Annotated in this window: 61 protein-coding genes, 3 other RNA genes, 1 pseudogene and 2 riboswitches (1 of these 67 running past the window's edge); of the genes and pseudogenes, 55 read left to right on the top strand and 10 right to left on the bottom strand. The window is 36.5% G+C overall.

Annotation, left to right across the window (positions count from 1 at the left end):
- From Q9306_RS07760 to Q9306_RS07710, 11 genes are all read left to right on the top strand, one after another.
- Nucleotides 1-386 carry the final stretch of a tetratricopeptide repeat protein gene (locus Q9306_RS07760; protein WP_306196964.1) on the top strand. It extends 877 nt beyond the left edge of the window, so 386 of the gene's 1,263 nt are visible here — the last part of the coding sequence; its start codon lies beyond the left edge, outside the window; the stop codon is at nt 384-386.
- A 72-nt stretch (nt 387-458) separates the two neighbouring features.
- On the top strand, nt 459-995 hold the full coding sequence (locus Q9306_RS07755) for a ReoY family proteolytic degradation factor (protein ID WP_098915277.1): 537 nt from the start codon (nt 459-461) through the stop codon (nt 993-995).
- A 224-nt stretch (nt 996-1,219) separates the two neighbouring features.
- Nucleotides 1,220-1,678, top strand: coding sequence for a YpiF family protein (locus Q9306_RS07750; RefSeq protein ID WP_306196961.1), 459 nt, complete (start codon nt 1,220-1,222; stop codon nt 1,676-1,678).
- Nucleotides 1,679-1,818: 140 nt separating this feature from the next.
- Nucleotides 1,819-2,331, top strand: a complete 513-nt coding sequence (gene qcrA, locus Q9306_RS07745; RefSeq protein ID WP_306196959.1) for a menaquinol-cytochrome c reductase iron-sulfur subunit — start codon at nt 1,819-1,821, stop codon at nt 2,329-2,331.
- A complete protein-coding gene (gene qcrB, locus Q9306_RS07740) occupies nt 2,332-3,006 on the top strand; it encodes a menaquinol-cytochrome c reductase cytochrome b subunit (protein WP_272189508.1) in 675 nt (224 codons plus the stop codon).
- A gap of 44 nt (nt 3,007-3,050) precedes the next feature.
- On the top strand, nt 3,051-3,818 hold the full coding sequence (locus Q9306_RS07735; RefSeq protein WP_306196956.1) for a menaquinol-cytochrome c reductase cytochrome b/c subunit: 768 nt from the start codon (nt 3,051-3,053) through the stop codon (nt 3,816-3,818).
- Nucleotides 3,819-4,057: 239 nt separating this feature from the next.
- Nucleotides 4,058-4,648: a lipoprotein heptaprenylglyceryl N-acetyltransferase LhaT gene (gene lhaT, locus Q9306_RS07730; RefSeq protein ID WP_306196954.1), complete on the top strand. Its 591-nt coding sequence runs from the start codon at nt 4,058-4,060 to the stop codon at nt 4,646-4,648.
- A 60-nt stretch (nt 4,649-4,708) separates the two neighbouring features.
- Nucleotides 4,709-5,407 (top strand): lipoprotein intramolecular transacylase Lit, encoded by a 699-nt coding sequence (lit, locus tag Q9306_RS07725; protein ID WP_306196952.1) that lies wholly within the window; start codon nt 4,709-4,711, stop codon nt 5,405-5,407.
- 85 nt (nt 5,408-5,492) lie between these two features.
- On the top strand, nt 5,493-6,275 hold the full coding sequence (gene ypjB / locus Q9306_RS07720; RefSeq protein WP_306196950.1) for a sporulation protein YpjB: 783 nt from the start codon (nt 5,493-5,495) through the stop codon (nt 6,273-6,275).
- A 121-nt stretch (nt 6,276-6,396) separates the two neighbouring features.
- Nucleotides 6,397-7,080, top strand: a complete 684-nt coding sequence (locus tag Q9306_RS07715) for a zinc metallopeptidase (protein WP_306196949.1) — start codon at nt 6,397-6,399, stop codon at nt 7,078-7,080.
- A gap of 157 nt (nt 7,081-7,237) precedes the next feature.
- Nucleotides 7,238-7,879 carry a uracil-DNA glycosylase gene (locus Q9306_RS07710; RefSeq protein ID WP_306196947.1) on the top strand — a complete coding sequence of 214 codons (642 nt, stop codon included), beginning with the start codon at nt 7,238-7,240 and terminating at the stop codon, nt 7,877-7,879.
- 357 nt (nt 7,880-8,236) lie between these two features.
- On the opposite strand, the gene Q9306_RS07705 is transcribed toward Q9306_RS07710, so the two are convergent.
- Nucleotides 8,237-9,118, bottom strand: coding sequence for a YitT family protein (locus Q9306_RS07705; RefSeq protein WP_306196946.1), 882 nt, complete (start codon nt 9,116-9,118; stop codon nt 8,237-8,239).
- A gap of 225 nt (nt 9,119-9,343) precedes the next feature.
- Here Q9306_RS07705 and Q9306_RS07700 point away from each other — a divergent pair, with 225 nt between their 5' ends.
- The 17 genes from Q9306_RS07700 (at nt 9,344) to Q9306_RS07620 (ending at nt 24,446) form a co-directional block, all read left to right on the top strand.
- A complete protein-coding gene (locus Q9306_RS07700; protein ID WP_098915267.1) occupies nt 9,344-9,685 on the top strand; it encodes a nucleotide pyrophosphohydrolase in 342 nt (113 codons plus the stop codon).
- On the top strand, nt 9,685-10,485 hold the full coding sequence (gene dapB, locus Q9306_RS07695) for a 4-hydroxy-tetrahydrodipicolinate reductase (RefSeq protein ID WP_098915266.1): 801 nt from the start codon (nt 9,685-9,687) through the stop codon (nt 10,483-10,485). The genes Q9306_RS07700 and dapB overlap by 1 nt, the downstream gene beginning before the upstream one ends.
- Nucleotides 10,486-10,499: 14 nt before the next feature.
- Nucleotides 10,500-10,904 (top strand): methylglyoxal synthase, encoded by a 405-nt coding sequence (mgsA, locus tag Q9306_RS07690; RefSeq protein WP_306196944.1) that lies wholly within the window; start codon nt 10,500-10,502, stop codon nt 10,902-10,904.
- Between the two features lies 1 nt (nt 10,905).
- Complete coding sequence (gene bshB1, locus Q9306_RS07685; RefSeq protein WP_306196942.1) at nt 10,906-11,610, top strand: bacillithiol biosynthesis deacetylase BshB1; 705 nt, start codon at nt 10,906-10,908, stop codon at nt 11,608-11,610.
- Nucleotides 11,607-12,752: an N-acetyl-alpha-D-glucosaminyl L-malate synthase BshA gene (gene bshA / locus Q9306_RS07680; protein ID WP_306196940.1), complete on the top strand. Its 1,146-nt coding sequence runs from the start codon at nt 11,607-11,609 to the stop codon at nt 12,750-12,752. The genes bshB1 and bshA overlap by 4 nt, the downstream gene beginning before the upstream one ends.
- Nucleotides 12,739-13,932 carry a CCA tRNA nucleotidyltransferase gene (locus Q9306_RS07675; RefSeq protein WP_306196938.1) on the top strand — a complete coding sequence of 398 codons (1,194 nt, stop codon included), beginning with the start codon at nt 12,739-12,741 and terminating at the stop codon, nt 13,930-13,932. The genes bshA and Q9306_RS07675 overlap by 14 nt, the downstream gene beginning before the upstream one ends.
- Nucleotides 13,917-14,897, top strand: a complete 981-nt coding sequence (locus Q9306_RS07670) for a biotin--[acetyl-CoA-carboxylase] ligase (protein WP_306196935.1) — start codon at nt 13,917-13,919, stop codon at nt 14,895-14,897. The genes Q9306_RS07675 and Q9306_RS07670 overlap by 16 nt, the downstream gene beginning before the upstream one ends.
- Nucleotides 14,898-15,285: 388 nt before the next feature.
- On the top strand, nt 15,286-16,122 hold the full coding sequence (gene panB / locus Q9306_RS07665; protein WP_306196933.1) for a 3-methyl-2-oxobutanoate hydroxymethyltransferase: 837 nt from the start codon (nt 15,286-15,288) through the stop codon (nt 16,120-16,122).
- Nucleotides 16,122-16,970, top strand: coding sequence for a pantoate--beta-alanine ligase (gene panC, locus Q9306_RS07660; protein WP_306196931.1), 849 nt, complete (start codon nt 16,122-16,124; stop codon nt 16,968-16,970). Before panB ends, panC begins: the two co-directional genes overlap by 1 nt.
- A gap of 12 nt (nt 16,971-16,982) precedes the next feature.
- A complete protein-coding gene (panD, locus tag Q9306_RS07655; protein WP_020059575.1) occupies nt 16,983-17,366 on the top strand; it encodes an aspartate 1-decarboxylase in 384 nt (127 codons plus the stop codon).
- 160 nt (nt 17,367-17,526) lie between these two features.
- Nucleotides 17,527-20,316 (top strand): ATP-dependent DNA helicase DinG, encoded by a 2,790-nt coding sequence (gene dinG / locus Q9306_RS07650; protein WP_306196928.1) that lies wholly within the window; start codon nt 17,527-17,529, stop codon nt 20,314-20,316.
- Between the two features lie 236 nt (nt 20,317-20,552).
- Nucleotides 20,553-20,723, top strand: a complete 171-nt coding sequence (locus Q9306_RS07645) for a YpmA family protein (protein WP_081904925.1) — start codon at nt 20,553-20,555, stop codon at nt 20,721-20,723.
- Nucleotides 20,724-20,730: 7 nt separating this feature from the next.
- Nucleotides 20,731-21,207 carry a cell wall elongation regulator TseB-like domain-containing protein gene (locus Q9306_RS07640; protein WP_306196926.1) on the top strand — a complete coding sequence of 159 codons (477 nt, stop codon included), beginning with the start codon at nt 20,731-20,733 and terminating at the stop codon, nt 21,205-21,207.
- An 18-nt stretch (nt 21,208-21,225) separates the two neighbouring features.
- Nucleotides 21,226-22,413 (top strand): pyridoxal phosphate-dependent aminotransferase, encoded by a 1,188-nt coding sequence (locus tag Q9306_RS07635; RefSeq protein ID WP_306196924.1) that lies wholly within the window; start codon nt 21,226-21,228, stop codon nt 22,411-22,413.
- A 147-nt stretch (nt 22,414-22,560) separates the two neighbouring features.
- Nucleotides 22,561-23,268: a DNA replication protein DnaD gene (gene dnaD / locus Q9306_RS07630; protein ID WP_306196921.1), complete on the top strand. Its 708-nt coding sequence runs from the start codon at nt 22,561-22,563 to the stop codon at nt 23,266-23,268.
- A 15-nt stretch (nt 23,269-23,283) separates the two neighbouring features.
- Nucleotides 23,284-23,937: an endonuclease III gene (gene nth / locus Q9306_RS07625; RefSeq protein WP_306196919.1), complete on the top strand. Its 654-nt coding sequence runs from the start codon at nt 23,284-23,286 to the stop codon at nt 23,935-23,937.
- Nucleotides 23,937-24,446: a YpoC family protein gene (locus Q9306_RS07620; RefSeq protein ID WP_306197097.1), complete on the top strand. Its 510-nt coding sequence runs from the start codon at nt 23,937-23,939 to the stop codon at nt 24,444-24,446. The genes nth and Q9306_RS07620 overlap by 1 nt, the downstream gene beginning before the upstream one ends.
- 29 nt (nt 24,447-24,475) lie before the next feature.
- Here the strand turns inward: Q9306_RS07620 and Q9306_RS07615 are convergent, their stop codons facing one another.
- The gene (locus tag Q9306_RS07615) at nt 24,476-27,049 is read right to left on the bottom strand and encodes a transglycosylase domain-containing protein (RefSeq protein ID WP_306196916.1); all 2,574 of its coding nucleotides are present in this window, start codon (nt 27,047-27,049) and stop codon (nt 24,476-24,478) included.
- A gap of 65 nt (nt 27,050-27,114) precedes the next feature.
- The gene (gene recU / locus Q9306_RS07610) at nt 27,115-27,720 is read right to left on the bottom strand and encodes a Holliday junction resolvase RecU (RefSeq protein ID WP_306196914.1); all 606 of its coding nucleotides are present in this window, start codon (nt 27,718-27,720) and stop codon (nt 27,115-27,117) included.
- A gap of 103 nt (nt 27,721-27,823) precedes the next feature.
- On the opposite strand from recU, the gene Q9306_RS07605 reads away from it, so the two are divergent.
- The 3 genes from Q9306_RS07605 (at nt 27,824) to Q9306_RS07595 (ending at nt 29,843) form a co-directional block, all read left to right on the top strand.
- Complete coding sequence (locus Q9306_RS07605) at nt 27,824-28,825, top strand: DUF2515 domain-containing protein (RefSeq protein ID WP_306196912.1); 1,002 nt, start codon at nt 27,824-27,826, stop codon at nt 28,823-28,825.
- Nucleotides 28,826-29,236: 411 nt separating this feature from the next.
- A complete protein-coding gene (locus Q9306_RS07600) occupies nt 29,237-29,479 on the top strand; it encodes a hypothetical protein (RefSeq protein WP_098915250.1) in 243 nt (80 codons plus the stop codon).
- 13 nt (nt 29,480-29,492) lie between these two features.
- Complete coding sequence (locus Q9306_RS07595) at nt 29,493-29,843, top strand: YppE family protein (protein WP_306196909.1); 351 nt, start codon at nt 29,493-29,495, stop codon at nt 29,841-29,843.
- 25 nt (nt 29,844-29,868) lie between these two features.
- Here the strand turns inward: Q9306_RS07595 and Q9306_RS07590 are convergent, their stop codons facing one another.
- On the bottom strand, nt 29,869-30,078 hold the full coding sequence (locus Q9306_RS07590; protein ID WP_098915248.1) for a YppF family protein: 210 nt from the start codon (nt 30,076-30,078) through the stop codon (nt 29,869-29,871).
- Between the two features lie 327 nt (nt 30,079-30,405).
- Here Q9306_RS07590 and Q9306_RS07585 point away from each other — a divergent pair, with 327 nt between their 5' ends.
- The 10 genes from Q9306_RS07585 (at nt 30,406) to Q9306_RS07540 (ending at nt 39,314) form a co-directional block, all read left to right on the top strand.
- Nucleotides 30,406-30,786: a YppG family protein gene (locus Q9306_RS07585; RefSeq protein ID WP_020059560.1), complete on the top strand. Its 381-nt coding sequence runs from the start codon at nt 30,406-30,408 to the stop codon at nt 30,784-30,786.
- 438 nt (nt 30,787-31,224) lie between these two features.
- A complete protein-coding gene (locus tag Q9306_RS07580) occupies nt 31,225-31,767 on the top strand; it encodes a CotD family spore coat protein (RefSeq protein ID WP_306196906.1) in 543 nt (180 codons plus the stop codon).
- Between the two features lie 64 nt (nt 31,768-31,831).
- Nucleotides 31,832-32,386, top strand: a complete 555-nt coding sequence (locus Q9306_RS07575; protein ID WP_306196904.1) for an SLOG family protein — start codon at nt 31,832-31,834, stop codon at nt 32,384-32,386.
- Nucleotides 32,387-32,456: 70 nt separating this feature from the next.
- On the top strand, nt 32,457-32,798 hold the full coding sequence (gpsB, locus tag Q9306_RS07570; protein ID WP_035434984.1) for a cell division regulator GpsB: 342 nt from the start codon (nt 32,457-32,459) through the stop codon (nt 32,796-32,798).
- An 87-nt stretch (nt 32,799-32,885) separates the two neighbouring features.
- An RNA gene (gene rnpB / locus Q9306_RS07565) (RNase P RNA component class B) lies at nt 32,886-33,275 on the top strand.
- A gap of 207 nt (nt 33,276-33,482) precedes the next feature.
- A complete protein-coding gene (locus Q9306_RS07560) occupies nt 33,483-34,619 on the top strand; it encodes a THUMP domain-containing class I SAM-dependent RNA methyltransferase (protein WP_306196901.1) in 1,137 nt (378 codons plus the stop codon).
- 63 nt (nt 34,620-34,682) lie between these two features.
- Nucleotides 34,683-34,868 (top strand): DUF3921 family protein, encoded by a 186-nt coding sequence (locus tag Q9306_RS07555; RefSeq protein ID WP_306196899.1) that lies wholly within the window; start codon nt 34,683-34,685, stop codon nt 34,866-34,868.
- Nucleotides 34,869-35,000: 132 nt separating this feature from the next.
- Complete coding sequence (locus Q9306_RS07550) at nt 35,001-36,938, top strand: ATP-dependent DNA helicase (RefSeq protein WP_306196897.1); 1,938 nt, start codon at nt 35,001-35,003, stop codon at nt 36,936-36,938.
- Nucleotides 36,939-37,248: 310 nt separating this feature from the next.
- Nucleotides 37,249-38,766 (top strand): carboxypeptidase M32, encoded by a 1,518-nt coding sequence (locus Q9306_RS07545; protein ID WP_306196895.1) that lies wholly within the window; start codon nt 37,249-37,251, stop codon nt 38,764-38,766.
- Nucleotides 38,767-38,849: 83 nt separating this feature from the next.
- Complete coding sequence (locus Q9306_RS07540; RefSeq protein WP_306196893.1) at nt 38,850-39,314, top strand: GNAT family N-acetyltransferase; 465 nt, start codon at nt 38,850-38,852, stop codon at nt 39,312-39,314.
- Nucleotides 39,315-39,383: 69 nt separating this feature from the next.
- Here Q9306_RS07540 and Q9306_RS07535 read toward each other — a convergent pair whose 3' ends face one another.
- The 3 genes from Q9306_RS07535 to Q9306_RS07525 are packed head-to-tail and all read right to left on the bottom strand — an operon-like array spanning nt 39,384 to nt 41,680.
- Nucleotides 39,384-41,033 (bottom strand): b(o/a)3-type cytochrome-c oxidase subunit 1, encoded by a 1,650-nt coding sequence (locus tag Q9306_RS07535; protein ID WP_306196891.1) that lies wholly within the window; start codon nt 41,031-41,033, stop codon nt 39,384-39,386.
- A complete protein-coding gene (locus Q9306_RS07530) occupies nt 41,030-41,503 on the bottom strand; it encodes a cytochrome c oxidase subunit II (protein WP_306196889.1) in 474 nt (157 codons plus the stop codon). Before Q9306_RS07530 ends, Q9306_RS07535 begins: the two co-directional genes overlap by 4 nt.
- Nucleotides 41,504-41,533: 30 nt before the next feature.
- On the bottom strand, nt 41,534-41,680 hold the full coding sequence (locus Q9306_RS07525) for a cytochrome c oxidase subunit 2A (protein ID WP_306196887.1): 147 nt from the start codon (nt 41,678-41,680) through the stop codon (nt 41,534-41,536).
- A gap of 367 nt (nt 41,681-42,047) precedes the next feature.
- A riboswitch (purine riboswitch) is annotated at nt 42,048-42,149 on the top strand.
- A gap of 109 nt (nt 42,150-42,258) precedes the next feature.
- Between Q9306_RS07525 and Q9306_RS07520 the strand changes: the two genes are divergently transcribed.
- Both Q9306_RS07520 and pbuX read left to right on the top strand, forming a co-directional pair.
- Nucleotides 42,259-42,852: a xanthine phosphoribosyltransferase gene (locus Q9306_RS07520; protein WP_306196885.1), complete on the top strand. Its 594-nt coding sequence runs from the start codon at nt 42,259-42,261 to the stop codon at nt 42,850-42,852.
- A complete protein-coding gene (gene pbuX, locus Q9306_RS07515) occupies nt 42,852-44,174 on the top strand; it encodes a xanthine permease PbuX (protein WP_306196883.1) in 1,323 nt (440 codons plus the stop codon). Before Q9306_RS07520 ends, pbuX begins: the two co-directional genes overlap by 1 nt.
- Before the next feature lie 14 nt (nt 44,175-44,188).
- Here pbuX and Q9306_RS07510 read toward each other — a convergent pair whose 3' ends face one another.
- Complete coding sequence (locus Q9306_RS07510) at nt 44,189-45,355, bottom strand: DUF418 domain-containing protein (RefSeq protein WP_306196881.1); 1,167 nt, start codon at nt 45,353-45,355, stop codon at nt 44,189-44,191.
- 488 nt (nt 45,356-45,843) lie between these two features.
- Here Q9306_RS07510 and Q9306_RS07505 point away from each other — a divergent pair, with 488 nt between their 5' ends.
- On the top strand, nt 45,844-49,506 hold the full coding sequence (locus tag Q9306_RS07505) for a dynamin family protein (RefSeq protein WP_306196880.1): 3,663 nt from the start codon (nt 45,844-45,846) through the stop codon (nt 49,504-49,506).
- Here the strand turns inward: Q9306_RS07505 and Q9306_RS07500 are convergent.
- Nucleotides 49,503-49,757, bottom strand: coding sequence for a DUF3931 domain-containing protein (locus Q9306_RS07500; protein WP_306196878.1), 255 nt, complete (start codon nt 49,755-49,757; stop codon nt 49,503-49,505). The two genes, Q9306_RS07505 and Q9306_RS07500, sit on opposite strands and share 4 nt — an antisense overlap.
- Before the next feature lie 70 nt (nt 49,758-49,827).
- Here Q9306_RS07500 and Q9306_RS07495 point away from each other — a divergent pair, with 70 nt between their 5' ends.
- The 5 genes from Q9306_RS07495 to ssrS (Q9306_RS07475) all read left to right on the top strand — a co-directional run bounded on the left by Q9306_RS07495 (nt 49,828) and on the right by ssrS (Q9306_RS07475) (nt 51,916).
- A complete protein-coding gene (locus Q9306_RS07495) occupies nt 49,828-50,289 on the top strand; it encodes a GNAT family N-acetyltransferase (RefSeq protein WP_306196876.1) in 462 nt (153 codons plus the stop codon).
- Nucleotides 50,290-50,301: 12 nt separating this feature from the next.
- Entirely contained in the window at nt 50,302-50,574 is a 273-nt protein-coding gene (locus Q9306_RS07490) for a YpbS family protein (RefSeq protein ID WP_306196874.1), read from the top strand.
- 2 nt (nt 50,575-50,576) lie between these two features.
- A complete protein-coding gene (locus tag Q9306_RS07485) occupies nt 50,577-51,410 on the top strand; it encodes a sulfurtransferase (protein WP_306196873.1) in 834 nt (277 codons plus the stop codon).
- Nucleotides 51,411-51,525: 115 nt separating this feature from the next.
- A non-coding RNA gene (gene ssrS / locus Q9306_RS07480) (6S RNA) lies at nt 51,526-51,710 on the top strand.
- Nucleotides 51,711-51,731: 21 nt separating this feature from the next.
- Nucleotides 51,732-51,916: non-coding RNA, 6S RNA (gene ssrS, locus Q9306_RS07475), on the top strand.
- 306 nt (nt 51,917-52,222) lie between these two features.
- On the opposite strand, the gene Q9306_RS07470 is transcribed toward ssrS (Q9306_RS07475), so the two are convergent.
- Nucleotides 52,223-52,672 carry a hypothetical protein gene (locus Q9306_RS07470; RefSeq protein WP_306196871.1) on the bottom strand — a complete coding sequence of 150 codons (450 nt, stop codon included), beginning with the start codon at nt 52,670-52,672 and terminating at the stop codon, nt 52,223-52,225.
- Between the two features lie 81 nt (nt 52,673-52,753).
- On the opposite strand from Q9306_RS07470, the gene Q9306_RS07465 reads away from it, so the two are divergent.
- The 6 genes and pseudogenes from Q9306_RS07465 to Q9306_RS07440 all read left to right on the top strand — a co-directional run.
- On the top strand, nt 52,754-53,065 hold the full coding sequence (locus Q9306_RS07465; protein ID WP_306196868.1) for a hypothetical protein: 312 nt from the start codon (nt 52,754-52,756) through the stop codon (nt 53,063-53,065).
- Between the two features lie 3 nt (nt 53,066-53,068).
- Nucleotides 53,069-54,301, top strand: a complete 1,233-nt coding sequence (locus Q9306_RS07460) for a glutathionylspermidine synthase family protein (protein WP_306196866.1) — start codon at nt 53,069-53,071, stop codon at nt 54,299-54,301.
- On the top strand, nt 54,298-54,684 hold the full coding sequence (locus Q9306_RS07455) for a DUF350 domain-containing protein (protein ID WP_306196865.1): 387 nt from the start codon (nt 54,298-54,300) through the stop codon (nt 54,682-54,684). Before Q9306_RS07460 ends, Q9306_RS07455 begins: the two co-directional genes overlap by 4 nt.
- A 77-nt stretch (nt 54,685-54,761) precedes the next feature.
- Nucleotides 54,762-54,927, top strand: a riboswitch (M-box (ykoK) riboswitch).
- Between the two features lie 310 nt (nt 54,928-55,237).
- Nucleotides 55,238-55,960, top strand: coding sequence for a P-type ATPase actuator domain-containing protein (locus tag Q9306_RS07450; protein ID WP_306196863.1), 723 nt, complete (start codon nt 55,238-55,240; stop codon nt 55,958-55,960).
- 117 nt (nt 55,961-56,077) lie between these two features.
- Nucleotides 56,078-56,944, top strand: coding sequence for a 5'-3' exonuclease (locus Q9306_RS07445; protein WP_306196861.1), 867 nt, complete (start codon nt 56,078-56,080; stop codon nt 56,942-56,944).
- 572 nt (nt 56,945-57,516) lie between these two features.
- A pseudogene (locus Q9306_RS07440) lies at nt 57,517-57,585 on the top strand (FbpB family small basic protein); the annotation flags it as partial.
- Nucleotides 57,586-57,671: the final 86 nt, after the last annotated feature.

The raw sequence follows: 57,671 nt of genomic DNA, 5'->3' as shown, positions 1-57,671 counted from the left end.
CGCTGAAAAAAGCATTAGAGATCGATCCTTCACATTTAGGGGCTACATTAAAGTATTCATACATCTTAAAAGAAGAAGAAAGATATGAAGAGATTATTGATGTTGTAGAAAAAGCCATTGATAATGGAGAGACAGATACGCAATTACTTTGGGATATTGCTTATGCGAAAAAACAATTAGAATTGTATTCAGATGCATTAAAACATTACCAAAGTGCATATACTTCTTTTAAGAATCATCCAGACTTCTTAGAGGAATACGGCTACTTCCTGTTAGAAGAAGGGTTGCGAAAAGAGGCGAAAGAAGTATTTACACGTTTATTACAACTAGATCCAACACAAACTCATATTGAAGAATTATTATATAATTTAGAAGATTTTTCTTAAGTTGGAAGGAAACTGAATGCTGCTTCTTGAATGTAAAAAGAAAAGAGAAGGGCAGAGGAGGGATTAAGTGCGATGAATACCCCTGTTTCTGTGAACGAAAAGAAAGATTTCGTAAAATGGTTTTTAAATAATTATCAACTGAAACAGCGAGAATGTGTTTGGATTTTAAATTATTTAATGAGTCATGATCAATTAATGGATAAGGTGCATTTTGTAGAGCATGCGAAATATTGTCCGCGTGGTCTGGTGATGTCTGCAAATTGTGTGAAAGATTTACCGTTTCATTTTTATAAACAAAATGTGATGACGACAGACGCGGAAAAATCCTTTCATGATATTCGTTTAAACAGAGATGAAGATATTTATATTCAGCTTAACTTTAAGTCATCTTTTCAAAATGCGAACTATGTTGCAGTGTTAGAAGAGAATCCATACTTACCGAAGAATATCGAAGTAAATGAAAAAGATCGTTTATTAGCAGAACGATTTTTAGAGGAAAGTGTATATTCATTTCGGAAAGAACGACTATTAAAATTAATTGATGAAGCACTTGATACTCAAGATGAAGAAGCATTCCGCAAGTTAACAGAAGAGTTAAAACGATTATAAATTTCTTTGTAAAAATCAATTGTGACAATTTTTAGATTATTTTAAAGAAAAGCCATCTTTTAAAGATGGTTTTTCTTTTTTTACCTGTATCTGTATGGTTTAATAGAAATAAAGTGGACTTTTTTGGTAATCAGTTGGGTCAATTAAGTTCTTATAGACAAGTAGCATGGGGAAGTCACATTGTTTGTTAGAAGAGCAGGAAGGGAAAAAGGGGGCTATTAATAGTGAAATGGGCTGTAGCAGATGTAGAACAATATGAAAAAACAAGAGAATATATTGATACAGGAATTATACCACTTCTTTCAGTTTCGTTTGAAAAGGGGATGAAGACAGCTGCTGTAGAAGGAGAATTTATTTCTACTTTAACTAGAGAACTAGAGAGGGAGTATAAAGGTAGAGTATTTTTATTGCCATCATTTACGTATGTAGAAGGAACACATGTAAGTGAGCGCCAACGTTTATGTGATTGGACGAACTATTTAAAAGAGAAGGGCTTGCGGCATATTGCGCTAATTACAAGTGATTTTTCTTGGAAGGAATTTGAATATGAGCTAGCAGAACAATTATTTTGTTTACCAGCACTCCCGTTAGATCAGCTTAGTGATCAAGCGAAAAGAGAAATAATTTATGCACAAATAAAAAATATTATGGAAATATTGACTGAAAAATGGGAAAATAAATAATTAATAGAAGGTTTTAATAATTGGCATTAGTATGATATTGACCAATGTAGTAGGGTATTATATCATGATAGTGTCCTAGTCTTTATCTTTTATTTCAATTTTTCACGGGGGACAATTTCTGATAGAGGGGGGAAATTTTCGTGAGTGAGAGAGAACATAGGGTGTCAAGAAGACAGTTTTTAAACTACACTCTTACAGGTGTAGGAGGATTTATGGCGGCAGGGATTTTAATGCCAATGACGCGTTTTGCGCTTGACCCAGTTCTAAGGAAAGAAGCAGGGGGGGAGATGGTTGCGGTCGCGCAAGTGAAAGATATTACGACTGAACCAAAACGCTTCGATTTTAAGGTGAAACAAGTTGACGGTTGGTATAAGTCCGAAGAACCAAAGTCAGCATGGGTACACAAAGATGAAAGCGGAGACATTGTGGCATTCTCTCCCATTTGTAAGCATTTAGGATGTACAGTAAACTGGAATTCGGACAAGGCACATCCAAATCAATTTTATTGCCCGTGTCACGGGGGACGTTATACGAAAGATGGAAAGAACATAAAGGGAACACCACCGCTTGCACCGCTTGATGTATATGAGTCAAAGGTGAAAGATGGAACGCTTTATTTAGGTAAAGCGAAGCCACAAGGGGGTGCAAAGTAGATGTTAAATAAAATTTATGATTGGGTAGATGAGCGGCTTGATATTACGCCCCTGTGGCGCGATATTGCAGACCATGAAGTGCCGGAACATGTGAACCCAGCGCATCACTTTTCTGCCTTTGTTTACTGTTTTGGAGGTCTTACATTTTTTATAACTGTTATTCAAATTTTATCAGGAATGTTTTTGACGATGTATTACGTACCAGATATAAAAAATGCGTGGGAATCTGTCTATTACTTACAAAATGAAGTGGCATATGGACAAATTGTTCGCGGTATGCATCACTGGGGAGCTAGTCTCGTTATCGTGATGATGTTTTTACATACACTTCGAGTTTTCTTTCAAGGTGCTTATAAAAAGCCTCGTGAATTAAACTGGATTGTTGGCGTTCTTATTTTCTTTGTTATGTTAGGATTAGGTTTTACAGGGTATTTATTACCATGGGATATGAAGGCATTATTCGCAACAAAAGTAGGGATTCAAATTGCAGAACAAACACCACTTATTGGACCTTATGTAAAAACGTTGCTTGCCGGCCACTCCGAAATTGTCGGTGCCCAAACATTAACTCGCTTCTTTGCTATTCACGTATTCTTCTTACCAGCTGCACTTCTCGGATTGATGGCAGTTCACTTCATCATGATTCGCAAACAAGGTATTTCTGGTCCACTATAAGATTATTAGATTTAAAGGAAGAACATAATTAAAGGAGGGAGACTATGCATCGCGGCAAAGGGATGAAGTTTGTCGGAGATTCGCGAGTACCTGCTGTTAGAAAACCGAATATTCCGAAAGATTACTCAGAATATCCAGGGAAAACAGAAGCATTTTGGCCAAACTTTTTATTAAAAGAGTGGATGGTTGGTGCCGTCTTTTTAATTGGCTATCTTTGTTTAACAGTAGCGCATCCATCGCCATTAGAAAGAATTGCAGATCCTACAGATACAGGATATATACCACTTCCAGACTGGTATTTCTTATTTCTGTATCAGTTGTTAAAGTATTCTTATGCATCTGGTCCGTATACGGTTATTGGTGCATTTATTATGCCAGGCATCGCATTTGGCGCATTATTACTTGCTCCATTTCTTGATCGGGGACCAGAACGCGGGCCATTTAAACGTCCAGTTGCAACAGGATTTATGCTGCTAGCGTTAGCGTCTATCGTTTTCCTAACGTGGGAATCTGTAGCTACGCATGACTGGGAAGCAGCGAAAAAGCAGGGTGCAATTGTAAAAACGGTACAGGTTGATAAAAATGATGACGGTTATAAAATTATGCAAAAAAATACATGTTTAACATGTCACGGTGAAAACTTGCAAGGGGGAGCAGCTGCACCAGCATTGCAAAACTTGACATTAAAGCCAGATGAAATTGCAAAAATTGCAAAAGATGGAAAAGGTGCAATGCCAAAAGGAGTTTTCAAAGGAACAGATGAAGAGTTAAAGAAATTATCGGAATTTATCGAGAAATACAATAAAAAATAAAGTGAAACCTCCATCAGTGGGGGTTTTACTGCCCGCGAATAGCGGGATCAATGAGAGCTGGCTACAACTTTGTAGTCAGTTTTTCTATTTTAGGCAGGGAATTTGCTATAATAAAGTAAAACTTTTATCAGTGTAGACGTATTCCCCGCCAATAGCAGTGGGATTGTAATCAAATGCATTCATGCTACGGTTCATGCATCACAGTGATGTATATTTTGGAAAGTTGAGGTATTTCTATTTTGGCATATACATTTTTGTTATTAAGACAACGTTCTTTTCTATGGATTTTGCTCATTATTAATATTTTGGGAACAGTTTATGGGTATATTTGGTATGGAAATCAATTGATAGAAACACCAGCTATTTTTTTGCCGTTTGTCCCAGATAGTCCAACGGCTAGTTTGTTTTTTGTTTTTGTATTAATTGCGTTTGTACAAAAAAAAAATTGGGGTTTAATGGAAGCGTTAGCAGTTGTAACGTTAGTCAAGTACGGGATTTGGGCTGTTGTCGTAAATGTATTAACTCTTATTGTAACCGGCTATATTGGAATAGAAGGATATATACTCATTGTTTTTCATATGGCAATGGCTGTACAAGGACTTTTATACGCACCGTTTTATCGAATGAAATATTGGCATTTTATCATTGCAGCTATTTGGACATTGCATAATGATGTAATTGATTATGTATGGGGGCAAATGCCAAAATATAGTGTTATGTATATGTATGACCGCCAAATTGGTTATTTTACATTTTGGCTTAGTATCGTTGTTTTGGCTACTACATATTATTTTTGTCTAAGAGAGAAAAGATTAACGCTTTCTTTATAAAGTGAAACTTCGGACAGTGTAGGTCTAGATTAAATAAAAAATAGGGAATGGGGAAGATGAATGAATTCACATAGCATATATTCGAAATTTTGGAATGGAATCTTATTATGTATTGTTCCTTTTTGTATTGCTTTTAGTATTTTTTCAATCGCAGTTATGTGTGTTGTATATGGGAAAGGAATTTATTACGTAGAGATTGACGTGTTAAATATTCCGGAAATGGCAAATATGACAAAGGAAGCAATTATTCAAAATTATGATGCGCTCATTACGTATCTTTCTCCTTTTTATAATAAACCATTACATTTCCCAACTTTAGAAATGTCTGAGAAGGGAAGAGTTCATTTTGTTGATGTGAAAAATATTATTGTTGCAATTCAATATGCTATGTATATAAGTATTTTTATATCTTTTATCGGGGGAGTTTATTTAATACGAAAACAAAAGGAAAAGTTTTTGTTCTATGCAGCGATTCTTACAATTGTTTTTCCAATCGTACTCATACTCCCAATCGCAATCAATTTTGAAAAGAGTTTTGTATTTTTCCATGAACTTCTTTTTCAAAACGATTATTGGTTGTTTGATCCAGAGACTGATCCTATTATTCGTATGTTGCCAGAACAATTCTTTATGCATGCAGCCTGTATCATTTTATTGCTGATTTTGTTTGGGAGTGCTTGTTGTTATTGTTTATATCGTTTTTTTATGAGAAAGAGAGGCGTTCATGCAGGGAGTCGGAATGCCGCAACTGAAAAGTAAACGTTCGCTTTAATTTGGATTGGTTCAAGGTCTATTCTTGTCCACTAGTTCATATATTGTACTAGAAGGTATAGGGGGGACAAGAATGAAAAAAGTATTAGCTGGAATTATAGCGTTTATGTTTATATTGTTTCCTATTCGTATATATGCAGCTACTTGGAATGAGTTAACTGGGTTGTTAGATGACTCGCTCCAATTTGTAAAACAAGAAGAGTATGACAAAGCGACGCAACTATTAACGCATTTTTCTCAGCAATTTTTAAACGCTGATCCAAAAAAGAAAATAGCACCTGAACATATTCGTGTGATCTCTCTTGCTTATGATAAAGCAATGCAATCATTAGAAGGACAAGGGATTCAGAAACAAATAAAAATAGATGATGTGCTTGCTCTTCGTCTTGTGTTAGATGCAGAAGTGTCGAAATATCAGCCGCTTTGGATGGAACGAGAAGAAAATGTAATGAGTGCATTTGGGAAAATTGAAAATGCAATGCAAAAGGAAGAACATGATCGTTTTCAACAAGCATTAAACGTATTTTTGCATGAATTTGACATTATTTATCCGAGTTTAATGATTGATTTGCCAGAAGAAGAGTTGCACCGTGTGAATTCTCATTTGTCGTATTTAGATGAATTTCGTTATATGATGATCAAAAATAAGAGCGGACAAACACAAGTGAAAATTATAAAAGATGATTTGAAAAAAATTTTTCGTACAGCGAAAAAGGATGAAGTAGATTCTTCACTCATATGGTTTATGACTGTAACTGGAGGCATTATTATTTTTACATTAACGTATGTTGGCTGGAGAAAATATAAAGGAGAAAAAGAGAAACAAAAAAGTACGCTGCATTCCAAAAATAGATAGGTTTGCTTTTCAAACGAAGTGAAAGATAGAAACGATGTTGTAAGGTTTCTTTGTTGACAATATTATGTGAAGAAAATAGAATGGTTATTACTATATAACAAAAATGAATGGGAGGTTCATGATGGGTTTCTACTTAATTTACTTTGCTATCATCATGATCATACCGATGTATGCACAGTCTAGAGTACGCAGCGCATATAGTAAATACTCACAAGTGTATTCAACTTCTGGTATGACAGGAGCAGAAGTGGCTCGCAAGATTTTAGATGAGAATGGTTTGTACAATGTAGCGGTAGAAGAAACACGAGGACATTTATCTGACCATTATGATCCAAGATCGAAAACAGTTCGTTTATCAACAGATAACTATTATGGTCATTCTGTAGCAGGGACAGCGGTAGCTGCACATGAAGTTGGGCATGCGATTCAAGATGCGAAAGATTATAACTTTATGCGTTTCCGTCATTCTCTTGTTCCTGTTGCAAATTTTGGTTCAAATATGTCATGGGTTTTCATTATGATTGGTATGTTTGCGCATATGGCAAACTTATTGTTTTTAGGGATTATCCTGATGGCAGCAGGTGTGTTATTCCAACTTATTACATTACCAGTTGAATTTGATGCATCAAAACGGGCAATGAAGCAAATTGAAACACTTGGAATTGTATCAACGGATGAATATGGACAAGCTCGTAAAGTATTAAATGCAGCAGCTCTTACGTATGTCGCAGCAGCTGCCGTAGCAGTATTTGAACTGCTTCGTCTTGTATTAATATATACAGGCATGCAACGTAATGATGATTAAAGACTATCGATTTTGATAGTCTTTTTTCTTTTGTATTTTTGTTTTCATGATGATAACAAGAGATGGTACTATAAATATGTAATGTATAGGGGGAAGAAATTTGTCTATTTTAAATTGGTGGAAAAAAGGGTTTTAATCAAAGTAAAACTTGCAAGAGGTGAAAAACATGAAGTATCCAGAGCAATTAGTGGAGCAAGCGAGAGAGCGAATATCTCCCTATCCTGTTGAAGGTTTTGTATATGGAAAAGGGTCACAACATCCAAAAATGATGCTTGTCGGAGAAGCGCCAGGGGAAACGGAAATTCATAACGGGATACCTTTTAGCGGAAGAGCTGGTAAGCAACTTATGGATTTTCTAAAGCGAATTGGTGTAACGAGAGAAGAAGTATACATTACGAGTGCAGTGCGTAGTCGACCGTATAAATGGGGCGAGAAACGAGAACGGAACGGAGAAATCGTGAAGCGGAAATACAACCGTACGCCAAATCAGCAGGAAATACTTGCTCACGCTCCCATTTTAGATTACGAAATTGAGCATATTCAAGCACCGATTATTGTTACACTAGGAAACATTGCCCTTAAACGTTTAGTTGGTTCAGACAAAAAGGTGTCAGAGATGCACGGTCAATTGTTTACTCAACCTGTTCGGCAACTAGCAAATTCTAATAGCACAACCTATACTTGGACAGAGAGGGCCTATACCATTTTTCCGACATTCCACCCCGCTTCTATTTTTTATAATCGCAGTTTATTGGAGTTGATTTATGAAGATTTAGAAAAATTGAGGGAGCATATTTAATTAAATGTTTTAGCATCTAAGTCGCTGCTAAGCAAATACAACAAGCCCGCTACTTGCTTTCTCGCTTTGTTTGAAACGTCGCATGCGGCCAAAAAAAGCCCTGACCGCTTCTATGCGCGGCCAGAGGCTCTCGTCTTCCCAAAAAAGAGAGGTATGTCGTATATATAAATTCATTTTAACTCTTTGCCATCAAAGTCACTACTATGTAAATACAACAAGTTATACGCTCGCTGTCTCCCTTTGTTTGAAACATTGCATGAGGACAAAAAAGGTCCTGACCGCTCCAATGCATGGCCAGAGACTCTCGTCCACCATAAAAAAGAAAGGTTTTTATGTGTTTTTTAATAACTCGTATAGTTAATTATGTAACGGATTTTTATTCTCATCCAATGTAAACCCTTCCCCAACAACATCATGCACATCACTGACAGCAACGAAAGCATGAGGATCAACAGATGTAATAATGCTTTTTAGTTTTACAATTTCATTTTTTGCAACGACGCAATATAAAACGTGTCGTTCCACTTTTGTGTATGTTCCAATTCCTTTTAAGAAAGTTGCGCCGCGGTCCATTTCTGATAAAATTTTCGCGGCGATTTCATCATTTTTCTCAGATATAATAGTTGCTCCTTTTGCAGCATAGGCACCTTCTTGCATAAAATCAATGACTTTTGCCCCGATAAAGACAGCGACTAACGTATACATTCCTTCTCGGTATGATAAATATGTAAGGATTGATAAGATAATAACAACAGCATCAAACATAAACATCGTTTTTCCCATACTCCAGCCGATATATTTATGAGCTAATCGTGCAATAATATCAACACCGCCTGTTGTGCCGCCATACTTGAAAATAATCCCTAATCCTACCCCGATAAATAAACCAGCAAACAAAGCGGCAAGTGTCATATCGTTTTGTAAGTTTAAATGTAAATTAAACGCATCATAACGCTGGAAAACCCAAAGAAATAATGAAACACTAAATGTCCCGATTAATGTATAAAAAAATGTCGTACGACCAAGCATTTTCCAACCAATAAAAAAGATGGGTATATTTAAGAGTAAGTTTGTATAGGAAGGATCCAGTGAAAATAGAAAGTAAAGCAGCAATGTAATCCCAGTAAAACCGCCTTCTGCTAGATGATTCTCAATATTAATATTAACGATGCCAAATGAGAAAATAGCAGAACCAACTAGAATGAAAAGAATGTTTTGAATTTTTAAGTTTAGTTTCATGCGAATCCCCCTAGTATGTAGTGATGATCGTAGCTTGTTCTTATGGATAGTATACGTAATATATAGAAAAATTGGCAAGAAAACTTCACACGGAGAAGGAGGAAATTGTCTCATTAAGATTAGGTGGGAATCTGTATCCTCAAAAACGTGATAAATAAGCGATAACATTTGTCAAATCGCTATGAATTGGCTAACATGATAATTGAAGGATTTGAGGTGAATGACATGGAACAAAAAACAATGAAAGATATGCAAAAGGAAGTAGATGCATATATTGGTCAATTTAAAGAAGGATACTTTAGTCCGCTTGCGATGCTAGCTCGTTTGACAGAAGAAATGGGAGAGCTTGCGAGGGAAATTAATCATTATTATGGTGAAAAGCCAAAGAAAAGCACAGAAAAAGAGCGTACAATTGAAGAAGAGCTTGGCGATGTGTTATTTGTGATGATCTGTATGGCAAATAGCTTAAACATTGATTTAGAAACAGCTCATAATATAGTTATGGAAAAATTTAATACGCGTGATAAAGATCGCTGGACACGTAAAGATGAGGGAGAGAAAGAATAATGAAAGAAATTAAAGTAATTATTGCAGGACCGAGAGGCCGTATGGGGCAAGAGGCGGTACTTCTTATGGAAAGAACACCGCATTTCAATTTAGTTGCTGCTGTTGATTATAAACATGGTGGAAAGAAAATTTCTGACATTGCTGGATTACCTAACATAGATGCTCCAATTTATACAGATTTACATACTTGTTTAGATGAAGTAGAAGCGGATGTTTTACTAGATTTAACAACACCAGAAATCGGGAAAAAACATGTAACACTTGCAGTAGAGCGAGGGATTCGTTCTGTTATCGGAACAACAGGTTTTACAGAAGAAGAATTGCAACAATTAACAGAAACGGCAAAAGAAAAACAAGTTGGTACAATCATTGCACCAAACTTTGCGGTTGGCGCAGTTTTAATGATGAAGTTTTCACAAATGGCAGCAAAGTATTTTCAAGATGTTGAAATCATTGAATTACATCACGATCAAAAGTTAGATGCTCCGTCTGGTACAGCTGTGAAAACGGCGGATTTAATTCGTCAAAATCGTGAATCAAAACAACAAGGGCATCCGGATGAAACAGAACAATTAGAAGGTGCACGCGGTGCAAATGTTGATGGTATTCATATTCATAGCGTACGTTTACCAGGATTAATTGCACATCAAGAAGTACTATTTGGCGGAGATGGACAAATGCTAACAATTCGTCACGATTCCTTTAACCGTGCATCGTTTATGTCAGGAGTAAAACTTTCTATTGAAACAGTGATGAATTTAGATCATCTTGTATATGGTTTAGAAAATATTATTGACTAAAGGGGAAAATGAAGATGAAGATTGCCTTAATTGCCCATGATAAAAAGAAAAATGATATGGTCTCGTTTGCGTATGCATACCAGCCGATTTTAGAAAAACATATTTTATTTGCAACTGGAACGACAGGTCTTCGGATTATGGAGGCGACAGGTATGTCTGTGACAAGATATCAATCCGGTCCGCTTGGTGGAGATCAAGAAATTGGTGCAATGATTGCAAAAAATGACTTAGACATGGTGATCTTCTTCCGTGATCCGTTGACATCACAACCACATGAACCAGATGTGAATGCACTTCTTCGTTTATGTGATGTATATTCTATTCCACTTGCGACGAATATGGCGAGTGCGGAGCTTTTAATGCATGCATTAGAGCGCGGTGATTTAGATTATCGAAAGTTACGAAAACGAGGGGAATAATATGAGCGGATTACATATATTGGCTTTCGGTGCCCATGCCGATGATGTTGAAATCGGTATGGCGGGCACGATTGCAAAATATACGAAACAAGGATATGAAGTAGGGATTTGTGATTTAACAGAGGCAAATCTTTCTTCTAATGGAACAGTGGAACTGAGAAAACAGGAAGCGCTGAAAGCAGCCCGCGTACTTGGTGTACAGGAGCGTTTGAACTTAGCGATACCAGACCGAGGCCTTTATATGAAGGAAGAGTATATTCAAGAGATTGTGAAGATCATCCGTACATATAAACCGCAACTAGTGTTCGTACCATTTTATGAAGATCGTCATCCGGATCATGCAAACTGTGCAAAACTTGTAGAAGAAGCTATATTTTCAGCAGGAATTCGTAAATATATGCCGGAAATTGCGCCGCATCGGGTACAATCACTCTATTTCTACATGATTAATGGTTTTCATAAACCGGATTTTTGTATCGATATTAGTTCTTATATTTCTGATAAGATTGCTGCGCTAGAAGCGTATGAAAGTCAGTTTACAAAAGGACCGGACGGTGTGATTACTCCGTTGACGGAAGGATATGTAGAGACAGTTGTAGCACGGGAGAAAATGTTTGGAAAAGAAGTTGGCGTGAAGTATGCAGAAGGGTTTATGAGCAAAAGACCAATTCTATTAGATGAAGATTTAATAGGGGGAGTAAAATGAAATTAAAAATAGGGATTACTTGTTATCCTTCTGTTGGCGGTTCAGGAGTAGTTGGGACGGAATTAGGAAAATTATTAGCGGAGCGCGGACATGAAATTCATTTTATTACATCAGGATTGCCGTTTCGTTTAAATAAAGTGTATCCGAATATTTATTTTCATGAAGTGACAGTGAATCAATATTCTGTTTTTCAATACCCTCCGTATGACTTAGCGTTAGCAAGTAAAATGGCAGAAGTAGCGCAGAGAGAAAAGTTAGATATATTGCATGTACACTACGCAATTCCACATGCGATTTGTGCATATTTGGCGAAGCAAATGATTGGAGAGAACATTAAAATTGTCACGACATTGCATGGAACAGACATTACAATATTAGGATCTGATCCTTCTCTCAATAATTTAATTCGTTTTGGAATTGAACAATCGGACGTTGTGACGGCTGTATCACATTCACTTATTGAAGAAACGTATGATTTAATAAGTACGCAAAAAGAAATTGAAACAGTTTATAACTTTATTGATGAGCGTGTGTATTTTCAGCGAGATATGTCACAGTTACGAAAAGAATATGGTATACAAGAAGACGAAAAAGTCTTAATTCATATTTCGAACTTTCGTAAGGTAAAGCGTGTTCATGATGTTGTGAAATCATTTGCCCTCATTGTAAAACAAGTAAAAGCAAAATTATTACTTGTTGGTGATGGTCCTGAGTTTTGTACGATTGTTCAGCTTGTGAAGCAGTTAGGAATTGAGGACAGAGTCTTATTTCTAGGAAAACAAGACAATGTAGCAGAGCTTCTGGCAATGAGCGACCTCATGCTGTTGTTGTCTGAAAAAGAAAGTTTTGGACTCGTATTACTGGAAGCGATGGCGTGCGGTGTCCCTTGTATTGGTACACGTACTGGGGGAATCCCTGAAGTCATTCAGCACGGAGAAACGGGATACATATGTGAAATAGGAGATACAGAAGGCATCGCACAGCAAGCACTATCACTTCTTCAAGACGATGCATTACATCGTAAAATGGCGCAGCGTTCTATGCAAGTAGTGAACGAACAATTTAGCTCAGAAGAGATAGTTTCACAATATGAAGCAATTTATTATGACATATTAAGGGATGACAAACATGGAACGATTTAAACGAGCGGCTTCAATTATTAAGACGTTAACAGAGAACGGCTTTGAAGCGTATTTTGTAGGTGGGAGCGTGCGCGATTATATCATTGGTAGAACAATTGGAGATATTGATATTGCGACATCTGCTTTGCCAGAAGATGTAATGCGTCTATTTCCGCGTCACGTTCCTGTTGGAATTGAACACGGGACGGTTATTGTTTTACAAGAAGATATTCCATATGAAGTAACAACGTTTCGAACAGAAGGTGATTATGAAGATTTTCGGCGTCCTAGCAGTGTGCAATTTGTTCGTTCATTGGATGAAGATTTGCAACGCCGTGATTTTACAATGAATGCAATTGCTATGAAAGAAACGGGAGATATCGTTGATTTATTTGGCGGACAAGAAGCAATTGTTAAGAAGGAAATTGCAACTGTTGGAAAACCAGTCGATCGCTTTCAAGAGGATGCTCTTCGAATGATGCGTGGTATTCGCTTTGTTAGTACACTAGGTTTTACCTTAGAAGAAGGAACGAAACAAGCCATTATAGAGTATGGACATTTACTAGAACATATCGCAATTGAAAGAATTGCAGTTGAATTTGAAAAGTTACTTGTTGGTACACACTGTGCAAAAGCACTTCAGTTATTGGTAGAAACGAAATTATATGAGCATTTACCTTATTTACAAATGTGCGGGGAGTATATTGCAAAAGCAGCAGAGTATGATTGGAACTTTTTCAAAAGCGATACGGAGTCGTGGGCGTTTTTCTTATATTGCATGAGAGAAGAACATCCATCTGTTTTTTTACGACAATGGAAATTCTCGAATAAAAAAATAAAAGAGATTGTATCCGTTCTATTATATGTAAAAGCACGAGAAAAACAAGAATGGGATGCACTTTTATTATATAAAGCCGGGAAAGATGTTGCCGTTATGGCAGAGCGCGTATATGAAGGAATTATGAATACATATTTACATTCGAATGCCAGCCGTGTAGAGAAGGTATATGATGATTTACCAATTTGTAATCGTCAAGAGTTGCAAGTCAGTGGTAACGATTTGTTATCGTGGTCAAAGGAACAGGCAGGACCATGGGTTGCAAATGCATTGCAAAAAATTGAAGAAGAAGTCGTATCCGGCCGATTAAAAAATGAGAAAGAGTGTATAAAGGAGTGGCTGCATAAATGCAATCTGCTATAAGAAAACAGTTATTGCAAATCTTTTCTGAAGCTAATGGCGAATTCCTATCGGGACAAACGATTAGCGAGAAGCTTGGGTGCTCAAGAACAGCTGTATGGAAACATATGGAGGTCCTTAGAGAAGAAGGATATGAGCTAGAAGCTGTACGACGCTTAGGTTATCGCATTGCAAGTAAGCCAGACAAAGTAACGGCAAATGAAATTCAGCTTGGTTTACAAACAGAGTTTTTAGGCCGAACGGTATACTTTGAAGAATCGGTAACGTCTACACAGCAAATTGCAGCTCGTCTTGCTTATGAAGGAGCAGCTGAAGGAACTGTTGTTGTTGCAGAGGAGCAAACAGCAGGTCGTGGCCGATTAAGCAGAAAGTGGCACTCGCCAAAAGGGACAGGGATTTGGATGAGCATTATTTTACGCCCGGCACTTCCGATTCATCAAGCTCCGCAATTAACATTGCTTGCTGCTGTTAGCGTAGCGCAAGCCATTGAAAAGTGCACAAATCTTTCCGTTGGCATAAAATGGCCAAATGATATTTTAATTAATGGGAAGAAAGTGGTTGGCATTTTAACAGAAATGCAAGCAGATCCTGATAAAATTAATGCTGTTATTATTGGAATTGGCATTAATGTGAATCAAAAGCAAGAACATTTTGCTGAAGATATCCAGCACATAGCTACTTCTTTAGCAATTGAATCAGGAAAAGCAATTGTACGAGCTGAAGTGATGCAGCAAATTTTCTTGCAGATGGAAAAGCTATATAAAGAATATTTAGAACGCGGTTTTTCAGTGATTAAGCTACTTTGGGAAAGTTATGCTGTAAGTATTGGAAAAGAAATTACAGCACGGACGATGACAAATACAATCACGGGAATTGCAAAAGGAATTACAGCTGATGGTGTCCTTATACTTGAAGATCATGACGGGGTTGTACATCATATTCATTCCGCTGATATTGAAGTAAAGTGAAAGGTTTAGCAGTTATTCTTTACTTCTTTGCTTATGAAAAACGAAATCTCATTTCTTAATAGATTAACATCAATATATAGCCCTTTGCTTACAAAAGCGAAGGGTTTTAGTTTATGGAAAATGATTTTCTTTTTTAGAAAAGTATAGCAATTATGTTTTGCTATTTGTTATAATAAGGGCGAATATGGGCAGTATCGATTGGAACTGCACCGCTATGTGGAAAAATCAAAATAAACATGTGGTTCTGCCTTGATCCAAAATAGGACTGGGACAGAGGGATGAATATTGCCGAATGATACTACCCTTCTGCCTTTTTACGGTCAGAAGGGTTTTTTATATGTTTTTTCATCCGGTCATCTCCTCTCTCCAGATAAAGGAGGAGAAATTTGTGAAAACTGTGACGGATTTTTTGAAAATGAAAGAACAAAATGAACCGATTGCGATGGTAACTGCGTATGATTATCCATCCGCAAAGTTTGCTGAAGAAGCAGAAGTTGATATGATTTTGGTGGGAGACTCGCTTGGAATGGTTGTCCTCGGCTATGATTCAACAATTCCTGTAACTGTCGATGATATGATTCATCATACAAAAGCAGTGCGCCGCGGTGCGAAAAATACATTCGTTGTAACGGATATGCCATTTATGTCTTATCACGTTTCACTACAAGAAACGATGCATAATGCACGCCGCATTATTCAAGAAAGCGGTGCGCATGCTGTAAAAGTTGAAGGAGCAGATGAAGTTGTATCAATCATTCGTTTCCTTACGAATGCAGGTGTTCCAGTTGTAGCTCATTTAGGGTTAACTCCGCAATCTGTTGGTGTGTTAGGTGGCTATAAAGTGCAAGGGAAAGATGCAGAAAGTGCGAAACAATTGCTTGAAGATGCGAAAAAGTGTGAAGAGGCAGGAGCAATTGCACTTGTATTAGAGTGTGTACCGATGCAATTAGCGGAATTTGTAACAAAGCAATTATTGATTCCGACTATTGGTATTGGCGCTGGGAATCAAACAGATGGTCAAGTTCTTGTCTATCATGATCTGATTACGTATGGCGTTAATCGTGTTCCGAAATTTGTGAAGCAATATACGTCTGTACAAGAAGAAATTGTAAGAGGGATTGGACAATATGTTCATGAAGTGAAGCTGAAACAATTTCCAGAGAAAGCACATTCATTTACGATGAAAGAAGAAGAATGCTTAGCGTTATACGGAGGAAAACAGTAATGAATATTATTACAACAGTGCAAGAGATGCAGCAAATCGCAAGTGAGCTTCGTGCAAGCGGAAAAAAGGTTGGATTCGTTCCAACGATGGGATTTTTGCATGAAGGTCATTTGACGTTACTGAGACAAGCGAAAAAAGAAAATGATATCGTCATGTTAAGTATATTTGTAAATCCGTTGCAATTTGGACCGAATGAAGATTTAGACCGTTATCCACGTGATATTGAGCGTGATGAGCGTCTAGCGCGTGAAGTAGAAGTGGATTATTTATTTTATCCAAGCGTTGAAGAAATGTATCCAGGAGAGCGAACAACGAATATTGAAGTGATAAAGCGTACAGATGTTTTATGTGGAAAGCAGCGACCTGGTCATTTTGCAGGCGTAGTAACGGTATTGATGAAACTTTTCAATATTACAATGCCAAATCGTGCGTATTTTGGGATGAAAGATGCACAGCAAGTAGCAGTTATTGAGGGATTTGTCGGTGATTATAATATTCCTGTTACTATTGTACCAGTTGACATTGTAAGGGAAGAAGATGGATTAGCGCGCAGTTCTCGAAATGTTTACTTATCTGAAAGAGAACGCCAAGAAGCACCGCATTTATATAAAAGTTTATGTATGGCAAAAGAGCAGATTGTTAATGGGGAGCGTAGCCCAGAAAAGGTTACGAACTTTATTAAAGAATATATTGAAACGAACACAAATGGTGTTGTCGATTATGCTGATCTTTATGCATATCCACACTTAACGCAAGTTGAACAAATAAACGGCCAAATCATTCTTGCAATTGCTGTGAAGTTTGAAAATGCACGACTAATTGATAATATTACACTTACGGTTCAATAAGGGGGAGCAACTATGTTTCGCACAATGATGAGAGCGAAGTTACATCGTGGTACAGTAACAGAAGCAAATTTAAATTATGTAGGAAGTATTACAATTGATGAAGATTTAATGGATGCAGTAGGAATTGTGGAAAATGAGAAAGTACAAATTGTGAACAATAATAATGGTGCACGTTTAGAAACATATGTTATAAAAGGAGAACGCGGTACGGGAGTCATTTGTTTAAATGGAGCAGCAGCTCGCCTTGTTCAACCAGGAGATAAAGTTATTATTATTTGTTACGGACTCGTTTCAGAAGAGAAAGTATTAACGCATATTCCGAAAATTGCTGTTTTAGATGATAATAATCAAATTGTGGAAATGCTTGGAGCGGAAAAAGCAGGCACGATTTTATAATGAATAAGAAAAGCTATCTCTGAAAAAAGGGATAGCTTTTCTTATGTTAAAGTAAAATTATTTCATTTTTTGTATCTATTCATTAAGATGAAGGAAAACGTGGTATAGTAACACTATAGAAATTTTTGTTGTGCAAAGGTAAGAAATTGAGGTGTCAAAGATGAGTAAGCGTTACGTCGTAGTCGATATAGAAACGACAGGGAATGCCTGGAAAGATGGGAAAGATAAAATTACTCAAATTGCAGCAGTTGTTGTAGAGGATGGAGAAATCCTTGAAATTTTCTCTTCTTTTGTAAACCCCGAACGGGACATTCCACCATTTATTACAGAATTGACGGGGATTGATGAAACACTTGTGAAACAAGCTCCGTTATTCCGAGATGTGGCGCCGATGATTGTTGAACTATTACAAGGTGCGTACTTCGTTGCGCATAACGTTCATTTTGATTGGAATTTTTTGAAAGAAGAATTACGGCAGGCTGGATTCTCAGAAGTAACATGTTCGAAAATTGATACAGTTGAACTGGCGCAAATTTTATTGCCGACAGCTGATAGTTATAAATTACGTGATTTAGCTAAAAGATATGGTTTTGATCATGATCAGCCTCATCGTGCTGATAGTGATGCAATGGTGACAGCAGAGATCTTTTTACAATTCCTTTCTAAAATGGATAGTTTGCCTCTAGTTACGCTGCAATCACTATATGAGTTAAGTGATATGTTTCAAAGCAACATAGGAGAGATTATGTCTGCATGTATTTTAAACAAAATGATGCATGGAACAGATGATGAGAAAGAATATGATATATACCGAAATATTGCTTTAGGTAAACGCAATTATACATTGCAGATTGAAGAAGATTCTCCTACTGATTTTTCTTCTTTTTTAACAGAAACGATGCAGCGTTTAAAGGAAGTAATGCTGTCTTTTGAAGAAAGAGAAGGGCAGCAAATGATGATAAATGAGGTTTACGAGGCGCTTCGGGATTCCCGTTTTTCATTAATTGAAGCGGGAACAGGTACGGGGAAAACATTAGCATATTTACTCCCAAGTATTTTTTATGCGAAAGAAAAAGAACAACCGGTCGTTATTAGCACACAAACTGTGCAGCTGCAGCAACAAATTTTAGCAAAAGAAATCCCACTGCTGAAAACAATACTTCCATTTCCGTTTGAAGTAGCAATGTTAAAAGGGAGAAAACATTATTTGTGTTTACATAAATTTGAGCATGCATTGGGAGAAATTGAAAACAATTATGATGATGCATTAACGAAAGCGAAAATTTTAGTATGGCTTCTTGATACAGAATCAGGAGATCGAGATGAGTTGAATATTCCAGCTGGCGGGAAGCTATTGTGGGATCGAATTTGCAGTGATGCTCATAGTCCGAGTAGGATGAAAAGCGCTTGGTTTAGCCGTTGCTTTTATCAACGTGCAAAAAACAAAGCATTATTTGCAGATGTTGTAGTCACAAATCACACTTTATTATTTCAAGATTTTGTAAGTAGTGAACCGTTGCTTGCTTCATGTGAACACATTATTTTTGATGAGGCTCACCATCTTGAAGAAACGGCAAGCCGGGCGTTAGGAGAGCAATTTTCTTGTATGTATTTTCAACTCGTATTATCTCGGTTTGGTACGCTAGAAACATCTAATGTGCTTAATAAAGTGTATGAGATGATGAAGCAATCACAAATTGCTACACGTTCTACTTTTCAAACGATTAGCTATATGTTGAAAGAAATAAAATTTGATGCAGATGAATTATTTCAAATGCTGCGTACGTTTATATTTCAAAAAACAAAGCAGGAACACGTAGTTGGAAATATACCGCTTATTTATCGTTATGATGTTAAAAAGGAAAGAGGTAAGCTTTGGCGCAGTATTGTGGAATTAACGGATCGTTTTGTTCACCAGATAGGGCGAGCACTTACACTATTAGAAAAACAATGTGAAATGTTGCAAAAGCAAAGTGAATGGGAACTGCATGTGGTTACGGGAGAGTTTGTTCATCTTACTGAAGTTCTTTCTAAAATGATCCAATCTTTACGGATGCTTATTTTAGAAGAAACGAGTCATGTGACATGGATGGAAGCTGAAACGAAAGGAACCATTCATTCAACGATTTTATACGCACAGCCAGTTCATATTAGTGATTTATTTGCTGATCAATTTTTGGCACGTAAACGAAGTGTAATTTTCACATCAGCTACTTTAACAGTAAATGATACGTTTGATTATATAGAAGGGGAGCTTGGTTTAGAGGATTTTACACCAAATACAGTAACAATTCCATCACCGTTTCATTATGAAGAGAAAGTAAAGCTAATGGTTTCAACAGATGTTCCTCATATTAAACATGTAAGCGAAGAAGAGTATGTAAGAGCGGTTTCGAAGCATATTACAAAAATTGCGAAAGCTACTAATGGTCGAATGCTTGTTTTATTTACATCATACGAAATGTTAAAAGAAGTATATGGGGTATTAAAGAAGGAAGATGAGTTAGAAGAATTTTTGTTATTAACACAAAGTGTTCATAACCGTAGTCGTAGCCGAATGATTCGAAAGTTTCAAGAGTTTGAAAAGGCTATTTTATTAGGAACGAGCAGTTTTTGGGAAGGGATTGACATACCAGGAGAAGCGTTAAGTTGTCTTGTTATTGTGCGTCTTCCGTTCACATCACCGCATCAACCGATGATGCAAGCAAAAGGTGAGCGATTAAAGGAAAAGGGAGAAGACCCATTCACACAGCTTGCTTTGCCGCAAGCAATTCTTCGATTTAAACAAGGATTTGGACGCCTTATTCGTACAACGGCGGATACAGGAACAGTGTTTGTGTTAGATCGTCGTCTTACTGCATCTTTTTATGGAAAACGATTTCTTCAATCGCTTCCAAGTGTCCCGTTGTATGAAGGACCACTAGACGACTTAATAAAAAAAATGAAATAAAAGTTAACGCCTGAAGTAAATTTACTTCAGGCGTACCATGTGGGTAGGAGGAATTTTTATTTTTTCTTACATTAAATATAGAAATACATTGGTTTTCGTCTTCAAACCTTTTTTTGAAGAACATGTCCTGCTATAATAGATGGGTGATGAAGCAGGGGTTAGAAAGAATGTACCCTTATTGTAACCGCAATGCGTTCTTTTATAATTAGAAATTTTTGTGTAACGGAGGAGTTTTCATGGAGAAGAAAATTGAAGTATTATCAACGACGCGTCTGACGTACTCGTCTGATTTATATAAGGTTGTTGATAGTTTAAATCGAACATTAAAAGAAAAAGATCTGATGTTCGGATTAGCATTAGACGAAAATGAAAAAGAGACAGCAATTTTTACGATTTACAGAACGTAGGGATACAATGAAAAAGTGGATCTTGACAATTTTAATTGTAATCGTTGCAGTTGTTTTATACGGGGGCCACATTTATAATACGACCATGGAGAAAAAAGTCCCAAAAGAATCGAAATCAGTTGAGATTGCAAAGGAAAAAGCAAAACTCACAAATGTAACAAAAATTGATTATTATAACGGCAAAACTCCATATGAAGTTGTACAAGGTGTGAATGAAAAAGGAGAACAATATATCGTATGGGTGCCTGAGAAAAAAGGAGATATTCTCGTGCAAAAAGCGAGCGAAGGTATCTCTGAAAAACAAGCATTGCAAATTGTTGCGAAAGAACGAAAACCAAAAGAATTCGTGAAAGCAAAATTAGGCGCTGAAAACAATGTTCCATTATGGGAAGTTACATATATTGATGATGAAAATCGTTATACTTATTATTATCTTGCCTTTAAAGATGGTAAGTTTTTGAAACGATATAGTATTGAAAAATAAGTGCAGGGGGAACTCAGGATGAAATTAGCAAAGCGAGTAGCTGCTCTAACACCATCTTCAACGTTAGAAATTACAGCAAAGGCACAAGCGTTAAAAGCGGAAGGACATGATGTGATTGGTTTAGGAGCAGGAGAGCCTGACTTTAATACGCCAGAGCATATTATAGAGGCTGCTTATAAAGCAATGCTAGAAGGTCATACAAAATATACGCCAACAGGTGGATTAGCTGCGCTAAAACAAGAAATTATGAAAAAGTTTGAGCGTGATCAAGGCTTATCATATGAACCATCTCAAATCATTGTATGTAACGGTGCAAAGCACGCTTTATATACGTTGTTTCAAGTATTGCTTGATGAAGGTGACGAGGTTATTATTCCAACTCCGTATTGGGTAAGCTACCCAGAACAAGTGAAGCTTGCAGGCGGAGAGCCAGTGTATGTAGATGGTTTGGAAGAAAATCATTACAAAATTACACCGGAGCAATTACGTCAAGTAATTACAGAAAAAACGAAAGCTGTCATTATTAACTCACCTAGCAACCCAACAGGGATGATTTATAGTAAAGAAGAGCTGCAGCAGCTTGGGCAAGTATGTTTAGAGCATGACATTTTAATCGTTTCTGATGAAATTTATGAGAAATTAATTTATGGCGATGCAGAGTATACATCAATTGCGCAGCTTTCTAACGAATTACAAGAACAGACGCTTATTATTAACGGGGTATCAAAATCGCATTCAATGACAGGATGGCGCATTGGCTATGCAGCTGGTAATAAAGAGCTCATTAAGGCGATGACAAACTTAGCGAGCCACAGTACGTCAAACCCTACTTCAATTGCACAGTACGGAACGATTGCTGCTTATGCTGGAGATCAACAGCCTGTAGAAATTATGCGCAGAGCATTTGAAGAGCGATTAAATATCGTATATGATAAGTTAATTCAAATTCCTGGGTTCTCTTGTATTAAACCGCAAGGAGCGTTCTATTTGTTCCCAAATGTAAAAGAAGCAGTCGCATTAGCTGGTTATGAAACGGTTGATGAATGGGCAAAGGCATTACTAGAAGAAGAAAAAGTTGCCCTTGTTCCAGGAACAGGGTTCGGGGCACCGAACAACGTTCGTTTATCGTATGCGACTTCACTTGAACAGTTAGAGAAAGCACTAGAACGTATTCATAGATTTATGAAAAACAAAATGGAAGGCTAAGCACGGCTCTTTCGTTCTTACTTCTACAAACTGTTTATAAGACAGTTCAAATGATACCTCCCTATATGAAAGGGAGGTTTTTTTGACGAATTGTGCCAAAAAGAAATATGAAGAGGTGTGTTATACTAGAAAGCGAGGTGTTTGAGTATGAAGAAGAAAATTATGTTAGAGTGGTTTGAACAAGGTAGTATTGTAATTCCAAAATTATTAATGATGCATTACAAAAAACTCGGTTTGAATGAAATTGAATTTATGGTGCTGTTGCATGTTCATACATTTTTAGAATCAGGAAACTCCTTCCCAACACCAGGAGAAATTGCAGAGCGGATGACGATTACACAAACAAAGTGTATGGAGATTATTCAGACGTTAATTCAAAAAGGTTTTTTAGCGTTAGAAGGAGGTCGGAAATCTGCCGCAATGATTTGTGAAAGTTACTCACTACAGCCTCTGTGGGAAAAAATATTACATTTTTTAATGAGTGAAAATATTGAAGAGGAAGAGCGAGAACAAAAACAATTACAAATCAATTTATATACAGTATTTGAGCATGAATTTGGCAGACCTTTATCTCCATTTGAATGTGAGACATTAGCGATGTGGCAAGATCAAGATCATCACGATCCACTTTTAATCCAAACTGCTCTTCGTGAAGCAGTTATGAGTGGAAAATTGAACTTCCGATATATTGATCGTATATTGTTTGAATGGAAGAAGAACGGAATTAAAACGGTGGATCAAGCACAAAATCAAGGCCGGAAATTTAGAGAAAGTCAACAGCGGAATCAGCAAGTATCACGCCAAGAAACGAAGTATACTGGAAAAGTGCCATTTTATAATTGGCTAGAGCAGTAATGGTAGGAGGAAATAATGCTAAATAAAACACAAATTAGATACTGTCTCGATGTCATGGGAGAGATGTACCCAGAAGCGCATTGTGAACTGAATCATGACAACGCATTTGAACTTGTTATTGCGGTTGCATTGTCTGCACAGTGCACAGATGTTCTTGTCAATAAAGTAACAAAAAGTTTATTTCAGAAATATAAAACACCAGAAGATTATTTAAGTGTGTCTATAGAAGAGTTGCAGCAAGATATTCGCTCTATTGGTTTGTACAGAAATAAAGCAAAAAATATTCAAAAACTATGTCGTATGCTTATTGATGAATATGATGGAGAGGTGCCGCAAGATCGAGATGAGTTAACGAAGCTGCCAGGCGTAGGACGAAAAACAGCAAACGTTGTTGTCTCTGTTGCATTTGGTGTTCCAGCCATTGCAGTTGATACGCATGTAGAACGTGTGAGTAAGCGACTTGCCATTTGTAAATGGAAAGATTCTGTATTAGAAGTAGAGAAGACGTTAATGAAGAAAGTACCGATGGAAGAGTGGGGAGTAACACACCACCGCATGATTTTCTTTGGGCGTTATCACTGCAAAGCGCAGCGCCCACAATGTGAAGAATGCAAGTTATTAGAGTTATGCCGTGAAGGAAAGAAGCGTATGAAGGGAACGGAAAAATGATGAAGCAAGTACTTGAAATACCAAATGACTTTCGGCGTGTTCCTTTCTTTGAAGATGCGACTATCATTGCATACGATGCAGAGAAATCCTTTGGAGAGCTAGTAGAAGAAACATGCTTTCTCTTTGATATCGAGCAGCAATATAAGCCATGGAATGAAATAGAAGTAAGTATTGCTGCTGTATTAAGTGTATGGAAAGTAAAAAAAGAAGAACTTTCTACATTCTTTCGTAATCGAAAAGAAGCAAAAGCACCGATGGTCCAATTTGCTGGGCATCTTTTATCTATTTTACATTGGATGAATGGAATACCTGTTACAAGTTTACAAAATATGAGCGAACAAATGGAAAGACTAGAGAAAAAGCCAGTTAACTTTTTAGAACGTTATTCATTCATTATAAATAAGCCGAATCATTATCATTCTTTTATTCAGCTCACACAGTTGTATGAAGAAATGGAAAAATTATATGCAAAAATACTGATTATGCAAAAGAAGCCATCTTCCCGTTAGGAAGATGGCTTCTTTTTTCACTATCGTAATTATTGATTCGGTTTATTGGGGGTTCCTCCGCCGGTTGGTGGATTTGGATTTTGATTATTTCCCCCACCATTTCCGGTATTTCCGTCACCCGTTGTAGGCGTTCCTCCGCCATTTTGGTTATTTCCATTGTTTTGATTTTGATTCTGTTTATCTTCTTCAGCTTTCTTTTTCGCATCTTCTTCAGCTTTTTTCTTAGCGTCATCTTCGGCTTTTTTCTTAGCGTCATCTTCAGCTTTTTTCTTAGCTGCGTCTTCCTCCGCCTTTTTCTTCGTATCATCGCCACCAGGTACTACATACGTTATTGTTACGGGATCACTAGAGCTACCGTTCTTTTTCGCTACAAGAGAAATTGTATAAGTAGCACCAGGTTTGACACCGCTAATTGATGCGCTTGTACCACTTATTTTTGGACTGCCGCTAGAACCGTCACTACCTTTATAGCTTAGTGAATATGATACGTCTGAATCGGATGACGCAGACCAACTTAATGATATAGTTTGTGATGCCGCATCATATGATGGAGTGATTCCAGCTGGTCCATCTACGTTGACTTTTGGAACATCATCTTTTTTCGCACCTTTAACATAAAGTTCGCTACCGATGCGTTCTACACTACTTGGCATTTCAAAGCGGGATGTATCACTTCCAAATTCACTCATCATCGCTTTAAACAGACGCTGTGCGATAACTGATGAGTTTTTGTCAATATATCCTTCACTTTGTTTATTATATCCTGTCCATACAGCCATTGTATATTGTGGTGTATAACCTGCAAACCAGCTATCAGGACTTGCGGAAGCAGGGAAATCATAATCACGTAATTGTTTCGCATCATAGTTTGTTGTTCCTGTTTTACCAGCAACGTCTAATGAAGGAATATTTGCTGCTTTACCAGTACCAGATTTTACAACACTACGCATCATATCAGTAACCATGTATGCTGTAGAATCTTTCATTACTCGTTTTCCTTTTTGAGTATAGTTTACTTCTTTCCCATCAGGATAGACTACTTTTGTAACGAAATGCGGTTTATGATATACACCGCCACTTCCGTAAGCTGCATATGCTCCTGCAACTGTAAGAGGAGAAGAGTGATTACTACCAATTGCTGTTGATTCTACCGCACCATCTTTTCCAAATGTAAAACCAAGTCCTTCTGCGAAAGCTTGAGCTTTATCACGGCCGACTTCATTTGCTATTTTTACAGCTGGAACGTTACGTGACTGCGCTAATGCTTCACGGCTTGACATCATACCTTTATGACCGTTGTCAAAATTTCGAACCTCTCGTTTTCGATCGGTTTCATAATAGTACGTTGAGTCATCAACTTGATGATACGTAGACCATTGTTTGTATTCAATAGCAGGGCCGTAGTCAAAGACTGGTTTCATTGTTGAACCAACTTGGCGCTGCATGTCAATAGCCATATTTTGCCCTTTAAATGTTGCTTTATTTTCACCGCGTCCGCTCCCGAGTGCACGAACTTCACCTGTTTCCGTATCCATAAATACGAATGCACCTTGGAATTTTTCATCCGGGTAGTTAATGATTTCTTCTGTGTTCAACATTTTATCCGCATATTCTTGAGCTTTTGTATCTAATGTTAGATAGATATTAAGACCATCAGAACCAATGTTTACATCTTTATCTGCTGCCTCAAGTTCTTTTACAGCACCATCTATAAAAGCTGGATATGGCATTTGCGTTGCTTCTTGAGCTGGTTTAAGACCGTCTGTTACTGGAATTTTCCTGGCATCGTCCATCTCTTGCTTTGTAATATAGCCATGTCTGTTCATTAAATATAATACTGTGTCGCGTCGTTCAGTGGCAGCTTTCACATTTTCTTGCTTTGTAGGATCAAATTTATTAGGACCTTGTGGTAATCCTGCAAGCATCGCTGCTTCGTTTAATTTTAAATCTTTTAATTCTTTCCCATAATAATTTTGCGCAGCAGTTGCAATTCCGTATGAGCGGTTACCTAAGTTAATTTTGTTTAGATACATCTCTAGAATTTCATGTTTTGAATATTGCTGCTCTAGTTTGTAAGCTAAATACCATTCTTGTACTTTACGTTTCGTTGTTTTTTCCATCGTCAAGAAATAGTTTTTAATAACTTGCTGTGTAATGGTACTACCACCTTGAGAACCAAAACCACCTGTTACGTTTTCGAAGATGGCTTTCGTCGTACGCTTAAAATCAATCCCGTTGTGCTCATAAAAGCGTGAATCTTCTGTAGCTATGAAGGCATTTTCTACTACTTTCGGAATTTGATCATATGTGACCTTCGTTCGTTTCTCAGCGCCGTATTCATAGAGGAATTTTCCATCTTTATCATAAAATTTTGTTGATAATGGAACTTCAAGCTTTGCTTTATCTAGTTTTGGAGCATCTTTTACCATAACAAAGAAAGCAGAAACTCCAGCTACTAGTGTCACAATGCCGATTAATAAGCAAGTGATTAGAAATTTACGTAGAAAAGAACCTTTTTTCTTTGGTTTCTCTTTTTTAGGATGTTCTTGCTTCTGTTTTTTAACTTGTTTTCGTTCTTCACGAGAACGATAATTTTCTGACATTATACTTTCTCCTACCTTTCATTTTCTCCCCAAAAGTCGAAAAATGAGCCTTATTGTTGACTCTATCACGAAAAATAAAGTGTGTCTAGTGTGTGAATATAATCAATGCGGGGATGATATCCGCATTGTAATAAGTACCCACATTTTTCTATTTCTTCTTTTGTAATGGATTTACGCCCACCATCTTCTTGTCGATTCCAAAATGTAATGATATGTTTCGCTTCCAATAAATAAAATTCATCGTAAAGAGTAAATTTAATAATAACAAAGGCAATTCCGTTATGAGCTAATACTTCTTTCATATGATTGATTTGATGAAGATGGAAGTTTTGCAAAGGGAAGCTCGTTTTATTTCTCGTTTCTTTCGCTTCAAAATCAATGTACTTGCCTTTGTATACACCGTTGTAATCAGTTGTAGAAGGTTGCTTAAAGTACGCTTCTTTAATTACGGCAGCGCTTCGTTTTGGATAATCGACCTTTACGATTTGAAGAGGTGTCGGCTTTTTATGCACACAAGCAATATTGTGAGTTAAATAGTATTGATTTGTTTCATTCAACTCCTCTTCAAGGGACATCCCCCTATTACTATAAGTGTGTTTTCTTATAGGTGATAGGTTATGGGTTGGTTGAGTCTGAGTATACTTTCTTCCGTTTGGATAACGAATGGTCATAATTTGTCCACTCCAAATTGCATAGAATTACTTACAAAGGTGATTATATCAAAAAAAATAAAAAATAGGCTATTTTTTTGGAGAGATAGGAGATGAAAGCATTGTGTTTATGCAACGTGAATATGAAAAAATAAGACGAAAAAGAAAGATATCTTCTTATACAAATGAAGAAAAAGAGCTTGTAAATTATATTCAGCAACAAACGATTCTTGCGAATGCTGACAACATTTCGCGTACACATGCTTATAAGGAATACTATGAGCGTAATAAAGAAATTCGTTGGTCATTTTTAGCTAGTATGGTGTCTCGAAATGCAGGTTGGAATATGACAGATTTAGAAGGAAAATATTATCCAAAAGTTTTATCGCAGGAGATACGGAAACAGTTATTTCTTACATATGAACGTGCGAATTGGCTCATTTTTTTAGATGCATATCCACAGCTGTTATTGTACGAATATAGTAAACGAATGAAAAAGCCATTGTTTCATTTATTACAAATGTTCTCCGTTTCAGTATTTATGGAAGGGGAATGGTCTCGTTTTTGGGAGCAAAAAAAAGAAGAACGACTTATGACAGCTCTTATTATTAATGAACAATGCACGATTCAAGAACCTGTAATTGAGCATCCTTTTTATCAAAAGCATATTTTTCAAACATTAATGTTTAAATTTCAAGAGTTATTTCATTTTAGTGCAGTAATTTTTCCGACAATAGCTGGGAATTTATACGGTTTTTCTGTCCATCAATTTGAAACATTAACAAAGAGAATTGAATTAGGAAAACAATTAGCATGGTTGTTGTTTAGTCCAACTTATAAGGAGTTATTTGATACATTTTCTTCTCAAACAGTTCACACGGGATCCAGATTCGATTATGAACAATATCTCAATTTATCTAAGGAACAAGATACGCCGCAGCTTCGTGATGTATTTTCTGTTGTTTCCCATCACCGTAAGGCAGAAAAAGATTGGTTTCAGTCAGGAGTGGATGTAGAAGAGCTATTTTTATTTGAAAAGCCGAAAGAAGAAGTTGAAATAACAGAATGGTTTTTACAAAAACAGAAGCAATTACATTTCTTTGCTTCAGTACAAAGTTTCTTTTAGCGTGAGTTATGTAGAAGAGGAAATGGAGAATGTCTGTACATCAATAAAATAAGTGGAGAGTTTTATATTCATGATATAATAAAAAAAATCCCGCTTTGCGGAAAGCGGGATTGAAACCATCCGTAAGAAAAATGATCATTATTATGTCGCAGGGAAATTTGGGCCGTCTAATTTTGGATTTCCTGTTTCTGGTTTATTTTGTTTGTTTTGAGGTTGTTTTTTCTTGTTTTCATTTTTGTTTTTAGCCAATGTCGACACCTCCCTTTCGTATTGTTGCCACTTTCATAAACTTCATACAAAAAATCACTTTCTTTGCCGAATTACAACTAGTTTTGTCAAGCATGCAGGAGTAAAAATAGAGCTGTCGAATTAACTTGACAAAGAAAAAGCAAAGAGGGAGGCGTATTGAAGATGAAAATGGTTCAGAAAGAAGATGTAATGAAAAAGATGGATCAGATGTTAAATACTCTTGATTTGCTTGAAATGAACGTGTCGCTTATGGTTGATCATGCGCTTAAGGATAAAAGAGAATTTGTAGTCAATAAAGTAGAAGTAATGGAAATGCATATGAAACATATGGAAACGAAATTATTGAATCATGAAGAGAAAGGTAACTGGGTACAAACGTTTCAAATAGTAGCCGTTAGTATATAAGTAGGTGGGAATAGTGGAATATATAACATTGATTGAATTAACAAAAAAACTAATTGAGTATAACGATGAAACAATTATAAAAAAACGAGAAAGTGAAGAATGTGAATTTGACTTTTATCATGATATAAAGCCATTTGTATCTGTAGTGGATCAAAACTTAGAAGAGTGGAAACGACTCGCTTTGGATTGGTTGCAGCGTACAAAGCCTAAATACATACATGTACAGCAAATTGAACAAGTATGTACAAATTTACAAAATAATTCTTTACAGTGCTTTGCGAAGAAAATGAATGGAAAACGTTTTTTTGAAACGCATCAAGCAATTCATTATACGTTACAAAATATTTTAGAACAATGTAAGTAAAAAGAGGGGAAAGCCCCCTCTTTTTTTATGCCTCAGTTATAATATCTTTTTCTGTTTCGTAAGTTGGTTTTGTAGCCCCTATTGTTTCTAATTCACGTATTACACTTCTATACTCTGATAAACAAATTTTTCCTTGTAGATAATAATGTCTTGCGAAATCAAGTAACTCATTTAAATCTTCAGGTTCATACCCCTTTTTTACGACAAATTCTTGTTTTAAGTCCCCTAACACCATGTTGATTCCTCCCCATAAGAATCTTTTCTATTTAATGGTAGCATACAAACGCTTACTTTTTTATTTTTCGAAAATTTAAATTTCTTAAAAATTAAGGTTTGTACTACGGTATCACGCTATTTCAGACAGTAAGAACCTTATTTCAAACTTTTAGCGAAAGGAAATAGAGATAGAAGGTAATCGGTGACATATGTCTAGATAGTAAATTTTTCTCATCGGTAGATAAAGCAGGTTCTACCCAATTTTGCAACTTATAGGACAATTACACATTTTCTTTTTGATTTCATATTCTAACTATATAGAAAACCGTTAGAGGAGGGAGAATCCATGTTTCAACATTCTAACATGTATCAGAGTGAACAAGACCCATATTTACGTTACAATATGTATCCTTTTACGCCTTACTATATGAATTACAATAATTATTTTCAACCGTTTCAACTTCCACACATGAATCAGCCAACGTTTTATCCACCGAAACAACCTACTCAATCTTCTTTTTATCCACATACGCCATATCCAATGATGAATAAACAAAACTACACAAAGCAACAGCCAGGTCAATTTTCTAGTTTTATGTCGCAGTTTAAAACAACTGACGGAAATTATGACATTAATAAAATGATGGGTACTGCAGGTCAAATGATGAATGCAATGAACCAAATTACCGGTATTGTCAAACAAGTAGGTGGCTTTTTTATAAAATGAAATTAATCTTTCATAAATGCTTTTCCAATGAAAGGTTAATTGAAGAAATTGAAATCATCCGGGTAATTTTGTTAGGTCATTTATATAGGAAGAGACGTGTGAAAGACTATTACAATATCTTGATATACGGGGACTGATAAATACACAAATTTGGAAAATGAAATTTCATAAAAAAGAGTTGTTCGGACCTCCTATCCATTTTACAATGACAGTAGCGTTAAAAATATAGAATATGGAGAGGACGAATGTGAAGAAAGTTATTCTACTTTTGTTTTTTGTCATGATTACATTAACAATTTTTATTTTCACAAACTTTAAACAATTTTTATAGGCAAATTTCCAATATAGAAATAGGTGTTTGTAACAAACGGCTTTTACCCTTTTCACATATTGTAAAATGAAAGGTTATTTTCAATTTGTGAGAGGAGAGAAAAGACTATGTATCATTGTCATCCTTGTTTTGGAGGAATGGGTCCAGTTTCACCAATATCAACAACACCTCCGATTGTGCATCCGACTAAATGTTGTGAAACACACACATTTTCAAAAACGGTGGTACCTCATATCCATCCAACGCATATGAAACACGTTCACCATCAGGTAGTACAAGAGCAACACTATTTCCCGCAAACAAACTCTAATGTGAATGTTATCCAACCTGCTCCTCCAACAGTTGTTGGAGGATTTGGCGGTCCTGGTCCTGGAGTTGGAGGATTTGGCGGCCCTGGCCCTGGAGTTGGAGGATTTGGCGGCCCTGGTCCTGGAGTTGGAGGATTTGGCGGCCCTGGCCCTGGAGTTGGAGGATTTGGCGGCCCTGGCCCTGGAGTTGGAGGATTTGGCGGTCCTGGTCCTGGAGTTGGAGGATTTGGCGGATGTGTTCCATGTGGTCAAGTATCACCATTTGGACCGAATATGAGCCCGCAAGCTGTATCACCAGCAGCAAACATGGGTCCAAATGTAGGTGGCATGTTTAAAAAGTAAGTGCTATGCTAGAACTAGCAAATTGCTAGTTCTTTTTTTTTGAGACGAAAAGAGGCGTTTTGTATTGAAAGTTGTAGCTGTTACAGGATATAAACCATTTGAACTGGGGCTTTTTTCAAATGAACATCCTGGTGTAGAGTACATAAAAAAAGCGGTACGCAAAAGATTACTTTCTATGTTGGAAGAAGGGTTAGAATGGGTAATTATTAGTGGGCAATTAGGAGTGGAGCTATGGACAGCTGAAGTAGTATTTGATTTACAATTAGATTATCCAGACTTAAGGTTAGCTGTATTTACTCCCTTTTTAGAACAGGAAGAAAATTGGAAAGAAAACAATAGGGAGTATTATGAATTCATTCTTTCGCAAGCGGATCATGTAGATAGCATAACAAAGCGAAAATATGAAAGCCCGGAGCAATTCCGTTTAAAGAATCAATTTTTAATTGAAAAAAGTGATATTCTGCTTGCTATGTATGATGAAGAAAAACCAGGAAGCCCTAAATATATGGTGGAAGTAGGAAGAAAAAAAGCAGAAACTCAAAATTATCCATGTTATTTCATACTTTTTTCTGATTTACAAGATATAATAGAAGAAGAGCAGTGGAATAAAGATATATGATTGACAAAATGAGCTGTTTCTGAAAAAATTTAAGTAATGAAAGTTTTGGTAAAGACTTGAGGTGGAATGAATGATTTCTGATAAAATTAAGTTAACAGCAAAAGATATTTTAGAAAAAGAGTTTAAAACAGGAATGCGAGGATATCAACAAGAAGAAGTTGATAAGTTTTTAGACTTAATTATTAAGGACTATGAAGCATTTCATAAGGAAGTTGAGCAATTAAAACAGCAAAATGCACGTTTAAAACAAGAATTGGAAGAACAAAAGCAAAAAGCGTTGAGTGTACAAGTACAACCAACACCATCTCCAATTTCTACTCCGCAACCAGTATATAACAATACAAATACAGATATTTTAAAACGTCTTTCGAATTTGGAGAAAGCTGTATTTGGAAGTAAACTGTACGAGTAATGGAAGAGAATAAATAAGTTCGCAGTATTTTTCGGATAAAAAACGTTGCAAAATATTTATGTTTCCACTATACTAATTCATGTCATAACGTTTGGGTAATCGCTGCAACGCTTTGTTGTAGAGGAAAGTCCATGCTCGCACGACCTGAGATGGTCGTAGTGTTCGTGCCTAGCGAAGTCATAAGCTAGGGTAATTTGGCGTAAAGCTGGATTAACGGCAGGGAAAAAGCCTAAGTCCATCTGGATATGGTTTGACTACCTTTAAAGTGCCACAGTGACGAAGTCCCGGAAGAAATGACGGGAGTGGAACGAGGTAAACCCCACGAGCGAGAAACCCAAATATTGGTAGGGGAACTTTTCCTAAGGAAATGAACGATGGGAAAGGACAGATGCAATTGCTCTGTAGATAGATGATTGCCACCGGAGTACGAGGCGTGGGCCGTTTGCAGTACAAAGGTACAGAACATGGCTTACAGAACGTTATGAACCAATCATGAATGTGTTCAGCTCTCCTTCGTAAGAGGAGGGCTTTTTATTTGTATGAAGTTTTGGAATGTGAGTTAAAATGGTAAAGAAAGTTTTGTAAACTTAATAAAATTGAATGAAGATGTTATGAATGAATTGATCAGCAGAGGAGAATGTATTGCTGATTAGTGTTAGATTATACATTATGAGGAGAATGAAGATGGGAAAAGTTACTTTAATTGCAACTGCTGCAATGGGAATTGAAGCGCTTGTTGCAAGAGAAGTTCGCAATCTCGGTTATGAATGCCATGTAGATAATGGGAAAGTAACGTTTGAAGCGGACGAAAAAGCGATTTGTCGCAGTAATTTATGGCTTCGCACAGCGGATCGTGTGAAAATTAAAGTTGGTGAATTTAAGGCAACAACATTTGATGAATTATTTGAAAAAACAAAGGCTTTAAATTGGGGAGATTATATTCCAGAAAACGGAGAATTCCCTGTTATCGGTAAATCAATCAAATCTACATTGTTTAGTGTGCCGGACTGTCAAAGTATCGTAAAAAAAGCAGTCGTGGAAAAACTGAAAAGTACATATAAACGTACAACATGGTTTGAAGAAAATGGCCCGCTATTTCGTATTGAGATCGCACTATTAAAAGATGTAGCAACGTTGACAATTGATGCAAGTGGTGTTGGACTTCATAAGCGTGGATACCGTGTTGGACAAGGGGATGCACCGTTAAAAGAAACATTAGCAGCTTCGTTAATTATGTTAACAAATTGGAAGCCAGATCGCCCGTTTGTAGACCCGTTTTGTGGTTCTGGTACAATTCCACTTGAAGCAGCGTTAATTGGGCAAAATATTGCGCCAGGATTTAACCGTGATTTTGCTTCTGATGGATGGGGCTGGATCGGTAAGAAAAATTGGGATGAGGCTCGTCAAGAAGTTGAAGATTTAGCGAATTATGATCAACCTTTGCAAATTATCGGATCAGACATTGATCACCGCATGGTACAAGTCGCGCAGGATAATGCTGATGAAGTAGGACTTGGTGATCTTATTACATTTAAGCAAATGCAAGTAAAAGATTTTACAACAAAAGAGGAATATGGTTATGTTGTGACGAATCCTCCATACGGAGAACGTTTAAGTGAAAAGCCTCTTGTTGAAAAAATGTATGCGGAGATGGGACAGGCATTCCGTCCGCTAGATACTTGGTCTTTATATGTATTAACAAGCCATCCTGAATTTGAGAAATGGTATGGCAAAGATGCATCGAAGAAACGAAAGTTATTTAATGGATTTATTCGCACTGATTATTACCAGTATTTCGGTAAACGCCCGCCGCGCGATTAGTATAAAACTTCTTTAGAACGCATATACTTGCTATTATGCGATAATCTAAAGGAGGAAGCGCTAATGGATGGTTTGCAATTTTCCATTATTCAAAAGGCTATTCATCGAACGTATGATGAATTAGAAAAAGAAGTAAACCTTCACGGCGTAGCCAATTATGAGTTAACAAGAGCACGTGAAGAGTATTTGTCGGCTTTATCACATGAAACTTTAATTGATAAGCAATATTTAAAATCATTGATAGAGTAGAAAAGTTTTCCTGCATTCAGGAAAACTTTTTTCGCTCAATTGTAGTGCAAACAACAAGAAACCAGCAACTGCTTTTTTATGAGTAGTTGCTCTGTCTTTTTTATATAGAAATTAAGTAGTTGGAGGAATAGCATGTTTACGAAGCAAAAGCTGCCATTTGAAGTGGGAAAACAAGATAATTTTTTCGACAAGTTGAATGAATGGATTGGAGACGTTTTTTACGACGTTTTACCAGAAAAGGGATTTGAAGAGCGCGATGAGCAAATTTTTATGGCGTTTCAATTAGAACGAGCATTTCAAGAGAAAAAAGTAATGTTTGCTGAAGCAGGCGTTGGAACAGGAAAAACGATTGTATATCTTCTGTATGCGATTTGTTATGCACGCTATATAGGAAAGCCAGCTGTTATTGCCTGTGCAGACGAAACGTTAATTGAACAGCTCGTAAAAGAAGAAGGCGACATTGCGAAGTTATCAGAAGCATTAGGTTTATCAGTTGATGTACGTCTAGCAAAATCGATGGATAATTATCTATGCTTACGTAAACTTGAAGATGTAATGAGTGGACGAGCTCCGGAAGTAATTGAAGATTTATATTATGAATTGCCGCAATTTGTATTTGATCATGGAACGCTGCAAAACTTTACTCATTATGGTGATCGCAAAGAATTTCCGTTATTAAACGACGACGAGTGGTCTAAAGTATCGTGGGATTATTTCCAAGATTGTTTTACATGTGAGTCCCGTCATCGCTGCGGACAAACATTATCTCGTGAACATTATCGTAAAGCGGCAGACTTAATTATTTGTTCGCAAGATTTCTATATGGACCATATTTGGACATATGAAGCACGTAAGCGTGAAGGACAAATGCCATTGTTACCAGAAAGTAGCTGCGTCGTCTTTGATGAAGGTCATCTCGTTGAGTATGCAGCGCAAAAAGCACTTACGTATCGTTTAAAACAAACAATGATGGAACAACTTTTAACAAGGTTATTACAAAACGATATTCGTGAAGAGTTTGCTCATTTAGTAGAAGAAACAATTTGGCAAACAGAGCAGTTTTTTGAAGCACTAAAAGAAAGTAAGAAAGAAATTGCTGGTTCTGCTCGTTTAGAAATTCAATTAACAGAAAAAGTCTCAAAAGAAGCAAAACGCCTATATGCAAAAATCTCTGAAGTCGGCGATGCACTAGTTTTCGAAAGTGAAATGTACACAGTAAACACATATGATTTAAATATTGTTGATGAGCATCTAGATGTATTAGAGCACTCATTACGTTTGTTTATGCATGAGAAAAATGTAATTACGTGGGGAGAAGAAAACGATGGTTCCTTTACGCTTGTGATTATGCCTCGTGCTGTAGAAGAAGTGTTGCAAGAAAAAGTATTCTCCAAAAAAATCCCGTACATCTTCTCATCTGCAACATTATCAGAAAATAATTCATTTGCATTTACTGCAAATAGCTTAGGGGTAAAAGATTATTTATCATTCTCGGTTGCTTCACCATTTGATTATGAAGAACAAATGAAAGTGTACTTACCGTCGTATACGAAGGAAAATGAATGGGAACGAAAATGTCAGTATACCCTTGAGAATATTCAAAAAACTAATGGACGCACGCTTGTATTATTCCGTACAACACAAGAGCTTGCGGCATTCAAAGAATATGTGAATAAAGAGCAAATGTCTGTTCCGTTCTTATATGAAGGAGACCAAGAAATTAGTCAGCTTGTTTCTCGTTTCCAAAATGAAGAAGAGACTGTGCTTTGTGCAGTTCATTTATGGGAAGGTTTAGATATTCCAGGCTCATCCTTATCTCATGTTATTATTTGGTCGCTTCCATTCCCTCCAAATGATCCTGTATTTGAAGCAAAGCGTAAGCACGTAAATGATCCATTCTGGGATGTTGATGTACCATATATGATTTTACGTCTTCGTCAAGGAATCGGCCGTTTAATTCGTACGAGTGAAGATGAAGGGTATATTTCATTATTCCTATCAGAAGATGAAAATGAAAAAGTAGTAGAAGCTGTGAAACAAGTGCTTCCAGTAGAAGCTACAGTGTTATAGAGTGACATCTTTCTCTTTCTATATAAATCCAAATTTAAAAAACGGCATAAAATAGGGGGGGCGAGAGCATCTGGCCGTGCATAGAAGCGGTCAGGGTCTTTTCTTGCCACATGTGAAGTTTAAGCAAAGGGAGAAAGCGAGTGGAAGCTCCTTTTTGTCTGCGTAGCAGCAATCTATATGTCGGAAAATCAAAATGGATTCATATAATCGGAAAAAGCTTGGCGGTTGCCAAGCTTTTTTTCTATTAGAAAAGGAATTTATTTGTTTATGTCGAAATAAGGGTGAGGTAGAAAAAGGAGGTTTTTATAGTATGACGATTGTTACATATGAAGTAGAAAAAGAATTTTTAGCATATGTGAAAAAGATAGAAAATTATGGGGAAGCATTAAGCCTAATATTTTGGGATTTACGAACAGGGGCACCGAAGAAAGGTGTCGATCAACGTTCGGAAGTAATAGGAATGCTTTCATCAGAGGTATTTTCATTATCGACTTCTGATGAGATGGGAAGATATTTAAAAGAATTAGAACAGCTAATTGTAGATAATAAAATTTCTGAAACAACGAAGAAAATTGTAGAAGAGTGCCGCAAAGAGTATGATCGAAATAAAAAAATTCCACAAATCGAGTATGAAGAGTTTGTCAAATTACAAGCAAAATCGGAAAGTGTTTGGGGAGAAGCTCGTGAAAAATCTGATTTTGAAATGTTCCGACCATACTTAGAAAAAATTGTTGAATATAAGAAGAAATTTATTACATATTGGGGTTATGAAACTTATAAATATAATACGCTTTTAGATATGTATGAGCCAGGTATTACGGTAGAAGTATTAGATCATGTATTTGGACAACTACGTGAGCGTATTGTTCCGCTTGTAAAAGAAATTTCCAAGTCCGATAAAGAATTAAAAACAAATGTTTTATTTGAACATTTTTCAAAAGAGCAACAAAAGAATTTCACTTTAGGATTACTAAAACAATTAAATTATAATTTCGAGGCCGGTCGTCTAGATGAAACGATACATCCTTTTGAAATTACATTAAATAGAGGGGATGTTCGGATTACGACTCGCTATGATGAGAATGACTTCCGTATGGCAGTTTTCGGAACGATTCATGAATGTGGACATGCTGTATATGAACAAAATATTTCAGAAGAATTAGAAGGAACACCGCTTTGCAGTGGTACGTCAATGGGAATTCACGAATCACAATCACTATTCTTTGAAAACTTTATTGGACGTAATAAATCATTTTGGAAGAAAAATTATGATGTATTGAAACAATTTAGTAATGGCCAATTTGAAGGTGTATCAGTAGATGAATTCTATGATGCAATCAATGAGTCAAAACCTTCCTTTATTCGTATTGAAGCAGATGAACTTACATATCCGCTTCATGTTATGGTTCGTTATGAACTGGAGAAAGAATTATTTGATGGAACATTAGAAGTAAAAGACTTGCCGGCAACATGGAATGATAAAATGGAAAGTTATTTAGGTATACGTCCAGAAACGGATGCACAAGGTGTACTGCAAGATGTGCATTGGTCAGATGGATCGTTTGGCTACTTCCCATCTTATGCACTTGGTTATATGTACGCAGCACAATTTAAACATAAGATGCTAGAAGAAATTCCTAACTTCGATGCATTGCTAGCAGAAGGAAATGTGACGCCAATTCGTGAATGGTTAACAAAAAACATTCACCAATATGGGAAAACGAAAAAGCCTTTAGAAATTTTACATGATGTAACGGGTGAAGGATTGAATGCGAACTATTTAGCCGATTATTTAGAGGCGAAGTATAAAGAGATTTATGAATTATAAAAAGGAAAAGGAGCTGCATATATGTGGCTCTTTTTTATGAATTAGCATTTTACTGTATGTGCGCTGCTTAAGGAGGCATAGAAGTGAATTATACTTTTGAAGTGATGACACAAGAGCAAGCAGAAGAAATTGCGTATAATTGGCACTATGGGGACAAGTATTCTTTTTATGATATGGAAGCTGATCAAGAGGATTTGGCTGAGTTTTTAGATCCTAAAGAGCGTGGAGAAACCACATTTACTGTTTGTGAGAATAATGAAATAGTTGGATTTTTTAGTTTTAATAAAATAGATATACATACAGTGGATATTGGGCTGGGAATGGAACCAAACTTGACTGGAAAGGGCTTGGGTTTGGCATTTATGAAGGCAGGCCTAGAGTTTTGCGTAAAAAAATATCGGCCTAAGTATGTAACGCTATCGGTAGCGACCTTTAATAAAAGAGCAATAAAAGTGTATGAAAAAGTAGGACTTGAAGCAGTTGGTACATTTGTTCAAGAGACAAATGGTAGTTGCTTTGAGTTTTTAAAAATGATGTATACGATTTAGACCTGCAGGTGCATGGATTCAATAGCTTTACTTGAAATGAAGCAGAGGGGAGCTCCCTCTGCTTTATATTTACCACAATTTAAAGCCTTTCGAACCAGGCGGGGCATTTTGAATCATATCTATAAACGGAATCGTGTATGCGAATAAAATAAGCAGTGCTGTAATGCCGAGCCATAGTTTCCAGTTCTCAAAGACCATTGGTGGTTGATCAGATGCATCAGATACTTCTGCAACCGGAAATTCAGTATGACCTTTTGGTGCGAAGAAAGTAAGGTCTAGGAAAATAATGATAGCCAAAATAATTCCGACAAATAAAATCGTGCCGCCAACTGCTTGGGCAATTTGATATGGTATCCATTCAATCGCTTGCGGTGCGTTGCCATATGTGGAAAAAGAAGAGCGGCGCGGAGCCCCTAATAATCCAGCGAAGTGCATTCCAGCAGACATGAATAGCATTCCAAGTGTCCATACACAAGTTTGAATCATCGCAAGGCGATTCATTTCTTTGGTCATAACACGCCCTGTTAAATGGGGGATTAGCCAATAGCCGATTCCAAAAAATGTTAGCACGACAGATGTGGCCAACGTTAAATGAAAATGCCCTGTTATCCAAATTGTATTGTGAACCACTTGGTTTAATTGATGGCTTGCATTCACTAGCCCGCCTGCTCCTGCTGGAATAAACATAAGCATTCCAACGAACGGTGCAAAGAATCTGGCATCGGACCATGGAAGCACACGAAGCCAGCCAAATAGGCCCGTTGCTCCTCTTGAGCGGCCATATTGTTCAAATGATGCAAATAGAGAGAATGCAGTCATTAAGGACGGGATGATAACCATGAATGTTAAGACAACTTGTAAGTATTTCCACCCAGGGTCAATTCCAGGTTCTGTTAATTGGTGGTGAAATCCAACTGGAACGGAAAACAATAAGAACAAAATAAATGATAAACGAGCGAGAGAATCACTAAAGACTTTGCCACCAATAATTTTTGGAATGATGACATACCATGCCATATAAGCAGGGAGAAGCCAAAAATAGACGAGCGGGTGGCCAAAGTACCAGAATAATGTTCTACTGACAAGAACATCAATTTTATCCACGAAACCTAAGCTCCAAGGAATGAATTGTACAAGTGCTGTTGCAGCAACGCCAAGAGTTGCAACAAGCCAAAGTAGCATTGTAATAACAGCCATAAAGCTCAGTAAGGGACCGACTTTTCCTTTATTGTGTTTCTTCCATGTGCGATAGTGAGCGAACATGGCAAAACCGCTAAACCAACTACCGACAATTACGAGGGTAAGACCGATGTAAAAACCAGGATGAGCTTTTAACGGAGCATAAAATGTATAGAGAACGGTAGCCTTATTTAATAGTATAAAAACAGCAGTAATAGCGGTCCCAATTGTCATTAGCCAAAAACCAATCCAACCTGTCCTGCGCACTCCTTTTGAAAGAGTACCAGTTGTTTTGCTCATACAAGCAAATAAAAAGCCGATAATAAAAAATGTTGTTAATACGAGTCCTAGTAAGACACCATGCGTTGTTAACACTTGATAATAACCGATATTAGCTGGAAGACTAAACTTTCCGGACCGGACAAGTACTTGCAATAGCCCGCATAATCCTCCTAAAAATAGAGCGATAAATGCAACATGTATATGAGCCATTGCTAATTTTGCATCTCGTTTACTTATTTTATCTTGCAATGCGATCATTTCTCAGTCACCTCTACTTTCGCGCTCATCATATGATGGCCTGTTCCGCAATATTCATTACATACGATTAAATACTCACCAGCTTTGTGAAACACTTGAGAAGCTGTACTCACATAGCCGGGCTCAATCATCATATTTACATTTGTTCCCGCAATTTCAAAGCCATGTACAACATCTTTCGTTGCGACAACAAAGTCAACTTTGGCTCCTTTCGGCACTTTAATGACATTTGGTGTAAAGGAAAATGCTTGTGAGACAATTGTTACTTGATAATGATCTTTACCGACTTGCTTTACACCAGGATGATCAAAGGGAGCAGTCGCATTTACTTTTTCTGGGTCGATTGTCGTTAAGCAGCTAGGCGGTTGGTTTCCCATATAAAACGCGCTTACTCCGATTACGGCTAAAAATACAAATAATGAACCGATACCGAAAATGAGCCAAATTTTTTCGTACTTATGCAAGTGCATATCTCATCTCCCCCTTGTTTCTCATTAACACTACAATCGATTTAAAAAAATTTGATATACACTAAACCATGTGAAAATTAAAAAGAAGCCAAGTACAAAAACAAAAATTAATGTGCCCTTGAGTGAGCGCTCTCTTTGTTTTCTTTTCATCGATTGTTGTAATTTACGTTCTCCCATGTTTCTCCCTCCCTAAGAAAGTGAATCTTACATTTTTATGATACGAAAAATTCTGATAATTTCTATATTGTTAGCGCTGCTTTCAAAAATTGTTCATTGATACAATTAAAACTATGTTTATGATGAAAAATTGATAAATCGTGATATATTACTGATTTTGTAATGAGGAAATGTGAAAGAAATGTGAAGTTCATGTTGAATCTGCGATATGATTAAGGACATTGATTTTGAAATTTGTGGATTATGATCATGGAATGAAAAGGGTTACAAAAGTCGAACGAAATTGGATAAGAAATAATTTTTGTACGTGTTTTTTAAAGAGGGTGCTTTTCAAAGTAAAAAAAGTGCGTTATAATCCTTTTATTAAATTAAATAAGTTAGCAACACTCATATAATAGCAGGGATATGGCCTGCAAGTTTCTACCGAAGTACCGTAAATGCTTCGACTATGAGTGAGGACGAATATATTGCTATAGTTGCATTCTTTTCTTTGCAAAGCTCCAAAAGCACGTCTCTCACTTGTATTGGGTGAAGGCTGCTTATGGAGTTTTTTATTTGCATAAGAGGAGGAACAAACTATGAAATTATTACAAGAGAAAATTATGCGCGAAGGAAAGGTATTGTCAGATGATGTGTTAAAAGTGGATGCTTTTTTAAATCATCAAATTGATCCAGTGCTTATGCAAGAAATCGGAAAAGAGTTTGCAAAGCGTTTTAAAGACGATCAGATTACAAAAATCGTGACGATTGAGTCTTCAGGAATTGCTCCAGCTGTGATGGCTGCATTGCAATTTGGTGTAACGGTTGTTTTTGCAAGAAAGCGTAAATCGTTAACATTACAAGATAATATGTATACTGCAAAAGTATATTCTTATACAAAGCAAGAAACGAACGAAATTTCTATTTCGAAACAATATATACATGAAGACGATTGTGTTCTTATTATTGATGACTTTTTAGCAAATGGTCAGGCAGCACTTGGTTTAATGAATTTAGTAGAGCAAGCTGGAGCAACGGTAGCTGGTATCGGAATTGTAATTGAAAAAGCATTCCAAGATGGAGGAAGTAAATTACGTGAGAGCGGTGTTCGTGTAGAATCGCTTGCGGAAATCGCATCGCTTGATAATGGGGCAGTTCGTTTTGTGGAACGCGCGACAGCGGAGGTAGAATGATGAAACAACATCCTTTTAAAATTGCGTCCCTTGGTATTCAACATATGTTGGCGATGTATGCTGGAGCAATTATCGTACCGCTTATTGTGGGCGGCGGACTTGGATTGAATCAGCGTGAGCTTACGTATTTAGTATCAATTGATTTATTAATGTGCGGCATTGCGACGATTTTACAAGCGTTAACGAACCGTTTCTTCGGCATTGGACTTCCAGTTGTGTTAGGTTGTACTTTCACGGCAGTTGGACCGATGATTGCTATTGGTAAGCAGTATGGGGTATCCGCTGTGTACGGATCTATTATTGCAGCAGGACTTTTCGTTGTGTTATTTGCTCGTGTGTTTGGAAAACTTGTCAAACTGTTTCCACCAGTTGTTACCGGTTCAGTTGTAACCGTTATTGGAGTTACATTAGTTCCAGTCGCGATTAACGATATGGCTGGTGGTGTAGGAAGTAAAGACTTCGGTAGTGTATCCAATTTAGCATTAGCGTTCGGAGTATTGTTATTTATTATCATCATGTACCGCTTTTTTGATGGATTCATTCGCTCTATTTCAATCTTATTAGGATTATTATTTGGTACAGCAATTGCTGCGTTAATGGGAAAAGTAAGCTTACAAGCTGTAGCAGAAGCCGATTGGTTTCATGGTGTACAGCCATTTTACTTCGGTACGCCAACGTTCGAATTAACGCCGGTCATTACAATGATTCTCGTTGCTTGTGTAGGAATTGTTGAAGCAACAGGTGTGTATTTTGCACTGTCTGATATTTGTAACAAAGAAATTGGTGAAAAAGAGTTAGCGAAAGGCTACCGCGCAGAAGGGATCGCGATGGTGTTAGGTGGTATTTTTAACGCATTTCCGTATACGACGTATTCACAAAATGTCGGTCTTGTCCAACTAACAGGTGTGCGCAATCGCGTTGTCATTTATACATGCGGCGGTATGCTAATTGTCCTTGGATTTATTCCGAAGATTGCAGCAGTAACAACAATTATTCCAAAGCCAGTACTTGGCGGTGCGATGCTTGCAATGTTCGGAATGGTTATGGCATATGGCATTAAAATGTTAAGCAGTGTTAATTTTGCGAAGCAGGAAAACTTATTAATTGTGGCGTGTTCTGTTGGAATGGGGCTTGGTGTAACAGTTGTGCCAACATTATTCTCACAGCTTCCAGAGAGCGTTCGTATTTTAACAGATAACGGAATTGTATTAGGAAGTGCATCAGCCGTGCTTTTAAATATTGTATTTAATATGATTCCGCAAAGACAACCGAAAGTAAAAGAAGAACAGATTTCAATACAAAATACGGTTTCAGAAGTATAATAGAAAGCAGTATCTCAAGATGAGATACTGCTTTGTTTTTTTATCGGCATACTTTTTCCGTATGTGCCAAGGCGCCAAATATATTCAAGCGGTCCGTATTGATAATGAGAGAGCCACCAGCGGCTGATAAAGATTTGAATGGTATAGAAGCCAATGCAAAAAAGTGTACCGCCCCATAGTGGGAATACGATATTTGCTTTAAATAGTAATCCGAATACGAATAACGTGACGACCGTTTGCGAGATATAGTTCGTTAATGCCATGCGGCCAACATATTGGAAAGGGCGGAATATGTTTTGCCATTTCGCATGCTGCAAGAGACGCATAAGTGTAAAAATATAAAAAATGAATAGTGTTTTTCCGCTTAGCGTAATAAAGGAAATCATTGAAAATGGTACGTATAGATCGTTCATAGTAAAGTAGATAACAATAATTCCCCATGTTGGCAAAGTAGCGAAGAAGGTAATGATTTGCCATTTCTTTAGCTTTGGGTCTATCTCGTTTACGCGGCGAAACATTTCTTTTTTTCCCGCATATAGACCGAGTAAAAAGAGACCGACTGTTTCGGGTAGCATGATAAGAGAAGCACTAATTTCTTCTGAGTAAAAAGCAGTAAAGCGATCTTGAACTTGCAAGCCCCAATCTAATAAGGGAACGACAGGAGCAGAAAGAGCGCCAAGTGTCTCGGGGGGAGTGAACAGAATTGCTAAATTCATAAGCAACACAAGAAGTTCCCAAATACTTAATAAAATAAGTGCCCAAATTAATAACGTTTTTGGTTGTCTTTTATAAAAGAAAAGTAGTACGAAGCCAGCTATTGCATAACTATGTAAAATGTCACCATCCCAAAGTAGTACATAATGTAAAAATCCGAATAAGAATAATATAAGTAGTCGCCGTATAAATAATAATTTTGGGTGAGGTGTCTTTTCTTCAGCGCGCTTCATAAAAATATAAAAACCAAGACCAAATAAAAAAGAAAAAATTGTGTAAAATTTTGTTTGAACAAATAGATCATAAAATAATCGAATGTACTGATCAAATCCTTCGTAAACAGTTGTTAAATCTCGAGAGTCGACTCCAGCTAATATAGGCCAATTTACAAGGAAAATACCAAAGATGGCAATCCCCCTTATAATATCAATAGAATGAATTCTTTCGTTTGGTGAAATGCTGTTCATACTTCATCTCCTTATCGATATTTCTTTAAGTATATTACAGTATGAATGGTAAGGTATATATATTTCCAAAATTTTTCAACTGTTAACATTGCGCCTTTGAGTTATAATTAGAATGCACAACTATCTACGACTCCTTTAAAATAGGCAGTATGAAAGCTCTCTGAAAGGGAGCTTTTCTTTTTTAAATATATATTGATAATCATTCTCTTTAATGATAAAATATATTTAAAATTGATAATCATTATCAAAAGATAAGGTGTGATAATTATGGTATATGCATTTTTAGGAGGAACAATTGTTTTATATGCAGTTGTAACAAAGCATGTGTTACATCGAGTAGGAGCAACTAAATAATGAACTATACTACATAGAAATCCTTTTCGTTTCCATAGAGATGAAAGGGATTTTTTTATTTTTTTACTGTGAAGATGCTGAAAATTTAGTAATATAATAGATGGATACATCATGGAATAAAGGGGCACGAGGGGATGACAAACACATTGCAAACAAACAGTTTACAAAAGCTCGTTTGTTTTTATGAAGAATGGCAGAAAAAAGGTGATATAGAACATAGCGAGAAGTTGCTTGAAGTTGTACGTAAGTATAAAGATGACCAACTGATGATAGCATTTTGCGGGCATTTTTCTGCTGGAAAATCAACAATGATGAACTATTTATTTAAAAATCAATTGTTGCCAACTAGTCCGATTCCAACGAGCGCGAATGTTGTAAAGATAGAAAAAGGACCGAATCGCGTTGTCGTTATTTTAAAATCAGGACAGAAATACGAGTATGACGGTATGTATACAGCAGAAGAATTAAAAGAGCTTTGCAAAAATGGCGATGAAGTGATTGGCATTCATATTTATCGTAATGATGCACCGCTTTCAGATGATGTTGTTCTTGTTGACACGCCGGGTATTGATTCAACTGATGATGCCCATCAACTTGCAACAGAATCGACATTGCATCTTGCTGATGTAATATTTTATATGATGGATTACAATCATGTGCAATCAGAAGTAAATTTACAGTTTGTTAAAGAGTTAAAACAGCGTAACAAAACCGTTTATCTTGTTGTGAATCAAATTGATAAACATAAAGAAAATGAGCTACCTTTCGAGGTATATCAACAAAGCGTAGCGCAATCATTTTTTAATTGGAATATAGAAGTTGACGGTATCTATTATACGTCTTTACGTATGCAGAATCATTCACATAACGAATTAGGCCAGCTTGAGCAACGCCTTTCCTCAATTATAAAGGAAAAAGATATGTATGTGAAAAGAGGAATGGAGAGAGAAGTATCTTATTTGTTACAAGAACATTTCTCGTTTTTACATTCACAATATGAAAAACAATTAGAGCCGTTTCAAAAAGAGTTAGCATCGATGTTATCGCTTCAAGATGTAACAGCGATTTTAGAACAGCTTGCGGAAAAAGAAACACATGTTACAAATACAGTACCGCAAGTGAAAGAACAGTTTTTTAGTGGCTTGCAAAATATTTTAGACAATGCATATTTAATGCCGTTTGAGATGCGGGATTTAGCAAATCAATATTTAGAAACGAAGCTCACAAAATTTAAAGTTGGTTTACTGTTTTCAAAAGGAAAAACTGAGCAAGAAAAACAGCGTCGTTTAGAAGCGTTTTATGAGGAACTACATAAAACGGTAGAGACGCAGCTTGATTTTCATATGAAAGAGTACGTTGTCTCCTTTTTTAAGAAAAAAGAGCTATTCACAGAAGAACTTGGAAAAGTAATACATGACTTAAATGCAGACTTTACTCCTGCATTACTGGAAGCGACGATTAAACAAGGAGCAGGATTTACTGGCGATTATTTGCTTCATTATACAGAAGATGTAGCAAATGAATTGAAGAAACGTTATCGCCGCGAAGCACAAAATATATTTGAGAAAAGTTTGCCGCTCTTGCACAGCAAAGTACAAGCTGATAGTCAACATGTACGAGAAGAAATAACGCAATATGAAGCGATTCAAAAGGCAAAGGATATAAAATTACAGTGCATGCAAGAGTATGATCAGTATGAAAACTATTTACAAGATATTTGGCACAATCGTTTTTCAGTTCCACAAACTATAGATATTGAAAAAGCGTTACAACAAACAAAGAAAGTAACAAACGAAAAATTTCAATTACAAGCACAATTCGAAGTAGAGGATGAACTCACTGTCAATGAGTCCGAACCAAACAAGGAAACAAAGCTTAACATTGCACAGATTATAGAGCATGTTAAGGATGCAGAAGATGTTTTGCAGCATATTCCAGTTCTTAAACATGTACAACAAGAAATCATAGAGAAAAGGAAACGTGTGGAAGCGAAACAGTTTACAGTGGCGCTATTTGGAGCGTTTAGTGCTGGGAAATCTTCCTTTGCGAACGCATTATTAGGAGAAAAGGTATTACCAGTATCACCAAATCCTACAACAGCAACAATTAATCAAATTTTGCCTGTAACAGATGAGAAACCGCATGGTACGGTAATTGTACAGTTTAAATCAGAAACGGCACTTTTTGAGGATTTAAAAGCTGTTTATAAATTATTTTATCGCGAGATTACTTCCTTGGAAGAAGCGCTTCTGCAAATTGATGATGTCTTGCAATATCCAGCACCAAGTGGTAGACAAAAAACAACGTTTAGTTTTTTACGTGCTGTGCAGCGTGGATATGATGATGTAAAGCAACGTTTAGGAGAGCAATCTCATGTAACATTAGCTGAATTTGCTGATTATGTTACCAACGAAGAAAAATCATGTTTTGTAGAGTACATGGAGCTTTATTTTGATTGTGAATTAACAAGGCAGGGCATTGCACTTGTGGATACGCCGGGGGCAGATTCTATTAACGCTCGCCATACAGACGTAGCGTTCCAATATATAAAGAATGCAGATGCAATTTTATTTGTAACATATTATAACCACGTGTTTTCACGAGCAGATCGAGAGTTTTTAATTCAACTTGGTCGTGTGAAAGATACATTTGCACTTGATAAAATGTTTTTCTTAATTAATGCGGCTGATTTAGCACAGTCTGAAGAGGAATCACAAACAGTAAAAGGATATATTAGCGATCAATTATTACAGTATGGAATTCGTAATCCACGTTTGTTCGCAATATCTAGCTTATTTGCATTAGAAGAAAAACAAGGAAAAGAGATTTCGAAAGAAGCGTATGGCATTTTACAACAATCTGGCTTAGCACAATTTGAACAAGCCTTCACTTCGTTTATTATGAGAGATTTAATGCTTGTATCGGTTCATTCTTTACACGGCGCACTTCAAAATGGTTATAAGCTTCTTGCAAATATGATTGAAAGCGCAATGCAAGGAAATGAGGTAAAAGAACAGCAACGAAAAAAATATGAAGCAGAACGCGAAGAACTGCTTCACATGATTTCTTCCCACAGTGTTATCACAGAGGAAAAGTCTTTGGAAAATGAAATAAAAGAACTTCTGTATTATGTAAAACAACGGTTATTTTTACGTTACAATGATGTATTCACAGAATTTATTAATCCAGCTTCTTTACGAACGCAAGGGAATGTGAAAGATAAATTACAAGAGTGCATGATGGAGTTAATTGCTTTCTTACAACATGACTTATTACAAGAAATGCGTGCAACTTCACTGCGTCTTGAAAAATGGATAAATGAAACGATGAGACATGCACAAGATGAAGTAATAGAGCAATGTGTGACAAGAAATGAACAGCTTGTAGTTCATACAGATGTAACATATGACTATCGCGTTCGTACTCATGAAAACCCGTTTCCTAATATAGAAGAAAAACAATTTAGAAGAGCGCTAGCTCATTTTAAAAGTGAGAAAAATTTCTTCGAGAAAAATGATAAAGCATTGATGCAAGAAGAAATGAAGCAAACGTTAGAACCGTTTGTAGCAGATTACGTAACAGAAGAACAACGCCTATTTATTAGTCATTATAAACAAGAATGGCTTCATAGATGGCAACTTGTGAAAACAGCTATGATGCAAGATATCACACAATACTATGAAAGTTTATTATTCGCGTTATTGGAAACAATTGATGTTTCTGCATACGAACAGAGAAAAGAAGAATTAAGAAAGAAGTTACAAAAAATAGAAGTTGAACTAGAAGAAAAGTATTAAGAGAAAAAAATACGTTCAATCCGTTTTTGTAGTACAGTATCTAATGATTTTACAAATCCGGCAAATTCATCTGAGGAAACCATATGAGTTAGGACGAGACGTCTTCCATCTGGCGTTTCGCCGCATAAGACGAAGGAAGAGAACTCATATGGTTTTCCTTCTATCACTAATTTTGGATAGGAGTACGTACCGTTTTTCTTTTTCTTCTCATCAATGGAGATTATATTGCACTTCTTTTCATTGTTGTCCATAATGATGACCTCCTTTGTATTACTTATGGAAGACAAGTATGGTTTAGAACAAAGAGGAGAGAGAATTTTTATGGAAGAATTAGTAATTGAACGTGTTTCACCAAATGAAGCGCCGCTCCAGCTACTATTACTTGCTGATCCAAGCGAACGACAATTGAAATCGTATCTTTATCGGGGCATCATTTATGTCGCAAAGCGTTTTGAACATGTGATTGGTGTATATGTATTGTTAGAAACGCGTCCTAATACAATGGAAATCATGAATATTGCTGTTTCTGATGGGGAACAAGGAAAGGGCATCGGAAAGCAGCTGTTACAGCATGCGATTCAAACGGTAAAAGGACAAAACATGCACACACTTGAAATTGGAACGGGTAATTCTAGTGTCTCGCAGCTTGCTTTGTATCAAAAATGTGGATTTCGCATTTTTTCTATTGATTTTGATTACTTTTCCAAGCATTATGAAGAAGAGATTATGGAAAATGGCATTGTATGTCGTGATATGATTCGGCTTACGATGGACTTAAATTAGGGGGAAGAGAACATGGAAGTACATGTAGCAATTACAGCGCATTCTCGTAAACAAAATGAAGTGGTGAAAGCTTTTCTACAGTTAGACGCACAGCGTGAAGCGGCGATTGAAGCGGCTGTATCACTTGCGTTAAATGGGAAATCTTTCTCCGTTGATGTAATTAATATGGTAACGAAACAAATTAATGAACTTGCAAAAAACGGTATTGCACAGCAACGTAAGATTGTAACAGAAGATATGGTAATGGAATACGTAGGACGTTTAAAAGAGAAAGAAGGTCGTTAAGTATGATCGTTACAGCCGAATGGTTACACGAACATATACAAGATGAGCAGGTTCGAATTATCGATTGCCGTTTTGATTTAGCGAATGCAAATTGGGGAAGAGAACAATATAATGAAGCACATATTCCGTTTGCGCTCTATTTTGATTTAAATAAAGATTTATCAAGTCTGGTTACAAAGCATGGCGGACGTCATCCGCTTCCATGTATAGAAGAATTTGTACAAAAGCTTTCACAAGCTGGGATTGATGAGCATACGACAGTTGTGGCATATGATAGCCAAGGCGGAGCAATGGCTTCTCGTCTATGGTGGCTCTTAACGTATCTTGGGCATAACAAAACATATGTGTTAAATGGCGGTTTCCCAGCGTGGAAAGAACAAAATTTTGAAGTAACGAATGAGCTAGCAGTCTTTGCACCTAAGACATTCGTTCCATCTATACAACATGATACTGTTGTAACAATGGAAGAGCTGCAAGCTAAAATTAGCAAACATGCAGATGTTACACTGATTGACTCGCGTGAACCAAAACGTTATGAAGGATTAGAAGAATTAGTTGATAAAGCAGCTGGTCACATTCCAACTGCGCAAAATTATTTTTGGAAAGATGGTGTAACAGACTCTGGTGCTTTTAAGGAGCAGAAGGCACAAGAAAATCGTTTTATCCATCTTGATAAAAAGAAAGAAACGATTGTTTATTGCGGATCTGGTGTAACGGCATGTCCAAACGTATTAACATTAAAAATGGTAGGGTTTACAAATATAAAATTGTATGTAGGTAGCTGGAGCGATTGGATTTCTTATCCTGAAAATACAATTGTAAAAGAAGAACAGTAGCCTATTGCACGTCAAAAAAATTTGTATTACAATAGGAGCACAAACAAGAAATACTTAAAAAACAAATTATTTTACACATTGCGAACAATGTGATAAGATAACGACAAATAAATAAAACATCCTGCGGTGTGCGTAACTTATTTATGTCTAAAACCGATGATAGTAATACGGAAGTTCGATATTTAGATGCCAACATCATGCCTTTCTTTGAGAAGGAAGATGAAAGGCAACTGTGAGAACATCCACCTGCGAGTAGCGGGTTTTTGGACATTTACGAGAGACGGCACGTGCGGGGTTCTATTTATACTTATGATTAATAATAACTGCCTACGATGTACGTAGCTTGTGTATGTCTTAAACCAATGATAGTAATACGGAAGTTCAATATTAAAATGTGGCCATCAAGCCATCTTTTTAAGAAGGAAGATGAAAGCCTTTTTGAGAACATCCACCTGCGAGAGTGGGTTTATGGACATCTAAATGAGAACGGCATATGTGGGAATAAAAAAACCTTACGTTTTATACGTAAGGTTTTTATTTTTTTGTAAGTCTACTAGGAATAATTTGAGTTTTATTGTGTGGATAACATAAAAAATATTCGTGTGATTCAAATGTATGTATATTCATTTGAATTTTTCGACATATAAGTCGCTGCCATACAACATACCTGTTATTAGCTTTTTCCATTTGTTTTAAATATCGCATGTGGCAGAAACAAGTCCTGACCGTTTCTATGCATGGCCAGATGCTCTCGTCCCCCTAAAAAGAAAGGAGGTTTTTAAACTTGTATATATAGTATAGGATTTTTAAATTTACCTACATTCGCCTGTAAATTCTCCATAATAAACATAGCATTTTCGATCTTCATCAATCTCCCTAGAGTCTAAGGAAAATTCCATTAATATTCCGTCCCTTTGAACATACAAAATATCTGAATGGAGATGTGTTAAGATTTCCTCATGATTCCATACATCTTTACTTTCTATTAAAATCGAATTTTCTTCTTGTAGTTCTCTAATCTCAAAACCTATATGGGAATATATTGTTTCTGAAGAATCATCGAAGAACTTTTCTTTTTTGACATATATTACTGCTGTTCCATCAGAGTCCATCGCAGTCGCGGTTACGATATACGTATCCCCTTCTTTAATGAAATACTCACAAGTCATCCTTGCGACAGTTTCGGAAATGGAAATATATGGATAGTTCCATAAGGCAGGATATTGTTTAGCTTCATCATTGAGTCGATATTCTAACCGCAATCGTAATCCCTCTTCCTTTTTCTTCTATTTTATCATGAATTCTTTTATAATAAAAATATAATATATAAGGGGCGTGGAAAGGTGACAAAAACAAAATTGTTAGTAACAGGCGTTCTTTCTTCTTTAATGGCCGGCACTTTATCTGGCTGTACAAAAGATCTCCCTCCAAAACCAAATGATAGAAGCTGTTCCGATTGGGACTTTGATGATGAACTTGGAGTGTGGAGATGTGATGACAATCATTCAAGTTATCATGGGCATTATTATTACAGTGGTAATTATTATCAAAATAAATCAACTTTTAAAAGTTCACCTGAATTTAAGTCTTATCAATCTTCTTCTAATTTTAAAGGAGGAATTGGAAGCGGTTCAAAGGGCGGATCTGGAGGTTAAATCATGTCGTTTTACATAAAGGAACGAAGGCAATTTTACTCAAGGGTTCCTTACTTTTGGTCTGACTTGTACGGAAGTGAGTATAGCCTTTTTCATGTTTTTGAAATAACTGAACAAACTATTAGGCAGTTGCAATTAGCAACAGAACGAATGGGAAAAGTATTTTTTAAGACTGCTAGCCTTCTTCGAACCTTGCCTGATGATCAGCTTCTTGAACTTGGTTTTCCATCTTCAAGTCTGCCTTTTATCAGAATGAAATCTCTGTTTCCTGAATCTATTATTTCACGGTTTGATTTTGCTTTGACGGATGGTGGTATCAAAATGCTTGAGTTTAATAGTGATACCCCAACTTTTATTGTGGAATGCTTCCAAATGAATGGCATAGTATGCAAAGAATTCAATTATCATGACCCAAACGAGAATCAGGACCGTCTTCTTTCTTCTGGTATCACAAAAGCCGTAATGGAAGCTGCTAAAGGGATGAGAATGCCAAACGTTGTCTTCACAGCCCATCATGAGCATATAGAAGATTGGAATACTACTATGTATTTGAGTCAGCTATGTCAGGTGAAAAATAAAATGGTGTCAATGTCAGAGCTTCGAATTACTGAAGATGCTTTGGTCGACAGAGACGGTGTGCCAATTGATATTTTGTATCGTCAAACATATCCTATCGAAGATTTAGTTGTGGATCGGGATCCTAAAACTGGGGACTTTGTCGGGCTTGAGTTATTGCAACTTGTAGAGAAAGGAAAGCTTTTTATTATAAATCCTGTTTCATCCTTTCTACTTCAGCCGAAATCGATTCAATGCTTGGTTTGGGGATTAGCTGAGATAGGTGCTTTTTATACGAGTGAGGAACGACAATGGATTAAGGAATATATGCTTCCTACTTACTTAGAACCAGATTTATTTTTAGGAAAAAGTTCTTTTGTTCAAAAACCCTCGTTTGGCAGAGAAGGTGACACGGTTATAATTCGTGACAAAGACAAGAGTATTATGATTCAAAATTCAAATCAAACGTATAAAAAGGAACTTCCCGTATTTCAAAAATATATAACGCTTCCAGTTGTTTCTCTTGAGACTGAAAAAGGGAACGAGGAGCTATCGTATGTGTTTGGATCGTTTTTAATTGCTGGGAAACCAAGTAGTATTGGTATACGTGCCGGTGAAAAAATTACGGGAAATGAATCTTATTATTTACCTGTTGGGATTAAAAAGGGGGATTGTAATTGATGAACTTTTTACTTTATGTAACTGTTTCGTTCGGTCTTTTAAGTATCGGTTTATTTCTTATGGAAGTGACAACAAAAGTGAAGGAATTTTCATTAATAGCTAAAGGAAATAAAGCAGCAAGCTACGTGCTTGGAGGAAGACTTCTTGGTCTTGCTATCGTCTTGTATTCTACTGCTGCTCATTCTGTTTCACTAATGGATATGGCATTATGGGGAGCGATTGGAGTTTTAGCACAAATCGTTGTATTTTATTTAGCCGAATTGTGCACACCACGTTTCAATATTAATCAAAGCATTGAAGAAGATAACCAGGCTGTCGGACTTTTTCTTATGTTTTTATCAATTTCCATCGGAGTTGTGATTGCTGGGTGTTTAACATATTAAAAACCTCACAAGGAAAAGTTTGAATACAAAGTGTTGACATCTATTTTAAATAGGAGTAACATTTTTCTTGTAACTAAATATGTCTCTGTTAGGTGAGGCTCCTGTATAGAGAGATGCTACTGCCCAAAAATGTCGAGAGACGCCAATGGGTCAACAAGAATGATCGAATTAAGGTCTTTTTTAATGTAGCTGGTTAAGAACCTATGCTATACAGTGCTAAAGCTCGGCGAGGGAGAGGTGCAATTGTTTTTAATATAGGCTACATAATACGTAGTTATATTAAGCGTTGCTTATTTATGTATGTTCAGACCTTTACTCGCTCTCGGGTAAAGGTCTTTTTTATTAGGGTGTATCTGTTATACATAACTAAAAGTAATCATATAAGGAGGTGAGGAGCAATGTCAGCTTCGGACTCGGTTCCGTTACCCAGGTATTTCGAAAATAGAATGTGTAATGTAGGTAGGAAACGACTTGTTCCTCCCTCTATATCTGTAATTAGATAAATTGAGAAACAATGAGTTTCTTCCTGCATGTGTGAAGGAGGAGACGGACGGTGTTATATGTAAACAAACGAGAAGGAATTATAAATAATATAACTCATAAAAAAACGATAAAAGTACAAGAGGTTTTACAAAAGAATAATGAAATGCTGATGGAAGTTGCGATTCGAGATGTAAAATCTGTGTATGCTTATTTTAAAACAACAAGAAATGGCCTTTCTGTTAAAGAGGCAAAAAGACGTATTGTACAATATGGGAAAAATGAACGATATGTGAATAAAAAAGTGATGTTTACTCATATGATGATGAAGTTGATGGGAAAAGTAAGTTTGTTCGAAAAGGAAGCGAATCAAACGAACATAATAACATCAAAGTCAGTTACTGTTTTAAGAGTAGCAAATGATAAAGTGAATGGGATAGATACAGATTCTGAAATAATGAATATTCCAACAGAAGAATTGGTCCCAGGAGATGTGATTTGCCTTTCTGCAGGTGATACTGTACCGGCTGACGCTCGCATTATTTACGCAAAAGATGTACTAGTTGATGAATCTCCTTTAACAGGAAAAGAGATGCTTGTAGAAAAGTATGAAAGCTGTTATCACATTGAAAAAAAACGATTTATGCCGTTAAAACGCATAAAAGATTATAATCCACTTTGTCTTGAAAATTTATGCTATCAAGGTACTCACATTGTTAGCGGAACAGCAAAAGCAGTTGTTGTTTCCACTGGAAATAATACGTATGTGGAATTATTACATCAATGTTGTAAGTAATATTTATGGATGCTAAATAAAGCAAATCATTGTATAATAACAGTTACAATCATTAATTGATTATACAACCTTGCGTCATGACGTGAGGTTTTTATTTTTGTCATTAGGAGATGAATTATGAAAAAAGTATTATTAGTAGATGGTATGGCACTATTATTTCGTGCCTTTTATGCAACAAGTGTGTATGGACAATTTATGAAAAGACAAGATGGTATTCCAACGAACGGGATTCATGGTTATATGAAGCATTTATTAACAGCAGCTAGTACAATTGAACCGACTCATATTGTAACGTGCTGGGATATGGGGAGTACAACGTTTCGAACAGAAGCATTTTCAAACTATAAGGCGAATCGCGGAGCACCGCCAGAAGAATTAATTCCACAATTTGATCTAGTGCAAGAAATGACTGCCCATTTATCGATCCCGGTTATTGGTATGAAAGGATATGAAGCTGATGACTGTATTGGAACACTAGCAAAAGTGTATCAACATGAAGCAGAAGTGTTTATTTTAACAGGTGATACAGATTTGCTACAGCTAGTTGATACAAAAACTACAGTCATGCTACTTCGAAAAGGAATTGGAAATTATGAATTTTACACACCTGGGAAAATTATGGAAGAAAAAGGCGTAGAACCATGGCAAATTGTTCATGCAAAGGCATTTATGGGTGATTCAAGTGACAACTATCCAGGTGTTAAAGGCATTGGTGAAAAGACAGCTTATAAGCTTATCCAAGAGCATGGAACAGTTGCGGGTGTTTTGGAAAACATTATATCATTAACAAAAGCACAGCGTACAAAGATCGAGAGTGACTTAGACAATTTGCACATGTCACTACAACTTGCACAAATTCATTGTGAGGTACCAATTTCGTGCCAATTAGAAGAAGCATTTCACACAATTGATAAGGAAAAAATACAATTGGTTTGTGAGCAAATGAACTGGGGCAGACCAGAAATATTTGTAAATATGTTATAGAAAATAGCTTTTGTACAGAACTTATATTAGAAATAACGCCCCATCAAATTACGAATTTGATGGGGCGTTATTATTTATATAAAGATAAATAGAAGAGATAAAAAATCGTTCTTCTTTATAAAGATATATAAATCAATTTTAATTTTTCGACATATAAGTTGCTGTTATGCAGACTGCAACACCACCTGTACTCGCTTTTTCCCTTTGTTTTAAAACATCGCATGTGACAGGAAAAGGCCCTGACCGCTTCTATGCACGGCCAGATGCTCTCGTCCTCCCCTAAAAAGAAAGAGGTTTTTATGTCGGTTTTTTAATTTGGATATATATAGTAAACAAGTTGTTGGCAAATTTACGTTTGAATAGAAGAATGATATAGATTAAAAATATACGTAGTTTTCATTTCAAATTCAAATGGATTTCACACGAATCTTTTATTATTACAACAATACAGATAATTATTTATCTTTTATATAAATAAAATTTTTTATCTCGTATGTATGAGTTCCCCCGTTCAAAGAGAAACGAAGAAGATAGGGGGATCTCACTTGTAATAATAAAGGAGGAAGATTGGTATGCGAAAAAGAATAAGAAAATCCTTTAAACAGTTATTAATAGAAAATAAACAATTATTATTGAATGAATCAATTTCATAATTGTTTCTTTTCCTGAGTTGGATGGACAGAATTTTAGAGGTGGGGGTTTTGAAAATACTAAGCGGCTTGATTCA

The organism is Bacillus multifaciens (genome assembly GCF_030756675.1).
Lineage (GTDB): Bacteria > Bacillota > Bacilli > Bacillales > Bacillaceae_G > Bacillus_A > Bacillus_A multifaciens.
Note: the sequence above shows the minus strand (reverse complement) of the source record. Positions and strands in the feature narration are given on the sequence as shown.

What these genes read in the sequence shown, in the direction of transcription:
- Q9306_RS07705 (WP_306196946.1), bottom strand. Translation starts at nt 9,118, where the DNA reads ATGAAACTAAACTTAAAAATTCAAAACATTCTTTTCATTCTAGTTGGT.
- Q9306_RS07600 (WP_098915250.1), top strand. Translation starts at nt 29,237, where the DNA reads ATGAAAATGGTTCAGAAAGAAGATGTAATGAAAAAGATGGATCAGATG.
- Q9306_RS07530 (WP_306196889.1), bottom strand. Translation starts at nt 41,503, where the DNA reads ATGCACTTGCATAAGTACGAAAAAATTTGGCTCATTTTCGGTATCGGT.
- panC (WP_306196931.1), top strand. Translation starts at nt 16,122, where the DNA reads ATGAATATTATTACAACAGTGCAAGAGATGCAGCAAATCGCAAGTGAG.
- Q9306_RS07715 (WP_306196949.1), top strand. Translation starts at nt 6,397, where the DNA reads ATGGGTTTCTACTTAATTTACTTTGCTATCATCATGATCATACCGATG.
- Q9306_RS07490 (WP_306196874.1), top strand. Translation starts at nt 50,302, where the DNA reads ATGGAAGTACATGTAGCAATTACAGCGCATTCTCGTAAACAAAATGAA.
- pbuX (WP_306196883.1), top strand. Translation starts at nt 42,852, where the DNA reads ATGAAACAACATCCTTTTAAAATTGCGTCCCTTGGTATTCAACATATG.
- Q9306_RS07460 (WP_306196866.1), top strand. Translation starts at nt 53,069, where the DNA reads ATGTCGTTTTACATAAAGGAACGAAGGCAATTTTACTCAAGGGTTCCT.
- panD (WP_020059575.1), top strand. Translation starts at nt 16,983, where the DNA reads ATGTTTCGCACAATGATGAGAGCGAAGTTACATCGTGGTACAGTAACA.
- Q9306_RS07505 (WP_306196880.1), top strand. Translation starts at nt 45,844, where the DNA reads ATGACAAACACATTGCAAACAAACAGTTTACAAAAGCTCGTTTGTTTT.
- Q9306_RS07535 (WP_306196891.1), bottom strand. Translation starts at nt 41,033, where the DNA reads ATGATCGCATTGCAAGATAAAATAAGTAAACGAGATGCAAAATTAGCA.
- Q9306_RS07635 (WP_306196924.1), top strand. Translation starts at nt 21,226, where the DNA reads ATGAAATTAGCAAAGCGAGTAGCTGCTCTAACACCATCTTCAACGTTA.
- Q9306_RS07500 (WP_306196878.1), bottom strand. Translation starts at nt 49,757, where the DNA reads ATGGACAACAATGAAAAGAAGTGCAATATAATCTCCATTGATGAGAAG.
- Q9306_RS07675 (WP_306196938.1), top strand. Translation starts at nt 12,739, where the DNA reads ATGGAACGATTTAAACGAGCGGCTTCAATTATTAAGACGTTAACAGAG.
- Q9306_RS07700 (WP_098915267.1), top strand. Translation starts at nt 9,344, where the DNA reads ATGGAACAAAAAACAATGAAAGATATGCAAAAGGAAGTAGATGCATAT.
- Q9306_RS07485 (WP_306196873.1), top strand. Translation starts at nt 50,577, where the DNA reads ATGATCGTTACAGCCGAATGGTTACACGAACATATACAAGATGAGCAG.
- Q9306_RS07735 (WP_306196956.1), top strand. Translation starts at nt 3,051, where the DNA reads ATGCATCGCGGCAAAGGGATGAAGTTTGTCGGAGATTCGCGAGTACCT.
- dapB (WP_098915266.1), top strand. Translation starts at nt 9,685, where the DNA reads ATGAAAGAAATTAAAGTAATTATTGCAGGACCGAGAGGCCGTATGGGG.
- gpsB (WP_035434984.1), top strand. Translation starts at nt 32,457, where the DNA reads ATGATTTCTGATAAAATTAAGTTAACAGCAAAAGATATTTTAGAAAAA.
- Q9306_RS07670 (WP_306196935.1), top strand. Translation starts at nt 13,917, where the DNA reads ATGCAATCTGCTATAAGAAAACAGTTATTGCAAATCTTTTCTGAAGCT.
- bshB1 (WP_306196942.1), top strand. Translation starts at nt 10,906, where the DNA reads ATGAGCGGATTACATATATTGGCTTTCGGTGCCCATGCCGATGATGTT.
- Q9306_RS07620 (WP_306197097.1), top strand. Translation starts at nt 23,937, where the DNA reads ATGAAGCAAGTACTTGAAATACCAAATGACTTTCGGCGTGTTCCTTTC.
- Q9306_RS07590 (WP_098915248.1), bottom strand. Translation starts at nt 30,078, where the DNA reads ATGGTGTTAGGGGACTTAAAACAAGAATTTGTCGTAAAAAAGGGGTAT.
- Q9306_RS07550 (WP_306196897.1), top strand. Translation starts at nt 35,001, where the DNA reads ATGTTTACGAAGCAAAAGCTGCCATTTGAAGTGGGAAAACAAGATAAT.
- Q9306_RS07560 (WP_306196901.1), top strand. Translation starts at nt 33,483, where the DNA reads ATGGGAAAAGTTACTTTAATTGCAACTGCTGCAATGGGAATTGAAGCG.
- Q9306_RS07555 (WP_306196899.1), top strand. Translation starts at nt 34,683, where the DNA reads ATGGATGGTTTGCAATTTTCCATTATTCAAAAGGCTATTCATCGAACG.
- nth (WP_306196919.1), top strand. Translation starts at nt 23,284, where the DNA reads ATGCTAAATAAAACACAAATTAGATACTGTCTCGATGTCATGGGAGAG.
- Q9306_RS07585 (WP_020059560.1), top strand. Translation starts at nt 30,406, where the DNA reads ATGTTTCAACATTCTAACATGTATCAGAGTGAACAAGACCCATATTTA.
- Q9306_RS07445 (WP_306196861.1), top strand. Translation starts at nt 56,078, where the DNA reads ATGAAAAAAGTATTATTAGTAGATGGTATGGCACTATTATTTCGTGCC.
- Q9306_RS07510 (WP_306196881.1), bottom strand. Translation starts at nt 45,355, where the DNA reads ATGAACAGCATTTCACCAAACGAAAGAATTCATTCTATTGATATTATA.
- qcrB (WP_272189508.1), top strand. Translation starts at nt 2,332, where the DNA reads ATGTTAAATAAAATTTATGATTGGGTAGATGAGCGGCTTGATATTACG.
- Q9306_RS07580 (WP_306196906.1), top strand. Translation starts at nt 31,225, where the DNA reads ATGTATCATTGTCATCCTTGTTTTGGAGGAATGGGTCCAGTTTCACCA.
- Q9306_RS07645 (WP_081904925.1), top strand. Translation starts at nt 20,553, where the DNA reads ATGGAGAAGAAAATTGAAGTATTATCAACGACGCGTCTGACGTACTCG.
- ypjB (WP_306196950.1), top strand. Translation starts at nt 5,493, where the DNA reads ATGAAAAAAGTATTAGCTGGAATTATAGCGTTTATGTTTATATTGTTT.
- Q9306_RS07495 (WP_306196876.1), top strand. Translation starts at nt 49,828, where the DNA reads ATGGAAGAATTAGTAATTGAACGTGTTTCACCAAATGAAGCGCCGCTC.
- dinG (WP_306196928.1), top strand. Translation starts at nt 17,527, where the DNA reads ATGAGTAAGCGTTACGTCGTAGTCGATATAGAAACGACAGGGAATGCC.
- Q9306_RS07615 (WP_306196916.1), bottom strand. Translation starts at nt 27,049, where the DNA reads ATGTCAGAAAATTATCGTTCTCGTGAAGAACGAAAACAAGTTAAAAAA.
- Q9306_RS07640 (WP_306196926.1), top strand. Translation starts at nt 20,731, where the DNA reads ATGAAAAAGTGGATCTTGACAATTTTAATTGTAATCGTTGCAGTTGTT.
- mgsA (WP_306196944.1), top strand. Translation starts at nt 10,500, where the DNA reads ATGAAGATTGCCTTAATTGCCCATGATAAAAAGAAAAATGATATGGTC.
- Q9306_RS07525 (WP_306196887.1), bottom strand. Translation starts at nt 41,680, where the DNA reads ATGGGAGAACGTAAATTACAACAATCGATGAAAAGAAAACAAAGAGAG.
- lit (WP_306196952.1), top strand. Translation starts at nt 4,709, where the DNA reads ATGAATTCACATAGCATATATTCGAAATTTTGGAATGGAATCTTATTA.
- Q9306_RS07755 (WP_098915277.1), top strand. Translation starts at nt 459, where the DNA reads ATGAATACCCCTGTTTCTGTGAACGAAAAGAAAGATTTCGTAAAATGG.
- Q9306_RS07520 (WP_306196885.1), top strand. Translation starts at nt 42,259, where the DNA reads ATGAAATTATTACAAGAGAAAATTATGCGCGAAGGAAAGGTATTGTCA.
- dnaD (WP_306196921.1), top strand. Translation starts at nt 22,561, where the DNA reads ATGAAGAAGAAAATTATGTTAGAGTGGTTTGAACAAGGTAGTATTGTA.
- recU (WP_306196914.1), bottom strand. Translation starts at nt 27,720, where the DNA reads ATGACCATTCGTTATCCAAACGGAAGAAAGTATACTCAGACTCAACCA.
- Q9306_RS07545 (WP_306196895.1), top strand. Translation starts at nt 37,249, where the DNA reads ATGACGATTGTTACATATGAAGTAGAAAAAGAATTTTTAGCATATGTG.
- bshA (WP_306196940.1), top strand. Translation starts at nt 11,607, where the DNA reads ATGAAATTAAAAATAGGGATTACTTGTTATCCTTCTGTTGGCGGTTCA.